General features: G+C 66.9%; 51 protein-coding genes (2 of these 51 cut by a window edge). 19 read left to right on the top strand and 32 right to left on the bottom strand.

Annotated elements, in window-relative coordinates:
• Both ACFSCW_RS10175 and ACFSCW_RS10180 read left to right on the top strand, forming a co-directional pair.
• Positions 1 to 350 carry the 3' end of an ABC transporter substrate-binding protein gene (locus ACFSCW_RS10175; protein ID WP_380888885.1) on the top strand. 1093 nt of this gene lie to the left of the window's left edge, so 350 of the gene's 1443 nt are visible here — the last part of the coding sequence; the start codon falls outside the window, past its left edge; it ends in the stop codon at positions 348 to 350.
• Positions 351 to 398: 48 nt separating this feature from the next.
• Positions 399 to 839, top strand: a complete 441-nt coding sequence (locus ACFSCW_RS10180; protein ID WP_380888887.1) for a DUF4112 domain-containing protein — start codon at positions 399 to 401, stop codon at positions 837 to 839.
• Here the strand turns inward: ACFSCW_RS10180 and ACFSCW_RS10185 are convergent.
• The 14 genes from ACFSCW_RS10185 to ACFSCW_RS10250 all read right to left on the bottom strand — a co-directional run bounded on the left by ACFSCW_RS10185 (position 820) and on the right by ACFSCW_RS10250 (position 11633).
• The gene (locus ACFSCW_RS10185; RefSeq protein WP_380888889.1) at positions 820 to 1122 is read right to left on the bottom strand and encodes an I78 family peptidase inhibitor; all 303 of its coding nucleotides are present in this window, start codon (positions 1120 to 1122) and stop codon (positions 820 to 822) included. The genes ACFSCW_RS10180 and ACFSCW_RS10185 overlap by 20 nt on opposite strands.
• Complete coding sequence (nadC, locus tag ACFSCW_RS10190; protein ID WP_380888891.1) at positions 1119 to 1967, bottom strand: carboxylating nicotinate-nucleotide diphosphorylase; 849 nt, start codon at positions 1965 to 1967, stop codon at positions 1119 to 1121. The genes ACFSCW_RS10185 and nadC overlap by 4 nt, the downstream gene beginning before the upstream one ends.
• Complete coding sequence (gene nadA, locus ACFSCW_RS10195) at positions 1960 to 2970, bottom strand: quinolinate synthase NadA (RefSeq protein ID WP_380888892.1); 1011 nt, start codon at positions 2968 to 2970, stop codon at positions 1960 to 1962. The genes nadC and nadA overlap by 8 nt, the downstream gene beginning before the upstream one ends.
• A gap of 137 nt (positions 2971 to 3107) precedes the next feature.
• Positions 3108 to 3785: a DUF4230 domain-containing protein gene (locus tag ACFSCW_RS10200; protein WP_380888894.1), complete on the bottom strand. Its 678-nt coding sequence runs from the start codon at positions 3783 to 3785 to the stop codon at positions 3108 to 3110.
• Complete coding sequence (locus ACFSCW_RS10205) at positions 3782 to 4639, bottom strand: MBL fold metallo-hydrolase (RefSeq protein WP_380888896.1); 858 nt, start codon at positions 4637 to 4639, stop codon at positions 3782 to 3784. Before ACFSCW_RS10205 ends, ACFSCW_RS10200 begins: the two co-directional genes overlap by 4 nt.
• Before the next feature lie 41 nt (positions 4640 to 4680).
• Positions 4681 to 6297, bottom strand: a complete 1617-nt coding sequence (locus ACFSCW_RS10210; protein ID WP_380888898.1) for a M56 family metallopeptidase — start codon at positions 6295 to 6297, stop codon at positions 4681 to 4683.
• On the bottom strand, positions 6294 to 6662 hold the full coding sequence (locus tag ACFSCW_RS10215; RefSeq protein WP_380888899.1) for a BlaI/MecI/CopY family transcriptional regulator: 369 nt from the start codon (positions 6660 to 6662) through the stop codon (positions 6294 to 6296). Before ACFSCW_RS10215 ends, ACFSCW_RS10210 begins: the two co-directional genes overlap by 4 nt.
• 71 nt (positions 6663 to 6733) lie before the next feature.
• Complete coding sequence (locus ACFSCW_RS10220; protein ID WP_380888901.1) at positions 6734 to 7543, bottom strand: MFS transporter; 810 nt, start codon at positions 7541 to 7543, stop codon at positions 6734 to 6736.
• 165 nt (positions 7544 to 7708) lie between these two features.
• Positions 7709 to 9373, bottom strand: coding sequence for an MFS transporter (locus tag ACFSCW_RS10225; RefSeq protein ID WP_380888902.1), 1665 nt, complete (start codon positions 9371 to 9373; stop codon positions 7709 to 7711).
• 50 nt (positions 9374 to 9423) lie between these two features.
• Positions 9424 to 9636, bottom strand: a complete 213-nt coding sequence (locus ACFSCW_RS10230) for a hypothetical protein (RefSeq protein WP_380888904.1) — start codon at positions 9634 to 9636, stop codon at positions 9424 to 9426.
• A 28-nt stretch (positions 9637 to 9664) separates the two neighbouring features.
• Positions 9665 to 9997: a Grx4 family monothiol glutaredoxin gene (gene grxD, locus ACFSCW_RS10235; protein WP_380888906.1), complete on the bottom strand. Its 333-nt coding sequence runs from the start codon at positions 9995 to 9997 to the stop codon at positions 9665 to 9667.
• 6 nt (positions 9998 to 10003) lie between these two features.
• Positions 10004 to 10243 carry a BolA/IbaG family iron-sulfur metabolism protein gene (locus ACFSCW_RS10240; RefSeq protein WP_380888908.1) on the bottom strand — a complete coding sequence of 80 codons (240 nt, stop codon included), beginning with the start codon at positions 10241 to 10243 and terminating at the stop codon, positions 10004 to 10006.
• Between the two features lies 1 nt (position 10244).
• Positions 10245 to 10571 (bottom strand): DUF1476 domain-containing protein, encoded by a 327-nt coding sequence (locus ACFSCW_RS10245; RefSeq protein ID WP_380888910.1) that lies wholly within the window; start codon positions 10569 to 10571, stop codon positions 10245 to 10247.
• A gap of 60 nt (positions 10572 to 10631) precedes the next feature.
• Positions 10632 to 11633 carry an NADPH:quinone oxidoreductase family protein gene (locus ACFSCW_RS10250; RefSeq protein WP_380888911.1) on the bottom strand — a complete coding sequence of 334 codons (1002 nt, stop codon included), beginning with the start codon at positions 11631 to 11633 and terminating at the stop codon, positions 10632 to 10634.
• 91 nt (positions 11634 to 11724) lie between these two features.
• On the opposite strand from ACFSCW_RS10250, the gene ACFSCW_RS10255 reads away from it, so the two are divergent.
• Positions 11725 to 12105: a hypothetical protein gene (locus tag ACFSCW_RS10255; RefSeq protein ID WP_380888913.1), complete on the top strand. Its 381-nt coding sequence runs from the start codon at positions 11725 to 11727 to the stop codon at positions 12103 to 12105.
• Here the strand turns inward: ACFSCW_RS10255 and leuD are convergent.
• From leuD to ACFSCW_RS10305, 10 genes are all read right to left on the bottom strand, one after another.
• Positions 12089 to 12679 carry a 3-isopropylmalate dehydratase small subunit gene (gene leuD / locus ACFSCW_RS10260; protein WP_380888914.1) on the bottom strand — a complete coding sequence of 197 codons (591 nt, stop codon included), beginning with the start codon at positions 12677 to 12679 and terminating at the stop codon, positions 12089 to 12091. The genes ACFSCW_RS10255 and leuD overlap by 17 nt on opposite strands.
• A 127-nt stretch (positions 12680 to 12806) precedes the next feature.
• Positions 12807 to 14240, bottom strand: coding sequence for a 3-isopropylmalate dehydratase large subunit (gene leuC / locus ACFSCW_RS10265; protein WP_380888916.1), 1434 nt, complete (start codon positions 14238 to 14240; stop codon positions 12807 to 12809).
• A 50-nt stretch (positions 14241 to 14290) separates the two neighbouring features.
• Complete coding sequence (locus ACFSCW_RS10270) at positions 14291 to 15592, bottom strand: serine hydrolase domain-containing protein (RefSeq protein ID WP_380888917.1); 1302 nt, start codon at positions 15590 to 15592, stop codon at positions 14291 to 14293.
• Positions 15593 to 15723: 131 nt separating this feature from the next.
• Positions 15724 to 16359 (bottom strand): CoA transferase subunit B, encoded by a 636-nt coding sequence (locus ACFSCW_RS10275; protein WP_380888919.1) that lies wholly within the window; start codon positions 16357 to 16359, stop codon positions 15724 to 15726.
• A complete protein-coding gene (locus ACFSCW_RS10280; RefSeq protein ID WP_380888921.1) occupies positions 16359 to 17066 on the bottom strand; it encodes a CoA transferase subunit A in 708 nt (235 codons plus the stop codon). The genes ACFSCW_RS10275 and ACFSCW_RS10280 overlap by 1 nt, the downstream gene beginning before the upstream one ends.
• A gap of 50 nt (positions 17067 to 17116) precedes the next feature.
• On the bottom strand, positions 17117 to 17749 hold the full coding sequence (locus ACFSCW_RS10285; protein WP_380888923.1) for a protein-L-isoaspartate(D-aspartate) O-methyltransferase: 633 nt from the start codon (positions 17747 to 17749) through the stop codon (positions 17117 to 17119).
• Between the two features lie 40 nt (positions 17750 to 17789).
• The gene (locus ACFSCW_RS10290; protein ID WP_380888925.1) at positions 17790 to 18062 is read right to left on the bottom strand and encodes a hypothetical protein; all 273 of its coding nucleotides are present in this window, start codon (positions 18060 to 18062) and stop codon (positions 17790 to 17792) included.
• A gap of 59 nt (positions 18063 to 18121) precedes the next feature.
• Positions 18122 to 18421, bottom strand: a complete 300-nt coding sequence (locus ACFSCW_RS10295; protein WP_380888927.1) for a cytochrome c — start codon at positions 18419 to 18421, stop codon at positions 18122 to 18124.
• Positions 18418 to 19623, bottom strand: a complete 1206-nt coding sequence (locus tag ACFSCW_RS10300; protein ID WP_380888928.1) for a molybdopterin-dependent oxidoreductase — start codon at positions 19621 to 19623, stop codon at positions 18418 to 18420. The genes ACFSCW_RS10295 and ACFSCW_RS10300 overlap by 4 nt, the downstream gene beginning before the upstream one ends.
• A gap of 30 nt (positions 19624 to 19653) precedes the next feature.
• Positions 19654 to 20502, bottom strand: a complete 849-nt coding sequence (locus ACFSCW_RS10305) for an aldose 1-epimerase (RefSeq protein ID WP_380888929.1) — start codon at positions 20500 to 20502, stop codon at positions 19654 to 19656.
• A 137-nt stretch (positions 20503 to 20639) separates the two neighbouring features.
• Between ACFSCW_RS10305 and ACFSCW_RS10310 the strand changes: the two genes are divergently transcribed.
• Entirely contained in the window at positions 20640 to 20885 is a 246-nt protein-coding gene (locus tag ACFSCW_RS10310) for a hypothetical protein (RefSeq protein ID WP_380888931.1), read from the top strand.
• A 5-nt stretch (positions 20886 to 20890) separates the two neighbouring features.
• Here ACFSCW_RS10310 and dgoD read toward each other — a convergent pair whose 3' ends face one another.
• From dgoD to ACFSCW_RS10325, 3 genes are read right to left on the bottom strand one after another with little or no spacing between them, the layout of a single operon-like run.
• Complete coding sequence (dgoD, locus tag ACFSCW_RS10315; RefSeq protein WP_380888933.1) at positions 20891 to 22033, bottom strand: galactonate dehydratase; 1143 nt, start codon at positions 22031 to 22033, stop codon at positions 20891 to 20893.
• Between the two features lie 4 nt (positions 22034 to 22037).
• Positions 22038 to 23267: a family 1 glycosylhydrolase gene (locus ACFSCW_RS10320; RefSeq protein WP_380890093.1), complete on the bottom strand. Its 1230-nt coding sequence runs from the start codon at positions 23265 to 23267 to the stop codon at positions 22038 to 22040.
• The gene (locus ACFSCW_RS10325) at positions 23159 to 24241 is read right to left on the bottom strand and encodes an SMP-30/gluconolactonase/LRE family protein (RefSeq protein ID WP_380888934.1); all 1083 of its coding nucleotides are present in this window, start codon (positions 24239 to 24241) and stop codon (positions 23159 to 23161) included. Before ACFSCW_RS10325 ends, ACFSCW_RS10320 begins: the two co-directional genes overlap by 109 nt.
• A 56-nt stretch (positions 24242 to 24297) precedes the next feature.
• On the opposite strand from ACFSCW_RS10325, the gene ACFSCW_RS10330 reads away from it, so the two are divergent.
• The 6 genes from ACFSCW_RS10330 to ACFSCW_RS10355 are packed head-to-tail and all read left to right on the top strand — an operon-like array spanning position 24298 to position 29325.
• Positions 24298 to 25179, top strand: coding sequence for a 2-dehydro-3-deoxygalactonokinase (locus ACFSCW_RS10330; RefSeq protein WP_380888936.1), 882 nt, complete (start codon positions 24298 to 24300; stop codon positions 25177 to 25179).
• Positions 25176 to 25802, top strand: a complete 627-nt coding sequence (locus tag ACFSCW_RS10335; RefSeq protein WP_380888937.1) for a 2-dehydro-3-deoxy-6-phosphogalactonate aldolase — start codon at positions 25176 to 25178, stop codon at positions 25800 to 25802. Before ACFSCW_RS10330 ends, ACFSCW_RS10335 begins: the two co-directional genes overlap by 4 nt.
• Entirely contained in the window at positions 25799 to 26737 is a 939-nt protein-coding gene (locus tag ACFSCW_RS10340; RefSeq protein WP_380888939.1) for a Gfo/Idh/MocA family protein, read from the top strand. The genes ACFSCW_RS10335 and ACFSCW_RS10340 overlap by 4 nt, the downstream gene beginning before the upstream one ends.
• 40 nt (positions 26738 to 26777) lie before the next feature.
• Positions 26778 to 27437, top strand: a complete 660-nt coding sequence (locus ACFSCW_RS10345) for a DUF969 domain-containing protein (RefSeq protein WP_380888940.1) — start codon at positions 26778 to 26780, stop codon at positions 27435 to 27437.
• The gene (locus ACFSCW_RS10350; RefSeq protein WP_380888942.1) at positions 27434 to 28345 is read left to right on the top strand and encodes a DUF979 domain-containing protein; all 912 of its coding nucleotides are present in this window, start codon (positions 27434 to 27436) and stop codon (positions 28343 to 28345) included. The genes ACFSCW_RS10345 and ACFSCW_RS10350 overlap by 4 nt, the downstream gene beginning before the upstream one ends.
• Positions 28342 to 29325: a DUF2891 domain-containing protein gene (locus ACFSCW_RS10355; RefSeq protein WP_380888944.1), complete on the top strand. Its 984-nt coding sequence runs from the start codon at positions 28342 to 28344 to the stop codon at positions 29323 to 29325. Before ACFSCW_RS10350 ends, ACFSCW_RS10355 begins: the two co-directional genes overlap by 4 nt.
• On the opposite strand, the gene ACFSCW_RS10360 is transcribed toward ACFSCW_RS10355, so the two are convergent.
• A complete protein-coding gene (locus ACFSCW_RS10360; protein WP_380888946.1) occupies positions 29322 to 31118 on the bottom strand; it encodes a sensor domain-containing diguanylate cyclase in 1797 nt (598 codons plus the stop codon). The two genes, ACFSCW_RS10355 and ACFSCW_RS10360, sit on opposite strands and share 4 nt — an antisense overlap.
• A gap of 199 nt (positions 31119 to 31317) precedes the next feature.
• Between ACFSCW_RS10360 and ACFSCW_RS10365 the strand changes: the two genes are divergently transcribed.
• From ACFSCW_RS10365 to ACFSCW_RS10395, 7 genes are all read left to right on the top strand, one after another.
• Positions 31318 to 34344 (top strand): CHAT domain-containing protein, encoded by a 3027-nt coding sequence (locus tag ACFSCW_RS10365; protein WP_380888947.1) that lies wholly within the window; start codon positions 31318 to 31320, stop codon positions 34342 to 34344.
• A gap of 7 nt (positions 34345 to 34351) precedes the next feature.
• Positions 34352 to 36367 (top strand): CHASE2 domain-containing protein, encoded by a 2016-nt coding sequence (locus tag ACFSCW_RS10370; RefSeq protein WP_380888948.1) that lies wholly within the window; start codon positions 34352 to 34354, stop codon positions 36365 to 36367.
• Positions 36354 to 37091 carry a hypothetical protein gene (locus ACFSCW_RS10375; RefSeq protein ID WP_380888950.1) on the top strand — a complete coding sequence of 246 codons (738 nt, stop codon included), beginning with the start codon at positions 36354 to 36356 and terminating at the stop codon, positions 37089 to 37091. Before ACFSCW_RS10370 ends, ACFSCW_RS10375 begins: the two co-directional genes overlap by 14 nt.
• A gap of 190 nt (positions 37092 to 37281) precedes the next feature.
• Positions 37282 to 39033, top strand: coding sequence for a ShlB/FhaC/HecB family hemolysin secretion/activation protein (locus ACFSCW_RS10380; protein WP_380888951.1), 1752 nt, complete (start codon positions 37282 to 37284; stop codon positions 39031 to 39033).
• 3 nt (positions 39034 to 39036) lie between these two features.
• The gene (locus tag ACFSCW_RS10385) at positions 39037 to 46575 is read left to right on the top strand and encodes a beta strand repeat-containing protein (protein WP_380888953.1); all 7539 of its coding nucleotides are present in this window, start codon (positions 39037 to 39039) and stop codon (positions 46573 to 46575) included.
• A 50-nt stretch (positions 46576 to 46625) separates the two neighbouring features.
• A complete protein-coding gene (gene cysS / locus ACFSCW_RS10390) occupies positions 46626 to 48053 on the top strand; it encodes a cysteine--tRNA ligase (protein ID WP_380888954.1) in 1428 nt (475 codons plus the stop codon).
• Positions 48054 to 48211: 158 nt separating this feature from the next.
• Positions 48212 to 49153, top strand: a complete 942-nt coding sequence (locus tag ACFSCW_RS10395; RefSeq protein ID WP_380888956.1) for a D-2-hydroxyacid dehydrogenase — start codon at positions 48212 to 48214, stop codon at positions 49151 to 49153.
• A gap of 183 nt (positions 49154 to 49336) precedes the next feature.
• Here ACFSCW_RS10395 and ACFSCW_RS10400 read toward each other — a convergent pair whose 3' ends face one another.
• Together ACFSCW_RS10400 and ACFSCW_RS10405 are read right to left on the bottom strand one after the other, a co-directional pair.
• Positions 49337 to 49816 (bottom strand): hypothetical protein, encoded by a 480-nt coding sequence (locus ACFSCW_RS10400; RefSeq protein WP_380888958.1) that lies wholly within the window; start codon positions 49814 to 49816, stop codon positions 49337 to 49339.
• Between the two features lie 550 nt (positions 49817 to 50366).
• Complete coding sequence (locus ACFSCW_RS10405; RefSeq protein WP_380888959.1) at positions 50367 to 52172, bottom strand: DUF885 domain-containing protein; 1806 nt, start codon at positions 52170 to 52172, stop codon at positions 50367 to 50369.
• Positions 52173 to 52306: 134 nt separating this feature from the next.
• On the opposite strand from ACFSCW_RS10405, the gene ACFSCW_RS10410 reads away from it, so the two are divergent.
• Positions 52307 to 53371, top strand: coding sequence for a class I SAM-dependent methyltransferase (locus ACFSCW_RS10410; protein ID WP_380888961.1), 1065 nt, complete (start codon positions 52307 to 52309; stop codon positions 53369 to 53371).
• Between the two features lie 4 nt (positions 53372 to 53375).
• Here ACFSCW_RS10410 and ACFSCW_RS10415 read toward each other — a convergent pair whose 3' ends face one another.
• Both ACFSCW_RS10415 and ACFSCW_RS10420 read right to left on the bottom strand, forming a co-directional pair.
• On the bottom strand, positions 53376 to 54554 hold the full coding sequence (locus ACFSCW_RS10415; RefSeq protein WP_380888963.1) for an acetyl-CoA C-acyltransferase: 1179 nt from the start codon (positions 54552 to 54554) through the stop codon (positions 53376 to 53378).
• Positions 54555 to 54677: 123 nt separating this feature from the next.
• Complete coding sequence (locus ACFSCW_RS10420; RefSeq protein ID WP_380888965.1) at positions 54678 to 55136, bottom strand: MaoC family dehydratase; 459 nt, start codon at positions 55134 to 55136, stop codon at positions 54678 to 54680.
• Positions 55137 to 55489: 353 nt separating this feature from the next.
• On the opposite strand from ACFSCW_RS10420, the gene putA reads away from it, so the two are divergent.
• Positions 55490 to 57314: the 5' portion of a bifunctional proline dehydrogenase/L-glutamate gamma-semialdehyde dehydrogenase PutA gene (gene putA / locus ACFSCW_RS10425; protein WP_380888966.1), read on the top strand. It continues 1313 nt past the right edge of the window; 1825 of the gene's 3138 nt are visible here — the first part of the coding sequence; it begins with the start codon at positions 55490 to 55492; the stop codon falls past the right edge of the window.

The raw sequence follows: 57314 nt of genomic DNA on the forward strand, positions 1-57314 counted from the left end.
TCGGGATCGAGACGACCCGTTCCTCCGCCGAAGCGGCCGACCTGCGGCTGGTCGACGCGGTCGCACCCGCCGGCAGCGCGCTCTGGTATCTCGAAACGCTCGCTTGCCCGTCCGCTGACGCCTGCTCGGACGAAGCGATGGACGCGCTGCAGCGCGCCCGCAACGCGCAGTCCCTGCTGGAGCGCGGCGTCCAGCTCGCTACGGCCGACCGGTTGCTCGCCAATTCCGGTCTCTACGTGCCGCTCGCCCGCCCCCTGCGCTGGTCGCTGGTCTCTCCGCGCCTAAACCAATTCCGCGAGAATCCGCGGGCCTGGCACCCGCTGACGCACCTCGTTCGCAGCCGCCGCTAGCGAAACCGCTTTGCACTCCCCACGTTAAGTGTCGTGAAGGAGATGCCGATGGCCACGAATTTCCGCCGCGCTCAGGATCTTGCGCGCAGCCTGCCCGCGCTCAAGGACCCGCAAGGCGTCCGCCGCCGCGTGGAAGCGATGGAAGGTCTGCTCGAGCGGCTGGTGACCATTCCGGGCACCAAGCGTCAGCTCGGTCTCGACGTGATTCTCGACATCATTCCGGGTGTCGGCAGCGTCGCCGCCGGCGCGCTTGGCGCGTGGATGATCTGGGAAGCGCGCAACCTCGGCATGTCGAAATGGCAGATGACGCGGATGCTCGGCAATGTCGGCTTCGACACGCTGCTGGGCGCGATCCCCTGGGTCGGCGCGATTCCCGACTTCTTCTTCAAGTCGAACACTCGCAACCTGCGCATCATCAAGCGCCATCTCGACCGGCACCATCCGGCGACGGTCACGCTCGACGGAGGCGTCAGCCGCAGCGGACGCTGACGATCTTTCCGGCCTGGTCGAGCGCGATTGTCAGCCGGTCGGCCCGGATGTCCATCGTCACCATCTGGCCCGGCCGGACCACGCGCACGACCGCCGCGCCGCTTGCCTCACGCGCTTGATCGGCCGTGGCGTCGGTGAATGCCTGGCCGACCAGCTTCTGCAAATCCTCGGCGTCGCAGCCTTCCATGGCCGGCGGCGTAGCAAGTTTGGGCCGCGCCGTGCCAGTCTTCTCGGCGAAGCTCGGCCCAAGCATCAGCGCGGCTGCAAGTATCAACCTGATCATAAGCTCACGAAATCCAGTCCGATGTCGGCCGCCGGCGCGCTTTGCGTGATCCGGCCGACCGAAATGAAGTCGACGCCCGTCTCGGCGGTTGCCCGGATCGTCTCCAGCCGCACGCCGCCCGATGCTTCGGTCGGCACCCTGCCGCCAATCAGAGTGACCGCGCCGCGCAATACCGGCGGGTCCATATTGTCGAGGAGCAGCCGCGTAGCGCCCGCGGTCAAAGCCGGCTCGATCTGATCGACACGATCGACCTCGACGATGATCTCGGCGATGCCCGCGTCCTTCGCGCGTCGTACCGCCTCGCCGACGCCGCCGGCGACCGCGACATGATTGTCCTTGATCATCGCCGCATCCCACAGCCCCATGCGGTGATTGCGCGCGCCGCCCATCCGCGTCGCGTATTTCTCGAGCAGGCGCAGGCCGGGAATGGTCTTGCGCGTGTCGAGCAAAGTCGCGCCGGTGCCGGCGATCGCATCCACATAGCGCCGGGTTAGCGTCGCGATCCCCGACAGATGCTGAACGGTGTTGAGCGCCGACCGCTCCGCGGTGAGCATCGCCCGCGCCTTGCCCCGCAGACGCATCAGGTCGGTTCCGGCCGCGACCTGCTGGCCATCCTCTGCCAGCATCTCGATTTGGACGTCCGGATCGAGCTCGCGAAAGAATGCGGCGGCGATCGGCAGGCCCGCGACCGTGATCGCGTCCCGACTGTCCATCACGCCTTCGAAGCGCAAATCGGCGGGTATGACGGCATCCGACGTGATGTCGCCCGCCTCGCCCAGGTCTTCACCCAGGGTGGACTCGATGAATGCCTGAAGGTCGAAGCCTTCGATTGCGCCCCTAGTCACCGGTCACGCGCACCGGGCCAAGATCGCCCAGCCCAACCGTGCCGCTCGCCATCGCCAGCATGCGGTCGAGGCTAGTCTTCGCCTTCAGGCGAAGGTCTTCATCCAGTTCGATGCGCGGCTCCAGGTCGCGGAGCGCGACGTAGAGCTTCTCCATCGTGTTAAGCGCCATGTAGGGGCAGATGTTGCAGTTGCAGTTTCCGTCCGCGCCGGGCGCGCCGATGAAATTCTTGTCCGGCACCGCCTTCTGCATCTGGTGGATGATGTGCGGCTCGGTCGCGACGATCACCGTGTCGGCATCGGTCTTCTTGGCGAATTCGAGAATCGCACTGGTCGAGCCGACATAGTCGGCGTGGTCGAGCAGATGCGGCGGGCATTCGGGGTGCGCCGCGATCGGCGCATCCGGATGCTGGGCCTTCAGCTTCAGCAGCTCGGTTTCCGAAAACGCTTCGTGGACGATGCACACGCCCGGCCACAGCAGCAGCTCGCGCCCGGTCTTGCGCGCCAGATATCCGCCGAGATTCCGGTCCGGCCCGAAGATGATCTTCTGCTCTTTCGGTATCTGCATCAGGATTTTTTCGGCGGACGACGACGTGACGATCACGTCGCTCAGGGCTTTCACTGCCGCCGAGCAGTTGATGTAGGTCAGCGCGATGTGATCGGGGTGCTCGGCGCGGAAAGCGGCGAACCGCTCGGGCGGGCAGCTATCCTCGAGGCTGCAGCCCGCGTCCATGTCGGGCAGCACGACGATCTTCTCGGGCGACAGGATTTTCGCCGTCTCGGCCATGAAACGCACGCCACAAAAGGCGATCACGTCGGCGTTCGTCTCCTGCGCCTTGCGGCTCAGTTCCAGGCTGTCGCCAACGAAATCGGCCAAGTCCTGCAGTTCCGGCTTCTGGTAATAATGCGCAAGGATGACCGCGTTGCGCTCCTTGCGTAGCCGGTCGATTTCGGCCCTGAGATCGAGGCCGGCGAGCGTCCCGCCAATGCCGCTGCGTGCGTCCATTCTCGCTTTAAACTCCGTTCGGGCTGAGCTTGTCGAAGCCCTGCCCTTTCTTCAACGCATGAGAAAGAGAAAAGCAGGCCTTCGACAAGCTCAGGCTGAACGGAGATGGGAAGAGCTTTACTGCAAATCCACCCACCTTAGCGGTTGCCGACCACCTCGTTCATCGGCGTCGATCGATCCATTTGCTCCGGCGACCGCCCTTCCTCCGGAAAGCGCACGACGACGCGGGCATCGAGGCCGGCGGCGCGGAGCGGCAAGGCGAAATTGCGCTCGACGGCGCGGCGCGTCGCCTCCCGCGCGATCTGCATTGGGGTCGGCGCCTGCGCCTGGCGGAGCAGCTCGGCCTGCGCCGCCTTTCTGTTGGCCGCATCCAGCTGATCGCCGGCATTGGTCAGGCGCATCAGCAGGCCGCCGCCGTCATATTCGCGCACGGCGTTCAGATCGACTTGCGGACCCGCGATCTCGATCGACGGCAATGTGACGGTGAGTTCCCTGGCCGCGGCATCCCAGCTCAGATTCTGCGGGCCCAGCTTCCCGAGATCGACCTCATAGCGGACCGTGCCCGGCATGATCAGCGTCTTGCGCGCGGTCAGCCCCAGCCGGCTCTGCTCGGACGTCACCACCGCGACATAGCTGGCGACGAAGGTCGTCAAGCGGTTCTGCTCGCGCATGCCTTCGAGTGTCGACGAGACGATCGTCTCGGGATCGGGCGCGAATTTCGAGACGAGGTAGCTGCGCAGCACGAAGAATCCGCCGATCAGCAGGGCAAGCGCAACGGCGCCGCCGATCAGCGCGCTGCGGAGTTCGCGCGTCAAGCCGCGAGGCTCCAGTTCTCGCCTTGCTGCCGCGCGATGCCCCGGTCGCGCAGATCGATCAGATGCGCGAGCACCGAGCGCCCCGCCGCGCCGTGCAGGCGCGGGTCGATCCCCACATACATGCGCTCGACCATGGCCGGGATCGCGCCGACATCTTCCTTCAGCAGCCGCAGGATCTGCCCCTCGCGCTGCTTGCGATGGCCGGCCAGCCCGCGGACGAAGCGCTGCGGGTTCTCGATCGGATCGCCATGCGCGGGATAATAGATGCGATCGCTGCGCTGCATCAGCCGATCGAGGCTCGCCATATAGGCGGCCATGTCGCCGTCGGGAGGCGACACCACGGTCGTCGACCAGCCCATAACATGATCGCCGGTGAACAACGCGCCGCTTTCGTTCAGCGCGAAGCAGAGATGGTTGGAGGTGTGGCCGGGGGTCGCGACCGCCTCCAGCGTCCAGCCGGGGGCGGAGACCTGTTCGCCGTCGCTCAACACGCGATCCGGCGCGTAGGTGTCGTCGAACGAGGCATCGGCCCGGGGCCCCAGATCCTCCAGCACCAGAGGCGCGCAGCCGATCACCGGCGCGCCCGTTGCCGCCTTCAATGCCGGCGCGGCGGGGCTATGGTCGCGGTGGGTGTGGGTGCACAGGATTGCGACGACCGTCTCGTCGCGGACGGCCGCGATCAGCGCTTCGATATGGGCGGGCTCGTCCGGCCCGGGATCGATCACCGCAACTTCGCCGCGGCCGACGATATAGGTCTGCGTGCCGGTGTAGGTGAACGGCCCCGGGTTGGCCGCCAGCACGCGGCGGACCAGCGGCTCCAGTTCGACGACTTGTCCCGTAGGCAGCGTGCTCATGGGCGGGAGCGATGAAGCCGCCCCCGCCCCAAGGCAAGAAACTATTTCTCGGTCTTGAGTCGCGCGATCTCGCGGTCGATGCTTGCGAGCGCCTGCTCGCGGGCACGGCGCGCCCAATCGTCGTTCAGCGAAGCGGCGACCGAGCTCCGCGCCTGCTCCAGCGAGGCGATCAACTGCTTGCGCATCTTCGCGCGCTCCGCAGGCGACATGGCCCCACAGCGAACGACGGCGTTTCCGCCGTCGTCTGAGTGAATAGCGATGGTCTTCGTATTGGGACAGCTTCGGTTGATGACGGCGGGGTGCACCCGCACCGCCTCCCGCGCCGAAGCCCGCGCTTCGGCCGCAGCTTCCATCGCATCCCGCTGGGCGTCGCGGGCCGCTTCCATCGCGTCGCGCTGGGCATCGCGCGCTGCTTCCATCGCCTCGCGCTGTGCTTCGCGCACGGATTGCTGAACTTCGCGATTGATCGCGGCGGTGTCGACGAATGCGTCGTCCTGATCCTGCGACCAGCTCACCGTGAACAGCCCCGCGACCGGGGCGACGGGAGCCACCGGCGCAACCGGTGCGGCAACCGACGGTGGCGGCAACGGCGCTCCCGGAGCCGGCGCGGCATGCGGAGACGCCGGCGCCTTGGGCGCGACCGGCGCCACGGCAACCGGTGCTGGCGCTGTCGGAGCCACGGCCGGCACCACCGGCGCCAGCGCGGTGCGGACCTGCAGTTCCACTTTCTTGCTGGTCTCGGCGGCGATCCCGTTCGAGGCCGTCAGCATCAGGCCGCCGCCGACCAGGCCGGCCGCGATCATGCTGCCGACACGCGCCCGGCGTTCGTTCCAGCGATACACACGCATCATCTTCAGTCTCCTCTTGAGGTCATCCCCGGCCCCAAGAGCGCAAGCGGCCACCGGCAAGCGGTCGCAGGCGGATTTCAACAGCGCCGAACCATAGGCATGGCGCTCGTCAGGCGTGGCGCGCGCCAGCACGACCGCGTCGCAAGCCAGTTCCTGGTCGACGCGGAAAGCGCGGTGCGCGAAGTGCGCAATCGGGTTCCACCAGTGCAGCGCCAGCACGACGAGGGCGGCGAAGTTGGCGGACATGTCGCAGCGGCGGTGGTGCTGGACTTCGTGCTCGATCGCGAGGCGAAGCTCATCCCGCTCGTAGCGGCGGCGATAATCCTCGGGCAGCACGACCGTCTTCAGAAAGATACCGGCGGCGAATGGGCCACGAGCCATAGGGCTTGCGCAAACCTCGACGCCGTCGCGATCGAAGCGTGGCAACTGCGTCGCTTCAACCAGCGCGCGGCGGACGAACCTGCGATAGGACCAGATATGCCAGCCAAGGAACGTCAGCGCACCGGCGCCCCACAGGCAGGCGATCAGCAGCGGCCAGTCGATCGGCGACGCGGCGACCGGATCGACTGCTTCGGTGCGGAACGCCGCCGCGGCGGCGAGCAGCGCCTCGACATTGGCGGGAAGCTTGTGAATCGGCGCCGGCACCACGGTCTGGGGCAAGGGCGGCAGCAGCATGCGAAGCGCCGGCAGCAGCCACAGCCCATAGGCGATGTGCGGCCCGAAATGGCGGGACACCGGGCCGCGGATGGCCAGGACCGCCAGCATCAGCAAAGTGCTGGCGATCAGCGTCTCGATGGCCCAGCCGATCATGGCTTCAGCTCCTTGAGCAGCGCCTCCAGTTCGGCGATGTCGTCGGCGGAGAGCGAGCGGCGTTCGGCGAGATGCGCGATCAGCGGCGTCACGCGCCCACCAAATAGCCGGTCGACCAGCTTCTCCGATTCGCGCCCGACATAGGCTTCGCGCTCGATCGCCGGCCGATAAAGGAAACGTCGTCCCTCCGCCTCATGCGCGATCGCACCCTTGGCCAGCAGCCGCGACAGCAAGGTCTTTACGGTGTGGACGCTCCAGCCGCGCTTCGGGCCGGCGCGCTCGGCGACCTCGGCGGCTGTGAGGGGCTGTTGTTCCCAGAGCACTTCCATCACGGCGTGCTCGGCTTCGCTGATCCGTTCAGCCATATCCCCGGTCCCTGATCGTTATTACGATTACAGGTGTCATCGTTTTGCTGAACAGTCAATGAATGACTGCATCACGGACGGTTGGAAATCATCCCCATTCGCCCGTAATCGGAGATATGCGACGGATGTTTGCGATGCAGCCGGCCGAAGATTTCGCTCGCAGACCGGTTCAGCTCGTCCCGCGTCACGCCATGAGGGCAGACCAGCTCAAGCGGCAGATTTCGCTCCAAGCGGTCGAGAAAGTTCTTGTCGACTTCCCCGCCCCGCTCCTCCAGCTCCTCGGCAAAGGCATCGAGAAGACGAGACAAAACGGCTTCCCGCGCCGTCACTACCGGAGCAGGTATGGCCGCCTCTCGCATCTGCGATGCCTGGCGGTGCTTCACCAGGTAGAGCAGGTAAAGCGACAGGAAAGACACGCAATAGCCCGCCCAGAACATGGCCCAGCGCGTATTGTCGGCAACGGAGGAGATCGGCTCCGGCGCCACGGCCGCATAGAGATTGCGCGCCGTCCAGACGATCACCGACGCGCAGATGGCGGCGAACACGATCCTTGTAACCGTGACTTTGCGCGCGAAAGTATCTTCGTCGATTTGCGCCAGGATCAGCCCCACGAGCAGCGCGCCGATGCCCGTCGCTGTGAACCGAATGCCCGACCACAATGGCGCGTCGGTCATGATTGTGAACGCGCGCAGCGTGAAGATGACGTAGGTCAGCGCCCAGAACAGCGCCGCAAATGCCGTCGGCATCAGCAGGTTGCCCCGCCGGGGGTGAACGGCCTCGAACGCGATCGCGTCTATCGAGCGCGCCCAAACGGAAGATGAGCGCCGTTCAGCCATCGCGGCGAGAAAGGCGATCTGGCCCAGCGCGTCGTCGTCCAACATGTCCCCCACCCTGTTCGATGGCGCAACCACCCCCGGTACGCCGCATTCTCCAATCGCCCGAGATACTTAAGGCACAAACGTTTTCGCGCAAATGATTTAATATATCGTATGAGGTGTGGCGGGCGTTGAAGGTCGCTGCAGCAGCTTACCAACCCATCTGATTTCTCAGCTTGACCGATTCGGATCGGTCAATGGATCGGTAAGCTGCGTTGTCGCGCGCACGCCCGACTCGGGATTGGCGCGCGTCTGGCGTTCGATGCGGCGATGCACGACGGGCGAGCCGCCTCCCAACAGCGCGCCGAGCTGCCGCGAATTCTCGTCGTCCGCGTGCGTGCGGCGCTGATTGTGGCGCACATAATCCAGCCAGGTGGCGACGTGATAACGCTCGATCCACAGCTCCGCATCCATCAGGTCGCGCAGCAGCGTCCAGTGGCGTGCGCCGTCGCGGCGGCGGATGCGCTTGCGCTCGTCCATGACCGCGAGGAAATGCGGTACATCCGCTTCGGCGATGCGATATTCGATCGTCACCACGATCGGGCCGCTGCGGGGCTCGACGGGAACGCTGATCTCGGGCGTCGCCCAGTCGCGCAGGCCAAGGTCCACATCGGCAATGGCCGGCAAAGGCAACCGGAAGCCGAGGACCAGGCTCACGAGTTGAAGGATGGCGGCAGAGGCCAGCGCGGTGCTGGCGCCCCGCGTTTCCGCGATCAGGCCGAACAGCCAGCTTCCGCCCGCCATCCCCCCGAACGCCGCCATCTGGTAAAGGGCGAGCGCGCGCGCCACGACCCAGCGCGGAGTCGAAAGCTGCACCGACACGTTGAAGGTGGAAAGTGCGAGCACCCAACCGCCGCCTGCCAGCAGCAACCCGGCGATAGTGATCGGCAGCGCCCGGCTGAGCGCGACGATCATCGCGCCTGCCGACAGCGCGGCGATCGCCGCACGCACGACGGCTTCGGGCCGCATGCGATTGCGCAGGCGTGCACTTCCGAGGGCGCCAGCGATCGCGCCCACGCCGAAACCGCCGAGCAGCACACCGTAGGTCAGCGGTCCCCCGGCAACCAGGTCGCGCGCGACCAGCGGCATCAGCGCCGGGACTGCACTCGCCGCGACGCCGAACACCAGCGCGCGAGCCAGCACGATGCGCAAGACAGGCGACATCGCGACATAGCGCACGCCGGCCGACATGGCGGTTCCGACCGGCTCGGGCGGCAACGTTTGGGAAGGCAGCTCGGGCCGCCAGCGGGCGAGGACAACGATCAGCCCCAGATAGCTGACGGCATTGGCGAAGAACGCCGCCGCCGCGCCCGCCGCCGCGACGATCGCACCACCGACCGCCGGGCCGACGCTTCGCGCGATGTTGAAAGCCATGCTGTTGAGCGTGACCGCTCCCGGCAGTGCCGATCGCGGCACCATGTCGCCCACCGAGGCTTGCCAGGCCGGGCCGTTCAGCGCGGTTCCGCACCCGATCAGGAACGTGAAGGCAAGCAGCCCCCAGGGCGTCAGCGCGCCCGTCCAGGCGCAGACAGACAGCGCCGCCGACACGACCAGCATGAAGATCTGTGCGGTCAGCATGACTCGCCTGCGATCCAGATTGTCGGCGATCGCGCCCGCGGGCAGCGACAGCAGCATGATCGGCAGCGTGGTCGAGGCCGAAACCAGCGCGATGATCTGCGGCGACGCGCCCAGCGCGATCATCAGCCACGCCGCGCCGACCGACTGGATCAGGCCGCCGAAATTGGAAACCAGGCTCGAGACCCATACGGCGCGGAAAATGGGAATCGAGAGCGGCGATGCCGCCGTTCCCGCTCCAGCGCTTTCCTGATCCGCCATTTGATCCGCATGGACATCCGCGCCGGATTTGCCAACCCGCATGCGCCCGCTCAGCTAGTCGTAAGCTCGCCGAGCTTTTCCTGTCCCTTATCCTTCAGCTCGGCCGTTTTGCGGCGCACGGTCGGGCTGTTGCGGAGCGCGGCGGCAAGAAAGACGATCGCGGCGGCCGCCAGTTCGGCGAGCGCCTGTTGAACCATTTCGTTGTCCAGCAGCGCCGCGACCCGCGGCCAGCTCTTCGCTTTGGCTTTCTTGCCCATCGCCATGCGGAACCCGGCGATAGGCGCGCGGTTCCTAACCGACCTTCGCGACGCCCTTGTCGGCCATCAGCTCGGCCAGCTCGCCGCTCTCGTACATCTCCATCATGATGTCCGATCCGCCGACGAATTCGCCCTTCACGTAAAGCTGGGGAATCGTCGGCCAGTCGCTGAACGTCTTGATGCCCTGGCGGATGCCCTGGTCCTGCAGCACGTCGACGCTTTCATAATCGACGCCGATCCGGTCGAGGATGGCGATCGCGCGGCTCGAAAAGCCGCATTGCGGAAACAGCGGCGTGCCCTTCATGAACAGCAGCACGTCGTTGGAGGAAACGAGCTCCTGAATGCGGGCCTGGGATTCGTCGGTCATGTCGGTTCAAGCTCCTGCGGGGACGTCGGTGGTCAGCTGCAAGGCGTGCAGCTCGCCCCCCATGCGGCCGCCCAATGCGGCATAGACGCGGCGGGTGCGCTCGACACGCGAGATGCCGCGGAAACTCTCGGCCACCACGCGAGCGGCATAATGGTCGCCGTCGCCGGCCAGATCGGTGATCTGCACCTGGGCGTCCGGAATCGACTGCCGGATCAGGCCTTCAATATCTTCGGCCGCCATCGGCATCTCAGGACTGCGCCTCGATCAGCTGCCGGCGCGCCTCGACGGTCTGGTCCTCCAACGCCTTGCGCACCGTCGCTTCGTCGACATCGACGCCGGCGGCAGTCAGGTCGCCCAGGAGCTTGCGGATCACATCCTCGTCGCCGGCTTCCTCGAACTCGGCCTGCACGACCGCCTTCGAATAGGCGTCGGTTTCGGCAGCTGTCAGGCCCATCTTTTCCGCGGCCCATTGACCGAGCAGCTTGTTGCGCCGCGCGGTGATGCGGAACAGCATCTCCTCGTCGCGGGCGAATTTGGTCTCGAAGGCGCGCTCGCGATCGTCGAACGTGGTCATGCAATCCCCTCTGGTTTCATGATGGAGATAAGGAGCGCAGCGCCTGGGCGCAACGCTTGCTCAGCCGATCTCCACCACCAGCTTGCCGACCGCACCGCGGTTGGCGAGTTTCGCGATCGCCTCGCCGCCGCGTTCGAGCGGATAGACCTCGGACACGCGGGGCGTGATCTTGCCGTCCTGCCACAACCGGAACAGCGTCGCGACATGCTCCTGGTGGCGCTTCGGATCGCGCATCGTGAATGCGCCCCAGAACACGCCGCATACGTCGCAGCTTTTCAGCAGCGTCAGATTGAGCGGCAGGCGCGGAATGCCGGCAGGGAAACCCACCACCAGATACCGCCCTTCCCATGCAATTGAACGCAGCGCGGGCTCCGCATAGTCGCCCCCCACCGGATCGTAGATCACATGCGCGCCGTCCGGTCCGCACTTCGCCTTGAATGCATCTGCGAGCGCCTTCGACTGCTCCTTGTCGAACGGCGCACGATCGTAAATCATCACCTCGTCCGCGCCGCAGGCCTTGGCGACATGCGCCTTTTCGGCGGACGAGACGGCGGCCACCACCCGCGCGCCGAATGCCTTGCCAAGCTCCACGGCGGAAAGGCCGACACCGCCCGCCGCGCCCAGCACCAGCAAAGTCTGTCCGGCCTTCAGGTGCCCGCGATCCAGCAGGCCGTGGATCGTCGTCGCATAGGTCATCAGCAGCGCCGACGCTTCCTTGAGCGGCAGGCCCTCCGGCACCTTGAACGCGCGATTGGCCGCGACGGCGACTTTCTCGGCCAGGCCGCCCGACGAAGCGGTCAGCGCCAGCAACCGGTCGCCGACCTGCCAGCCTTCGACGCCCTCGCCGACAGCCTCGACCGTGCCGGACACTTCGCTACCCGGCGCGAATGGGCGCGGCGGCTTGAACTGGTATTTGTCCTCGATGACCAGCACGTCGGGATAGTTGATCGCGCAATATTGAATGCGCACCAGCAGCTCGCCCTTGCCGGCGACCGGATCGGCAACCTCGGCCAGCTCCAGCGTTTCGGGTCCGCCGGGCGTGCGCGACAACAGGGCTTTCATGGCCGGTCTTCCTCCGTTCGTTTCGCTACGCGCTTTCGCCGGGGTGACGCGCGATGTCCAGACCGCTAGCTTGCTGGTGGGAGGGCATAACATGACCGGATTGGCGAGGATTGCGGCGGCGCTGGTGGGGCTGTTCGGCCTGGTGATGGGCCTTTGGTTTTTCTTGAAGACGCCGGACGCAGCCGAAGCATTCTTCGTCCAGCCGCTCGGTGCAGCGGGCGAAGCCACGCTCCGCGCCGATATGTCGGCGTTCTTCCTGATCAGCGCGGCCTGGGCGTTCTATGCGGCCGTCACGCAGCGCGGTTCGGCCTTGCTGGTGCCCGGCGCGCTCTACGCGGTCGCCATCACCGGACGAGCGGTGAACCTGATCGTCAACGGGTTCTTCGCAGAGGCGCCGCTGCCGATGATCGTCGAAGCGATGCTGATCCTGCTCTGCGTATTCGGCTACAAGGCGCTCAAAGCGCCGGCGTAAGCCAGGGCTGCTCCGCAGCCACGCGGGACTCGTAAGCGCCGATCTGCCGATCCATTGCCAGCGTCAGCCCGACTTCGTCGAGACCGTTCAGCAGGCAGTGCTTGCGGAACGGGTCGATCTCGAACGTGAAGCGGTCCTGGAACCGCGTCGTCACGGTCTGATGCTCCAGATCGATCGCGATCGGATCGGTCTTCGCGACTTCCATCAATCGGTCGATCGCGGCGCGCGGCAGTTCGACCGCCAGGATGCCGTTCTTGAAGGCATTGCCCGAGAAAATGTCGGAATAGCTCGGCGCGATCACGGCCTTGATGCCCAGGTCCGCCAGCGCCCAGGCCGCATGCTCGCGGCTGGAGCCGCAGCCGAAATTCTCGCCTGCGATCAGGATCGACGCGCCGGCATAGGCAGGATCGTCGAACACATTGCCGGCTTCCGCACGCACCGTCTCAAACGCGCCCCGGCCAAGGCCCTGCCGGCTGATCGTCTTCAGCCATTTGGCCGGGATGATGACGTCAGTGTCGACGTTCGCCCGGCCGAACGGAATGGCCTTGCCTTCGATATGATTGACGGGCGTCACGGCGCCCGCATCACCACCGGCTCCGGCTTGGCGCTCACTGCAAAGGCCGCCACGCCGCTAACCAACGTACCCGCAATCAACAAGACAATCGCTCGTTTCATGTCCCCGCTCCCCGGTAAAGCCCTACTCAACCCATCAACTCGCGCACATCCGTCAAACGTCCCGTCACTGCCGCTGCCGCCGCCATTGCCGGCGACACCAGGTGCGTCCGCGCACCCGGCCCCTGACGTCCGACGAAATTGCGGTTGGACGTCGAGGCGCAGCGCTCGCCTGGCGGCACCTTGTCCGGGTTCATCCCCAGACAGGCGGAACAGCCGGGCTCGCGCCATTCAAACCCGGCTTCGGTAAAGATCCGGTCAAGACCCTCCGCCTCGGCCTGCCGCTTGACGAGGCCGGAGCCCGGCACGACCAGCGCCAACTTCACATTGTCGGCCCGGTGGCGCCCCTTCAGCACGGCGGCGGCGGCGCGCAGATCCTCGATCCGGCTGTTGGTGCAACTGCCGATGAAGATGTTCTCAACCGCCACGTCCTGCATCCGCTGGCCGGGGGCCAACCCCATATAGGCGAGCGACTTCTTCGCGGCCTCGCGCTTGGCGGGCTCTTCGAAACTGTCGGGATCGGGCACCGCGCCGATCACCGGAACCACGTCCTCCGGGCTGGTTCCCCAGGTGACGCTCGGCGCGATCTCGGCGGCATTGATCTCGACGACGCGGTCGAAGACCGCATCGGGGTCGCTCGGCAGCGTGCGCCAATAGGCGACGGCGCGGTCCCACGCCTCGCCCGTCGGCGCCATCGGCCGACCCTTGAGATAATCGAATGTCTTCTCGTCCGGCGCGATCAGGCCGGCGCGCGCACCCGCTTCGATCGACATGTTGGAAACCGTGAGCCGCCCCTCGACCGACATGTCGCGGATGGTCGAACCGGAATATTCGATCACATAGCCGGTGCCGCCCGCCGCGCCGATACGGCCGATGATGTGCAGGATCAGGTCCTTGGCGCTGACCCCGAAGCCGAGCGCGCCTTCGATCCGGATGTTCATCGATTTCGACTGCTTCAGCAGCAAAGTCTGCGTCGCGAGCACATGCTCGACCTCGCTGGTGCCTATGCCGAAAGCGAGCGCGCCAAGCGCACCATGCGCTGCCGTGTGGCTGTCGCCGCACACCAACGTCGTGCCCGGCAGCGTGAAGCCTTGCTCGGGGCCCACGACATGGACGATGCCCTGTTCGGCGTCCGTGTCCGCAATGTACCGGATGCCGAACTCAGGCGCATTCTTCTCCAGGGCGGCCAACTGCGCGGCGCTCTCAGGGTCGGCGATCGGAATGCGAGTCCCATGCCCATCGATCCGGGGCGTCGTCGGCAGATTATGATCCGGTACGGCAAGCGTCAGGTCCGGCCGCCGCACCTTGCGCCCGCCGATACGCAGACTCTCGAATGCCTGCGGACTGGTCACTTCGTGGACAAGGTGGCGGTCGATATAGATCAGGCACGTGCCGTCAGGCCGGCGCTCGACGACATGGGCGTTCCAGATCTTCTCGTACAGGGTTTGGGGCCGCGAATTCATGCGGGCGGGCCTAGCAGAAAGTTACGTGAAAGCGAGTGTGTAAGCGCAATTTATTGCGCAATCACATCCTCGGCGTTTCGACCCCCGCCGCCACCGCCCGGCCCGTCGATCTTCAGCCAGTCCTGACGCGGCAGACTGTAAAGCATGTCGATCACTTCGAGCTGAACGCCGGCGGGACGCCCGGTCTGCGAGTTCCACAGCACCGCCACGCCGGACTTGGTCGCCGGATCGAACAGGATGGTCGAGCGATAGCCCTTCACGGCGCCCTGGTGGCCGACCAGCCAATGGCCCTGATAGGTGTAGTCGCGCCAGCCGAGCGCATATTGCGACCGTCCCATTTCGCGCGCGAACATCGTGTTGCGCCGCTCGGTATTCACGCGCGCCTGGTGGATCGTCTCCAGCACCTGCTCCGGCACGACCTGCGGGGCGAGGCCCATCTGCGCGCGCATCCATAGCGCCATGTCCATGATCGACGAGTTCACCCCGCCGGCAGCCGGCACGCGATAGTAATTGTCGTTCACTTCGACGGTGGTGCGTCCGACATGCGGCCGCGCCCAGCTCCGCGCCGACATCAGCCCGGCGCGCGTGAGGCTCGCGTTCTGCATGCCGAGCGGCGCGAACAGGCGGCGGCGCACCTCTTCCTGATAGGGAACGCCGGTCACGCGCTCGACAATCTCGCTCGCCGTGTCGAACGCCACGTTCTGATAGCTGTGGCAGGTGCCGGGCGCGCAGGCGACACCCACGGTCGCCAGCGAAGCGCGCAGCGCCTTGGGATCGGCGCCCGCTTCCAGCTTGTTGTCGTTGGAGTTGTGCGGCAGCCCGACGCGGTGCGACAGAATGTCGGCGACGGTCGCCAGCTGCTCGCCGCCGGCGGGAAGCCGCAGCGTCGTGTTGAACTTCGCGACCGGCTCGTTCAGCGACAATTTGCCTTCGTTCGCGAGCAGGCCGACCATCGTCGCCGCCACGCCCTTCGAGAGCGACGCCCAGCGGAACACGGTGTTGGGCGTAACCGGATCGGCCGATCCGGCCGTCGTCGTGCCATAGCCCTGCACGAACGTGATTTCGCCGTTTTCGATCACCGCCACGGCCATGCCGACCATGTCCGGCTTCGACGCGGCGATGCGCAGCCGTTGATCGAGGCGCTCGTAATCGATCTTGTTGGGGGCGCGGAAATCGGACGTAATTAGGCCGGCGCGCGTGCTGGAATAGACACCGGGCTGCGAAGCATTGGCGGGCGAACGCGCCGCGATCAGGCTCGGACCGACGGCAAGCAGCGAGAGCATACCGGCGATGCCGCCGCCGATCGCCGCCGCCCGCGGGCGCTGCCTGATGCCGGACTTGATCTTCTTCACCACAGTTTCGCGACCCTCTGACCCTTGCCCCTATATGGCACAGAATCAGAGAATTACCTTAACGACAACCTTTTATGGCCCGTTTTCACGACGAAACGACGCATTTCAGCGGCTGAGTCGGGAACTCGTCCTCAAGTCGTGTAATGCGCAGTCGTCTTCGCCTTCACCTCATCGGCGGTGACGCCGGGCGCGAGTTCGGTCAGCTTGAACGGGCTTTGGTGGTCCGGGCGCTGGAACACCGCCAGGTCGGTCACGATCATGTCGACGACGTTCTTGCCGGTCAGCGGCAGCGTGCAGGACGGGATAAATTTCGGGCTGCCGTCCTTGGCGTTGTGCTCCATCACCACGATGATCTTCTTCACGCCGGCGACCAGGTCCATCGCGCCGCCCATGCCCTTGATCATCTTGCCCGGGATCATCCAATTGGCGATGTCGCCGTCCTGGCTCACTTCCATCGCGCCGAGCACGGTCAGGTCGATATGGCCGCCCCGGATCATCGCGAAGCTCTGCTCCGAACCGAAATAGCTGGAAGAAGGAAGCTGCGAGATCGTCTGCTTGCCGGCATTGATCAGGTCCGGATCGACCTGGTCCTCATACGGAAACGGCCCGATGCCCAGCATTCCGTTCTCGCTTTGCAGCGTGACGGTCATGCCATCGGGGATGTTGTTCGCGACAAGCGTCGGGATGCCGATCCCCAGGTTCACATAGAAACCGTCCTGCAGCTCCCGCGCCGCCCGCGCGGCCATCTGGTTGCGATCCCAGGCCATTACGCGGCCTCCCTCTGACGTGTGGTTCGGAACTCGATCTTCTTGTCGTAGGGCGCGCCCAGGATCAGGCGCTTCACGAAGATCGACGGGACATGGATGCAGTCGGGATCGAGGCTGCCGACGGGGACGATTTCCTCGACTTCGGCGACGCAGATGTTGCCGGACGTCGCCATTGGCTGGTTGAAATTGCGCGCGGTCTTGCGGAAGACGAGGTTGCCGCTCTCGTCTGCTTTCCAGCCCTTGATGATCGACAGATCGGCGCGGATGCCGCGCTCGAGGATATAGGTCTCCCCGTCGAACTCCTTGTGCTCCTTGCCCTCGGCGACGAGCGTGCCGACGCCGGTTTTGGTGTAGAAGCCGGGAATGCCCGCCCCGCCCGCGCGGCAGCGCTCCGCGAGCGTCCCCTGGGGGCAGAACTCAACCTCCAACTCGCCCGCCAGATATTGCCGCTCGAACTCCTTGTTCTCGCCGACATAGGAAGAGATCATCTTCCTAATCTGGCGCGAGCGCAGCAGCTTGCCGAGACCCTCATTGTCGATGCCGGCATTGTTGGAGACGCAGGTGAGGTCCTTCACGCCCGATGCCTGGATCGCATCGATCAGGCGTTCCGGGAGCCCGCACAGGCCGAACCCGCCCGAGCAGATCGTCATGCCGTCGAACAGCAGTCCCTCGAGCGCCGATGCGGCATCGGGATAGATTTTCGTCATGTAAGCGCCTCCGCCAGTGCCGGCGCTCTAGAGGGGCGGCGGCGCTCCGGTCAATCGCGGTCGGCGATCAGCGGCACGAAGGCGACGCTGCCATATTCGTCGCGAGCGAAGCCGGCCGGCGTGCGGGTCAGGCGTATCAACGTCTGATAGATGCCGCCACCGACCGGCATGACGAGGCGCCCACCGTCGGCGAGCTGATCGAGCAAGGCCTGGGGCGGCTTTCCGCCCGCGGCAGGAACGAGGATGGCATCGAACGGCGCTTCGTCGGGGAACCCGCGCGTGCCGTCGCCGGCAAGCACTCTCACATTCGCATAGCCAAGGCTTGTCAGTCTGCGGGAAGCGAGATCGGCAAGCTCTGCGTGGCGCTCGATCGCGACAACCTCTGCCGCCAGCCTGCTCAGCACAGCCGCCGCGTAACCGGAGCCCGCGCCCACTTCCAGAACCTTGTCCTCGGGGCCGATCGTCGCGGCTTCGGCCATAAGCGCGACGATATAGGGCTGCGAGATCGTCTGCGCCGCCTCGATCGGCAAGGCGCGATCGTCATAGGCATGAGACTTCAGAGATTCGGGCACGAACGCCTCGCGCGGGACGTCGCGCATCGCTTGCTTAACGCGCGCATCCGAAATCCCGCGCGCCTCGATCTGCTCGCGGACCATGCGCTCGCGCGCCTCGGCGAAGGTCATCGCGATGTCCGGCCGGGCGCTGCCCGGCCGGATCCTTGCGTCAGTAGCAGCGCCACTCGCGGACGTGCCGGCGCGTCCAGCGCCAGCCGCAGTTCTGATAGTAATTGCCGCGCCAATTGTACCAGCCATGATGCCGGCCGGGGCCACGATAATAGGCCGGACCGCGCCAGCGCGGACCATAATCGCGCCCTTCCCAGCGCGACCAGCCCGGACCCCAGTCCGGAGGCGGCGCCCAGGCCGGTTGAGCCATCGCCGCGGTGCCGGCGAACGCCGCCGCCGCGATCAGGATGTTGCGACCAGTTTTCCAGATCATCTGAGGCATCCTCCATGCCCCCGCGCCGGTAAACTACGCGAAACGAAAGCGCCGGTTCCCTAGGGTCCGTGGCGTGCGGCGACGCGTGCCAGCGCATCGGGGAGCTTCGCCGCATCGGCGTCGGCGATCGGCGCCTTATAGACGTCGCGCATTTTCTTGACCGACTCCGCCCAATGCGCCGCGTCCATGCGCGGCTGGTAGAGGATCATCGTCGCGCTGTGGCAGCCTGTGCAATTGCCGTTGAGCAGATCGGCGTCCGGTCCGGCAAACTGGCTCTCATCCTGCGGCAGCGCCACCGAGACGGACTTCAGCGCCACCGGCGGCGCGGCGGCCAGGAGCAGGCCGAGCAGCAGCTTCATGCGACCACCAGCCGCAGCGGCTCGATCTGGCTGCGAAGATAGCCGCTCGGGTTCCAGATCGGGTCCATGCTTTGGGTCACGCCGGCGGTGCTGGTGCAACGGGACAGCAACGTCAGATCGCCTCGCGCCGGTTGCGCCAGCACGGCGTCGAAGCGGCGGAAGCTGTATTTGCCCTCGTCGCGGCCCAGTCGCGCGGCCACCCAGCTTCGGCCGCCATCCACCGACAGATCGACGGCCTTCACGCCGGCGTCGCCGCCCATGGCGATGCCGCGCACGGCGAGCGGCTTGCCGGCCGCGACATGCGCACCCTCGGCATGGCTGGTGATCCACGAACGCGGAACCATCCGCGTGATCGGCACAGTCGCAAAGCCTTTGGCGCCCGGCTGCACGTTCGCTCCCGGCGTATCTGGAATACGGTAAGCCTTCGCCATCCAGAAATTGTCATCGGGCTGCGCAAGCACTTCGATGTCGCTCAGCATCTTGACCCAATAGGTCGAGAACCAGCCGGGCACGACCAGCCGCAAGGGGAAGCCGTTCAGCAGCGGCAGCGGCGCGCCGTTCTGCAGGAAAGCGATCATCACCTCGCCGTCGCGGGCATGATCGGGATCGAGCGACTTCAGGAAATCCGGACCGTCCGGCACCAAGGGCTGATCGAGGCCGCCGAAGCGGACCGCGACCGCGCCCGGCCTTATGCCCGCGCGGTCGAGCACGTCCTTCAGCCGAACGCCCGTCCAGCGCGCATTGCCCATCGCGCCGTGCCCCCATTCGGCGCCGGGCACCCGCGGTTCGAACAGCCCGCGCGAATTGCCCGAGCATTGGTTCACCGCCGCATATTCGATGCGCGGCAGCTTCATCAGCTCGTCGAGGCTCAGCGACAGCGGCGTCGCGACATGGCCGCGCACGGCAAGGCGAAAGGCTTTGGCGTCGATCGAGGTCGGGATGTCGCCCCAATGCCAGCGCACGAAGAAGCGGTCGTTGGGTGTGAACACGCCCTGATCGAACACTTCGAACGGCGTCTCCAGCAACGGCGGCCGCGCGCGCTGCACGATCATCTCACCCTTTTGCGGCCATGCGCGGCTGGTCGGCCGCTGCGACGGGCCGCCGGGCAGATGCAGGTCGACCATCCGTTGTGCCTGCGCGCCGCTGGCGATGGCAGCCGCGCCGATCAAAACGGAACGGCGAGGAAGCAGAAGGCCGGTCATGTCCGCAAAGCTAGCCAGATCGTTCCGCCTTCACAATCGGCTGAGATGCATGCGCAGCCGCATCGTTTCGCCGGGCGCGAGCACCCGCAGCCCGAGTTCGCCCCAGCGCTCTTCCGGCTCGTTCAGCGCAGCATTGGCGTGGCTGACCGGCTCGGCGGCCAGCAGCCCGCCCTGCGGCGGCGAATAGATCTGGAAGAAATGCGCGTCCGGCGAGGCCATGCGCGTCACCGCGCCATCGCCATAGGTCAGGCGCATCTCCCCGCCCCACCCGCCATAGCCATTGTCGAGCCCGCGCGCGCAGGCCGGCTCACCGTCGAGGGCATAGCGGCCAGTGGCCGGAACGACCGTGGTCGGCAAAACCTGCGCGTCCACTTCCCAGACCCGTTCGGCCCGTGTGTCGATCCGCGTCTGGCCGTCACAAGGGAAATAGGGATGAAAGCCAAGCCCGCACGGCATCGGCTCATCCGACAGATTCTTGCATGCGATCTCCGCCTCAAGCCCGTTCGCGCCGAGCCGGAAAGTCTGGCGCGCCTCGTATGCCCAGGGCCACTCGCCCGGCTGATGCGCGAAGAACAGGCAGGCGCGATCGGCGGCTTTGCTCTCGACCAGCCACGGCCCAAGCCAGCCATCGCCGTGGAGCGGGCTCACGTCGCCCGCCATGTTCGGGGCGATCCGCACCGTCTTGCCGCGGAAAGTGAAGCTGCCGCCGCGGATGCGATTGCAATAGGGCACCAGCGGGAAACAGCCGGCGTCCAGCGGGCTTGTCGGCGCGTCTTGGCCCCGCAGAATGCCGCGCCCGCCATACGTAAAGCGGGCGATCGAGCCGCCGATGCCGGGCGCCAGCAGCAGCTCGTAGTCGGAGGCTGTGATCGAAATCATTGCTGACTCCCATGAAAATTATCCACAGAAAGCCGCATGTCGTTTGTTACATTCTGCTTTCTGGAGGAGTCACGGTCCATTAAGGACCAGCCACGCATAGTGCGTGCTTGGTTAATGATGTGCCCGGGGGGGCGCGTATGACTCGTTTGGTTCGTGATTTCTTCGAGGTCGAAGACCGTGTGTCGCTCGACCATATGATCGAGCTCTTGTCCGCAGTCCGTGAGCGGCTGCCGGAAGGCGCCGAGGATGCCAAGGTCCAGATGCGGGGCGATGATGTGTTCGGCCGCCGGCTGACCGTCTCCTACCTCCGCCCGCAAACGGCCGAGGAAGCCGCGCGCGACGCCCGCTACGGCGAGCGCGACCGGCTGAGCATCGCGGCCTAATCGGCCTACCATTCCGCGAAGCTTCCGTCGCGGGTGCGCCAGACCGGGTTGCGCCAGCGATGCCGATCCTTGTCGGCCTCGCGCACCGCGGCTTCGTCGATCTCGACGCCCAGCCCCGGTCCGGTCGGAATCGGCAGATAGCCGTCGACCGGCGTCAGCACCTGCTTGTCGGTCAGGAAATTCAGCAGATCGTGCCCGCCGGTATTGTAGTGGATGCCGAGCGACATTTCCTGGATCGCTACATTCGGTGCCGTGGCCGCAAGCTGCAGGCAGGCGGCCAGCGCGAGCGGCCCCAGCGGGCAGTGCGGCGCGACCGCGACGTCATAGGCCTCGGCCATCGCGGCGATGCGCCGGCATTCGGATAGTCCGCCGGCATGGCTGAGGTCGGGCTGGATGATGTCCACCGCGCCTGACTCGAAGAACGGCTTGAAGTCCCAGCGCGAATAGAGCCGCTCGCCGAGCGCGATTGGCGTCGCGACGAGGTGCGCAATCTGCGCCAGGCCTTCGGGATTCTCCGACAGCAAAGGCTCTTCGATGAACAGCAGGCCCAATGGCTCCAGCATCTTCGCAAGCTGCTTGGCCATCGGCCGGTGGACGCGACCGTGAAAATCGAGGCCGACGTCCATGCCCTCCGCCTGCGCCGCGTGCACCCGCTCGGCGACATCTTCGATCGCTTTCGGCGTGCCGATCCGGTCGAGCTCGGCCGTCGCATTCATCTTGACCGCCGAAAAGCCCTGCGCGCGCCGGCCGCGCGCCGCTTCGCCGACCTCGTGCGGGCGGTCGGCGCCGATCCAGGCATAGGCGCGGATGCGGTCGCGCACGCGCCCGCCCATCAATTCCCAGGCCGGCTGGCCGAGCGCCCGGCCCTTCAAATCCCACAGCGCCTGGTCGAGCCCCGACAGCGCCGACATCAGCACCGGCCCGCCGCGGTAGAAGCCGCTGCGATAGCCGATCTGCCAGATATCCTCGATCCGGAAGGGGTCGTGCCCGACGAAGCGGTCGCGCAGATTTTCGAACGCGCCTTCGACCGCCTCGGCATGGCCTTCGAGGCTGCCCTCGCCCCAGCCGAAATGCCCGTCGTCCGCCTCGACTCGCACGAACAGCCAGCGCGGCGGGACGACGAAGGTCTCGATCCGGCGGATCTTCACCGGCTTACCCCGATTCCGGGTTTTGTTGCGTCGCGCTCGGCCGCAGATTGACGACGCGCTGCTCGCGCTCGGCCTCGCGCTGGTCCATCTGGTCATAGTGCGAGGGCGGCACGATCGGCACCACCAGGCACACGCTGGAAGCCGGCAGCACGTCCCGCCAGTCGCGGATCAACTGTCTATACGCCCTCCCAACCGCGCGGATATTGCGATCGAGGTCGTAGAGTCCGAGCGGGTTCACCGTGCCCCGCTTCTCCCGCAGCGCGCAGTCCCAATCGACCTGATCGGTCAGCGAATACCAAGTGAAGCCGACGGTCGGGATGCCTTCGTTGCGCAGGCGCAGGACGTTCGCCCATTCCTTCCACAGCCAATGCACGGCCTCGTCGCCGTTCGGCCCTTCGATCAGGTTGGTCTCGGTGTGCATCACCGGCAGGCGGTAGCGGTCGTAATATTGCCGGGTGATCTCGGAATAGCCGAACACCTCGCCTGAGGCGACCGAGTGGCCGTCGGCGCTCACCCGGTGCTCGTTGGTCCAGTAATAATCGTTGCCGAGGATGCAGTGCTGCTTGATCCGGTTGCCCAGGAAGAAGTGGTACTCCTCCTTGGTCATGCCGTTGTCGAACAGATACTCGTACATCTCGGAATCTACGCGGCGGCCATAGTTCAGGTCGAGCGAGAGGAAGCGCATCGAATTCAGTATCTCGGCCGGACCGATCGCGGCCGGGTTCTCGGCATGGAAATATTCCGAGGATTCCGACTGGATGAAGATCGCGTCCGCCCGGCGCTTCAGAATGCATTGCATCGCCAGCACGTTTGCCTTGACGATGTTCTTCAGCGCCGTGACGAACGGCCGGTCGCCGCTCAGCTGCTCGTTCCACCAGCCGTAGCGCGCCGAGAAGGTCGCGCAGATAAACATCTCGTTGACCGGCGTGTAGAGCTGCACCCAGGGAAAGCGCTCGGCAAAGGCGGCGGCATAGTCGGCGAAGAGCTCCGGAAAATCCGTGTTCTGGAAATTGCCGATCCAGTCCGGCACGCCGAAATGGCAGAGATCGACGATCGGCGTGATGTCGCGGCGCCTAAGCTCCGCGAACGTCATGTCCGCGAATTCCCAATCGTATTTCCCTGGCCCTAGGAAAGTCGTGTGGATGGGCGGCCCGTAGCGGAGATATTGCAGCCCGATATCGTCGAGCAGCTCGAAGTCCGTGCGCCAATGCTTGTAATGGCCGCACACCTCCATCTCGTCGACACGGGTCTTGCCGTTGTCGATCGTCGGGACGCTGTTTTCGATCCCGGTGCAGAACATGAAGTTGGCGATGGCTCGGCCCTCCCTGCCGTTATCCGCCGAACATCCGCTCGGGGGATGCCCGCGACATTGACGTGGATCATAAAGAGCGCGCCCGCCAAAGGTTGCACGGTCATCGCATTTTGATTGAGGCCGATGCGGGCGGACGTGACGAACAAGCGATCGAGCGCCGGGCCGCCGAACGCGCAGCTCGTCGGCCGTTCGACCGGCAGCTCGACGACTTGCAGCACTTCGCCTTCGGGCGAGACGCGGCGCACGCACCAGCCGTCCCAGAATGCGATCCACAGGCAGCCTTCTGCGTCCACGGTCATGCCGTCCGGATAGCCATGCTCGTCCTTGAACCGTGCGAAAGGCCGGCGGTTCGAGGCGTTTCCGTCCCCATCGAGATCGAAGGCGTAGATCAGTCGTTTCGCGGAATCGGTGTGATACATGGTCCGCCCGTCAGGACTGAACGCCGGGCCGTTGGTGACCATGTAGCCGTCGTCGACGGCCGACCAGTCGAGGCCGGGATCGATCCGGTACAGGACGCCCCGCGCATCCTGCTCCCGGTCGTCCATCGTCCCCGCCCAGAACCGCCCGGCGCGATCGACCTTGCCGTCATTGAAGCGATTGTCCGGCAAATGCGCTTCGGGGTCGGCGATCGGCTCGTAACGGCCAGCCTGCGGATCAGCCCAGTAAAAGCCGCGCTCGGTGCCGGCGATGAACCCGCCGCGCGCAGCCGGCGCGAGTGAGCCGATGCGCAGCGGCGGCGTCCAGCGCTCCACGCCCCCGGCTTCGCTCCAGCGGAACACGGCCGGCCCTTTGATGTCGACCCACCACAGCGCCTGGTCGCGTTCCACCCATACCGGGCCTTCGCCCAGCACGGCTTCGACGGGAGCGATCGGTTCGGGAGTGGAACAGTCAACCACAGGCGCAGACGAAACGAAGTCGCCGCCCGACCGTTCCGTCGCGCATGGCGGGTGCAGTGAACTGGCAAAACGGCTTCATCGCGGTCGACTGGGGCACGACCAACCGCCGCGCCTGGGCAGTCGATCCGGGCGGCCAAACCCGCGATCTGCTCGAAGACGGTATGGGCGTGCTGAAAGTGGCGCCCGGCGGCTACACCGCCGAGATCGACAAGCTCCGCGCGCTCTGGCCCGGCCGGCCGATGATGCTCGCGGGCATGGTCGGATCGAACCGCGGCTGGATCGAGGCAAACTATGTGCCCGCCCCCGCCGGCCTTGACGCACTGATCGGCGCGCTCCGGCGCCCAGCCCCGGACGTGGTGATCGTCCCCGGCGTCAGCTGGCGGGAAGGAAGCAACGCCGACGTGATGCGCGGCGAGGAAGTGCAGTTGCTCGGCGCGGTCGCGGCGGGATCGGCGCCGCCGGACGGCCCTGTCTGCCACCCCGGCACCCACGCCAAATGGGTACGGATGCAAGGCGGTGCGATCGGGCCGTTCCGCACTGTGATGACGGGGGAGCTGTTCTCCATGCTCAGCCGCCACGGCATCCTGCAGGACCGGCTTTCCGGCGAAGTCGCCGCAAACGACAGCTTCCGCGCCGGCGCCCGGCACGGTCTCGAGCGCGACGACCTCACGGCCGAACTCTTCTCGATCCGCGCCCGCTATCTGCTGGGCGTGGGCGAGGCAGACGACGCGTCCTACGCCAGTGGCTTGCTGATCGGAACGGATGTCCGGATCGGCCTCGCATTCGGCGGCGACGGCCCCGTCACCCTGATCGGCCGCTCCGACCTGACCGCGCTGTACGCCGCAGCGCTAGAACTTGCCGGCCGAACCAGCACCGAGCTGGACGGAGAACGCGCCTTCCTCCTCGGCGCACGCGCCATTGCGGAGAGACTGTCATGACCGCCCTTGCCGACTTCACACGCTACCTCGCGGCCTGTCCGCTGATTGGCATCATCCGCGGCGTCCGGCCCGAAGAGGCCGAGGCGATCGGCGAGGCGATCATCGGCGCCGGCATTCGCATCGTCGAGGTGCCGCTGAACTCCCCCGACCCGCTGCACAGCATCGAGCGGTTGGCCAAGCGCTTCGGCAGCGACGCGCTGATCGGCGCCGGCACCGTCCTCGATCCGGAGGATGTAAAGCGTGTCGAGCGCGCCGGCGGGCGGATCATCGTCTCGCCCTCCACCGACGCCGCCGTCATCAAGCAGAGCTGGGATTGCGGCCTCGTCGCCGCGCCGGGTTTCTTCACGCCCAGCGAAGCCTTCACCGCGCTCCACGCCGGCGCTCACGCCCTGAAGCTGTTCCCCGCCGAGGCCGCCTCCCCCGCCGTGCTCAAGGCGATCAAGGCCGTGCTGCCGTCCGAAATCCCGCTGATCGTCGTCGGCGGCGTAAAACCCGACACGATGAAGCCCTGGCTAGAAGCAGGCGCGAACGGATTCGGGCTCGGCGGCGGCCTCTATAAGCCCGGCCAGAGCGCCACAGAAACCGCCGCCAAGGCGCGCGCCTATGTGGAGGGCCTCGCATGATCCGCATCGCCATCATCGGCTACGGCAAGATCGCCCGCGACCAGCACGTGCCGGCAATGACGAAGCATGGCGGCTACGACCTGAAAGCGGTCGTCACGACCAGCGGCGGCGGCCCGGACGGCGTGCCCGTTTTCGCCAGCACCGAGGACATGCTGGCGGCGATGCGCGGCCAGATCGACGCTGTCGCAATCAGCACGCCGCCTGCGCCGCGCTACGCCATCGCCCGCCAGTGCCTCGCTGCAGGCCTCGACATGCTGCTCGAAAAGCCGCCGGCGACCACGCTCGGCCAGATCGAGGAATTGCGCGACGAATGCGCCGCCGCCGGCCGCGTGCTTTTCACCACCTGGCATTCCCAATACGCCGCGGCCGTCGATCAGGCGCGCGACCTGCTGAAAGACAAGCGCATCGCATCCATGCGCATCTGCTGGCACGAGGACGTCAACAAGTATCACCCGGGCCAGGATTGGGTGTGGGGTGCCGGCGGCTTCGGCGTGTTCGATCCCGGCATCAACGCGCTGTCGATCGCGGTGAAGATCGTGCCGAGTCGGCTGATCCTCGACGACGCGCTGCTCCGCATCCCCGCCAACCGCGAGCAGCCGATCGTCGCGCGGCTGAAGCTGTCGAGCCCGGTCGCGGACGGCCCGATCGAGGCCACCTTCGACTGGTGCCCGGCGACCGAGGACGAATGGACGATCACGGTCCAGCCCGTCGACGGGCCCGAACTCGTGCTGCGCCACGGCGGCTCCGAGATAGCCGTCGGCGGCGAAGTGCGCGAGCCGACCGGCCCCGGCGAATATCCCGGCATCTACGCGGAGTTTGCCAAGCTGGTCGCGGAGCGCCGCAGCCATGTCGACTTCCAGCCGCTCAGGATCGTCGCCGATGCCTTCATGACGGCAAAACGCGAGGCGGCGCCCGCGTTCAACTGGCGCACCTAGGCTCTGGACGCGCGCGGCCCCGTCGCCCAAGATCGGCGCGGTGAACTACCTCCCCCTGATCGGCATCGCGATCGTCGTTGTCGGCTTTCTTCTCCGCCTGAACCCGCTCGGGGTCGTGACCGCCGCTGCGCTCGCGACCGGCCTCGCGGCGGGCAAGCCGCTGGTCCAGGTCATCGCCATTCTCGGCAAGGCGTTCAACGACAGCCGCTACGTCTCGATCATCTGGATCGCGCTGCCGGTGATCGGCCTGCTGGAGCGCTACGGTCTCCAGCAACAGGCGCGGCGCGTCATCGCCGGCTTTCGCCGTGCAACGACGGGGCGGCTGCTGATCGGCTATATGCTGTTCCGCCAGCTCAGCTCGGCGCTCGGCCTGACCTCGATCGCCGGCCACGCGCAGACCGTCCGTCCGCTGGTCGCCCCAATGGCCGAAGCCGCCGCGGACCGCGACGGCGATCTGGACGATGCCACGCGGGAACGCGTCAAGGCAATGGCGGCCGCGACCGACAATGTCGGCCTGTTCTTCGGTGAGGATATCTTCATCGCGATCGGCTCGATCCTGCTGATCGTCGGCTTCCTCGACCAGAACGGCATCCATGTCGCGCCGCTGCACCTGAGCATCTGGGCGATCCCCAGCGCGATCCTCGCCTTCCTGATCCACAGCACGCGGCTTCTGCTCCTGGACCGGAAGCTTCGGAAATGATCGGCCTGCCCGCCCTCTACACCTTCACTGGCCTGATCTTCGCCGCTTACGGCCTGCTTAGTCTCACCCGCCGACGGTTCGGCAACGCCGCCTTCTGGGGACTGGTCGCGGCCAGCTTCCTGGCCGGGGACCGGTTCGGCGATTTCGGCAACGGCCTGCTCGTGCTGGCACTGGTGGCCCTGGCCGCGACGGGCGCGCTGAAGCGTCCCGAACCCGCCGACATGGCGGAAGACGGATCGCGGCGCGGCAATACGCTGTTCCTGCCCGCCCTCATCATTCCCGTGACCGCGCTCGCAGGAACCTTCCTGCTCAAGGATTCCGGCCTGATCGATCCCAAGCAAGTGACGCTGGTCTCGCTCGGCCTCGGCGTGGTGATCGCGCTGGTCGCGCTCTATGCCTGGCTGCGACCGGCGCCGCTTGCCGCGGTGGAGGAAGGCCGGCGCCTGATCGACGCGGTCGGCTGGGCGGCGGTGCTGCCGCAGATGCTGGCAAGCCTCGGCGCCGTGTTCGCGGTCGCCGGCGTCGGCGAGCTGGTGGGCGGCGCTGCGACCCAAATCATCCCGCATGACAGCCTGTTCGCGGCCGTCGCCGCCTATGGAATCGGCATGGCCCTGTTCACGATGATCATGGGCAATGCCTTCGCCGCTTTCCCGGTGATGACGGCGGCCATCGGCCTCCCGATCCTCGTCCACCGCTTCGGCGGCGATCCGGCGATCGTCTGCGCGATCGGCATGCTGACCGGCTTTTGCGGGACGCTGATGACTCCGATGGCGGCGAACTTCAACATCGTGCCCGCCGCGCTGCTGGAGCTGAAGGACCGCAACGCCGTCGTGAAGGCGCAGGTCGGCACCGCCCTTCCCCTCCTCGCCTGCAACCTCGCGCTCATCTACTGGCTCGCTTTCAAATGACCCACAGCCTCACCCCCGAAATCGCCGCGCGCTTCGCCGAAATCGCGCTTGGCCATGTCACCCGCGAATATCCGCACAAGCTCGATCACGTGATGGACGGACCGGAAGACGTGCAGTCGCCGCAGCGCCTCCACCCTATCTTTTACGGCAGCTTCGACTGGCACTCCTGCGTGCACGGCTATTGGCTCCTGCTCCGCGTGCGCCGGCTGTTTCCGGAGATCCCGGTCGCGCGCCGCATCGAGGCGCTTGCCGACGAGATGCTGACCCCGGCCAAGGTCGCCGGCGAGCTTTCCTATCTCGACCGCGCCTATTCGGGCGGGTTCGAGCGGCCCTATGGCTGGGCCTGGGCGATCGCGCTCTGGGCCGAAGCCGCGCGTCATGAGGATCGCGATTGGGGCGATGCGCTGCAGCCGCTTGCCGAAGCCTTTGCCGAACGGTTCAAGGGCTTCCTGCCGCGCCTCACCTACCCGCTCCGCGTCGGCACGCATTTCAACTCCGCCTTCGCGCTGACCTTGGCGCTCGAATGGCCCGACGAGGATCTGCGCCGCCTGATCGCCGAAAAGGCGCGCGGCTGGTTCGGCCAGGACCGCGACTGCCAGGCATGGGAACCGGGCGGCGACGAGTTCCTGTCCCCCGCCCTTTCCGAAGCCCTGCTTATGCGCCGCGTGCTGGGCAATGACTTCGCCGGCTGGCTGGCCGAATTCCTCCCACGCCTCGCGCAGGGCGAGCCCCGCACGTTGCTGGAACCGGTGTTCGTGTCGGACCGCAGCGACGGCAAGATCGCGCATCTTGATGGCTGCAATCTCAGCCGCGCCTGGTGCTGGCGCGAGATCGCATCGGCGCTGCCTGGAGAGATGGAAACGCTCGCTTGCGACGCCGCGGACCGTCACCTCGCCGCCAGCCTCCCGCACGTTGCGGGCGACTATATGGGCGAGCACTGGCTCGCTACGTTCGCCATGTTGGCGCTGGAAAGGGCCTAGGCCGCCATCCTCAGGCAGTTCCGCCCTTCACCCTTGGCGCGATAAAGCGCTTCGTCCGCCTGCTTGAGCAGGGAAACCGTCGTGCTGTTCGCGACCGCCGACGATACGCCGATGCTGATCGTCACCGGGATGTCTGTCTTGGCGTCCGCGCAGGCGATGCGCAGGCGTTCGGCGATCGTCGCTGCCTGATGGAGCGACACGCCCGGCATCAGGATGCCGAATTCCTCACCCCCTAGCCGCCCGATCACGTCGCGGTCGCGGACACACCCGCGCGCAATGGCGGCGACGCGCTTCAGCACCTCGTCACCGGTAGCGTGCCCATAGCGATCGTTGACGCGCTTGAAATGGTCGATGTCGAACAGGGCGACGGAAAGCGGCGTGTCGCTGGCCTTCGCTGCGCTCAGTTGCTCGGCGAACGCGGCGAGAAACGCCCGGCGAGACGCGACATCGGTCAGCTCGTCGGTCGAAGCGAGACGCAGCGCAGCCTCGGCTTCCTGCTCGGCTTGACGGCGCGCCTCGTCGACCATCGCCGCCAGCGCAAGCCGGTCGGAAATGTCGACGATGATGCCTGCCGAACCGATCGTCCGGCCTTCGGCGTCGACGATGCGATTCGCTTGCGCTTCGCCCCACCGGTGCTCGCCCGAAGCGGTGCGGAAGCGGAACTGGTGGCGCACTTGCGGGAACAGGCCCGATTCCAGCCATTTCAGCCGTTCGAGGAAATCGGCACGATCCTCTTCGATCACATGTTTCAGGAACGAAGTGCCGATCGTCTCCGCAACCGGGTAGCCGGTCTGCCCCTCCCAGGCGGGGTTCAGATAGGTCCAACGGCCTTTTTCATCCGTGCGGAAAATGACGTCGCTGACCGAGTCGACAAGCGAGCGGTATTGCGTCTCGCGCTCGGAAAGCTGCCGGGAAAAGCGGTCGCGCTCGGCCAGCATGGCGGCAATCGACAGCGCGGTCAGAATGGTCAGCCCTAGAAATGCCTGGAACAGCGCGATGCGAACGGCGAACGGCATCACGACGAAGGCCGCTGGCCCCGCGCCGTGCATGATGAAGAAGGTGCCGACGCAGGCCACGATAAGCGCCGATGATGCGGCGCCGAGCGCGCGCATCCGGAACGTAGCGAACAGGACCGGCGGCTGCAGAATGAAGGACAGCGGCAAGCTGTTCTGGCCGAACGCAACGACGCTCACGGCGAAAACGAGCGCGAGCGCCGCCGCGCCCTCGGCGATGAAGCGCCGATCGACGCTGCGCAGGCGCCAGTGACGGTATCCGATAAGCAGGATCGGCGTGGCGATCAAAAGGCCCAGTCCGGCGGACACGAACCAGCTCATCCAGGCATAGCTGAATTGCGCGCCAAGCGCGTAGCTCATCGCGCCCGCCGCGAGGGTGGCGGAGAGGGCGCAGGCAAGAACGGTCCCAAGCACGAACCGCATCAAATCGCTTAGCCGCTCGATATCCGCGGGCATTTGGCCGGCGCGGAGCATGGCCAGAACGATCAGCGGCTCGCCAGCGTTCGTCGCACCGAACAGCAAGGCAAGCTCAAAGGGAGCGCCACCCGCCCAGTTTGCAACTGTCCCCGAAACGAAGACTGCCGCGCATGCCGCCGGCCACCGTCGCCTATGAGTAAGGAGCAGGTAGGCCAGCAGGATCGCGTTCGGCAGCCATACCGAGGCCAGGCCGTTCGACCAGCGCGTCAGCGCCAGCGACGCCCAGGCCGCCGCGAAATGCGCCAGTCCCACGATGGCCGCGGCGGCCCAAGAACGGTAGGCAGGTAACCTTCTGGCACTCATCAGCGTCGGCCTAGCCTCAGCTTGGTTGCGAAGGCGTTAACCGTAGTCGCTCATGCATCCAGTGATCGACGGCACTTTCCATTGTGCGCACTTGGGCTTAGAGCAATCGGCAAGATCAAAAAATCGGGCGCGATTGTTGGTCGGCACTCCGCATCGGCGGGCCGTCGGCTTTTGGGGGAACATGATTGTGCGCGCGTTGATGTTTTTTGCCGCCGTCATCGGCATGGCAAGCTCCGGTCCGGCTTTGGCTCAGGCGAACAGGCCTAGTCTCAAGGACAGTTTTGCGCTCGGCGCGGATGGCGGCACGCTCTGCCAGGTCGAATCGAAGGGCCGAGACGAGGCGATCGGCGGTGTGTTCGACCGCGCCTGGGTGATTCTGTGCCGCGATGCCGCGCGACCGATCGGACACCTCTACAGCCTTCGCGGCTCGCCCGATGCGATCGCCCAGCGGCTCGCTCCCCTTCGTGCCCGCGAAGCCCGCTGCGAAGGCGCGGCGGAAACAGCGACAATCGACGACCTCGGCACCGTGCTGCGGAGCGAATGCCGCCTGGCCGACGCGGATGTCGGCTACCGCGTCTATCAGCTCAAGCGCGGCAACACCGTCTGGGTCGCCGAAGGCCTCGCCGGCTATGACGACGCGCTGAAGCTCGGTCTCCGCACGGTCGTCGCGGACCGGATCGTGCCGGGCAAGATCGAAGTCGCGACCACCGGCAGCACCGATCCGATCGCCTTTGCGCGTGTCCAGGCCGGCTCGCTCGACCCCGACCGCGCCCTTGCCGAAGGCTATCGCCGCAACAACGCTGGCGATTACGCCGAAGCCGCCGAGTTTTTCGGCACGCTCCAGCAGCGCGCCGACGCCGGCGAGGACCGGACCGGCGAATATCTGATCAACGAAGCGCTGCAGAAATCCAATCTCGGCCAGTTCGCCGAGGCTGACCGGCTGTTCGCCGAAGCCGCGAAGATCCCGACCAACGACATCGTCCAGACCCGCCTGCGCCGCAATTTCCGTGCGCTGCACCTGATCAACCAGCGCAAGCTGGCCGAGGCCACGGCCGAGCTCAACAGCCCTGTGGTACCGCTCGCCCAGCCGATGCGCGTGATCGGCGGCGCGGTCGAGATCGGCAACGACATCGCCGCCCAGATCAATGCCGCGTCGAACGGCGAGCGCCTCGGCACGACCGAAGCCGGCCAGCTCACGCCCGAGGAACGCTCGATCATCCTCGACGCACAGGCGCTTCAGTTGCGCGGCACGATCGATCGTCTGCAGGGACGCACGGCCGAGGCGCAACGCGCGCTCGAGGAAGCGGGACGACAGGCGCTGTCGGTGCGTCAGGGTCGCGTCGTGTCGATCCTGCGCTTGCGCTCGCAGATCCTGGCGGAATCCGCTGCCGCCTTCGAGGCCGCCGGCGATGTCGCCGGCGCCGAACAGCGTTTCAAGGAGTCGATCGCGCTCCTCGAACAGCGCTATCCCGACACCAATGTCGTCGCCGCCGCGCGCAGCCGCCTTGCCGCCTTCCTGGTCCGCCAGAACCGGCTCGACGAGGCGCTGGCGCTCTACAAGACGGTCGTCGCCGACGTCGTCAAACGCGGCAACTCGACTACGGGGATGAGCAACATGCTCGCTCCCTATTTCGCGACTCTGGTGCAGCGCGCCGACAGCAATCCGGCGCTGGTCGACGACTTCTTCCTCGCGACCCAGACTTTGGTCCGCCCCGGCGTCGCCGACACCCAGACCCAGCTTTCGCGCCAGCTCAGCCAGGGCGCCGGCCCCGCCGCAGCCCTGTTCCGGCAAGCGACCGCCCTGCAGCGCGAAGTCGAGCGCGGCCGTATCGCGCTTGCCGGGCTGCGCATGGCCGAAAAGCCGGACGAAGCCCAGGTCACCGCCGCTGCCGCCTCACTCGATCGGCTCGAGCGCGACCAGGCCGCGATGCAGGCCAAGCTCTCGGAGTTTCCGCAATACCGCGCGCTGTCGACGGAGACGCTGACGGTGCAGGACCTGCGCGCGGCGCTGAAGCCCGACGAAGCCTATCTGAAGCTCGCCGTCGTCGGCCAAGCCGTTTACGGCATCTTCGTCACGCCTGCGGACGCGGCGATCTACAAGCTGCCGATCACGTCGGATGCGCTCGACAAGCGGGTCGACGATCTCCGCGCGACCATCTCGACGGTCGAGGACAACCAGGTCTTCACCTACCCGTTCAATCTGGCCCTTGCCCGCAAGCTCTATGTCGAGCTGATGGGCCCGGTCGCCGACAAGGTCGCGCACGCCAAGGCGATCGTGTTCGAGCCCGACGGTGCGATGCTGCGCCTGCCGATCGCGCTGCTGCCGGTCGATCAGGCAAGCGTCGACCGCTATGCCGCGCGCATCGCGAAGTCCGGCGCCGACAAATTCGACTTCACCGGCGTGCAATGGCTCGGCCGCAACGCCGAGATCAGCACGGCCGTTTCCGCCCGCGGTTTCCGCGACGCCCGCCGCGCCGCGCCGTCGGTCGCGCAAAAACCCTATCTCGGCTTCGGCGACAATGCGCCCGCCTTCACGCGCGTGGCGCTGTCGAACGGCGCGAACGCATCCGACCCCTGCCAATGGCCGCTCAGCGAGTGGAACAAGCCGATCTCCGCCCGCGAGCTGAAGGCTGCGCAATCGGTGCTCGGCGGCGGCTCCGACGTCGTGACCGGCGCCGCCTTCACCGACGAAAGCGTGATGGCGCGACCCGACCTTGCTAACTACCGCATCCTGCACTTCGCGACCCACGGCTTCGTGACCGCGCCGCAGCCGCAATGCCCGGCGCGCCCTGCCCTGCTCACCAGCTTCGGCGACGCGCAGTCCGACGGGCTGCTGTCGTTCAAGGAAATCTACGACCTGCACATGGATGCGGACCTGGTGCTGCTCTCCGCCTGCGACACCGCCGGCCGCGCAACGGTCGCGGCGACGCGCGAGGCGGGCGTCACCACCGGCGGCGGCACTGCGCTCGACGGTCTCGTCCGCGCCTTCATCGGCGGCGGCGCGCGCTCGGTGCTCGCCAGCCACTGGCCGGCTCCGGACGAGTTCCGCGCCACCGAGCGCCTTGTCAGCGCGCTGTTCCAGGCGCCCCCGGGTACGTCGATCGGCCACGCGCTGCAGGCAGGCCAGGAAAAGCTGATGGACGATCCCAGCACCTCCCACCCCTTCTATTGGGCGGGGTTCGTGCTGGTCGGGGACGGTGCCCAGCCGCTCGTCCGGATGAAGTGACCGCGCCTTGAGCGAGGGCGATCCTGCCGGCGCGGAGCCGGCCCAGCCTTTACAGCAGCGCGCCGCGCGCATCGTGCGGCAGGTCGGTGCGCCCCGCCTGCTCGTCTCGGCGATCGTGCTGCTGATCGGCGTCTTCATCGCGCGATTCAGCTGGCAGGTCCCGCTGATCTCGGACGCCGAGCGCGCGCTCTACGACATCCGCCTGATGCTGACGACGAGCCGCGCGCAGCAGGACCCGCGCGTGGTGATGATCACCTATACCGACGACACGCTGATCAACACGCAGGTCCGCTCCCCGCTCGACCGCCGCATCCTCGCCGATGCGCTCAAGAACCTCGACAAATTGGGCGCCAAGGCGATCGCGATCGACATCATCGTCGATCAGCCGACGCCCAATGACGATTATCTTGTCGACGCCTTCCGCAGCATGAAGACGCCGACCTATCTCGCCTTCACCAGCGCGGCGACGAACGGGCGTTTCATCGAGCAGCGGCAGGAAGAATTCCTCCGCGATTTCCAGGCGAAGATCCGCTCCTCGACGGTCAAGCCGATGAGCATCGAGCTCGATACCGATCGCGACCGCGTCGTCCGTGCCTGGCCGGTCCAGCCCAAGACGCTGCCGCCCCTGCTCGCCCGCGCGATCACCGGCGCGCAGGACAATTTCGATGGCTATACCCGCAGCATCCGCTTCCGCCTGCCGCTCTACGACGACCGTCCGGTCTTCTCTAAGCTGCCGATCGACCTGCTCGCCAATCCCGACACGGCTGCCCTGATGGCGGACCAGATCAAGGGTCGGTACGTGCTGATCGGCGGCGACCTGCTCGATCTCGACCAGTTCGAAACGCCGATGAAAGTCATCACCGGCGACACGACGATCGGGCTCGAAGTCCACGCCCATATGCTCACCCAGTTGCTCGACGGGGTCCAATATGGCCGCATCCCGCGCTGGGGCCTGTGGCTGACCGCGCTGCTCGTGATCCTCGCCGGCACCTTGACCGCGCTCTCCGACGCGCGGGCGTGGAAAGTCGCGCTGATGCTGTTGGGCCAGGCGGTCTTCTTCTCGCTGCTGCCTTTCTACCTGCAATGGCAAGGTACGGACACGCGCTTTCTGCCTGCGTTCGGCTGGAGCATCGGCTGGCTGCTCGCCTATTCCGCGATCGGCGCCGCGGCACGCGCCGTCGGTTCGCAGCAGCGCCGCTTCGCCCAGTCCGCGCTCGGCAAATATCTGCCCCGCGACATCGCCAGCGAGATCATGCGCGATCCCGACCGGCTTGCGCTCCACGGCGAGAAGCGGGAGATTTTCGTCGTCTTCACCGATCTCGAGGGCTTCACCAAGCTCAGCCACGCGATCCCGCCGGAAACGGTCGCGTCGCTGCTCAATCGCTATCTCGACACGCTGTCCGACGTCGTCCTCAAATATGGCGGCACCATCGACAAATTCGTCGGCGACGCGGTGGTCGCCTTCTGGGGCGCGCCGATCTCGCGGCCGGACGACGGCGAGCGGGCGGCGCGCGCCGCCTGGGCGATGTACGAAGCGGGCGAAGCCTTCCGCAAGGACGTGCCTGAAGGCGTGCCGCCGATCGGCCGCACCCGCGTCGGCCTTCATTGGGGCGAGGCGATCGTCGGCAATTTCGGCGGCGAAGGCCGCATCCAGTACACTGCGCTTGGCGACAGCATGAACACCGCCGCGAGGCTAGAATCGGCCAACAAGCCGCTCAACACCAAGGTGCTCGCCAGCAAGGCGGCGGTGGAACGCTCGGGCCTCGACTGGTGGCGTCCGCTGGGCCGCATCACGCTGCGCGGCCGCGCGACGCCCGTGGAGATTTTCGAGCCTGTGCCCGAAGCCACTGCGGAAGAGCGCGCGTATCTGGCAATGTTGCTGAAACGCACCGACCAGAACGACAGTAAAGCTTTTGAAGAGCTCGAAAAATTCGCGTCAACCAATGTTCGCGATGCAGCGCTCGCAAACTTGGTGTATCGTCTGCAGCATATGGAACCGGGAGGCAGTTATGATCTGGGCTAGCAAAAAGGGAACGATGCGCGGTGTCGCCGCCGCCGTGCTCACCGCGGCTCTGGCGGGAACGGCGTTGGCAGGACCGGTGGTCCTCCGCGCGACCGGCCCGTCGGCGAAGACCTATCCGGTCGGGCGGCAAGTGCCCGACACGGCGCAATTGGTGCTGAAGCCGGGCGACACGCTGGTGCTGCTCGACTCGCGGGGCACGCGGACGCTGAGCGGCCCGGGTAGCTTCCCTGCCAACGGCATGAGCGCACGGACCAGCAGCAGCCAGGTGGCATCGCGCATCCTCGCCAACACTGGCACGTCGGAGCGGCGCGGGGGAGCGGTGCGGGGCGGCCTGCCGACGCAGGACACCCGCAGCCCCAACCTTTGGTTCGTCGATCTGACCAAGAGCGGCACGATCTGCGTCGCCGATCCCAGCACCATGCGCGTATGGCGCGCGTCGGGCGCCAAGGCCGCAGACGTGAAGGTCAGCGGCGCGGGCGCCTCCGGCGACATCGCGCTTGCCGCTGGTGCGACCGTGGGCGACTGGCCGAAATCGGTGCCCGTCACCAACGGCGCGGAATACACGCTCAGCGCCGAAGGGATGGCCCCGGCGAAGATCAAGGTCGTGACGGTGCCGGCGCCGACCAGCCTTGAAGACACGGCATCGCAATTGATCGCCAAAGGCTGCAACACGCAGCTCGATCTGCTGATCGCGACGACTTCGACGAACGGCAGCGCAGGTTAGTCGCAAAGGCCCCTTCGCGCCCGGCGCGAGGGGGTCAAATGCTTGAAGGAAAAGGACGCGGCTGATAGCCCGTCCTTAACAACGCCACGGCGAATCACGCCGGGCAGCGGCATTCAGGGGTCACGAGCGCCGCACCCGCTCAAGAGCGCGAACAAGCGCCTGGGCGGCCACTGCTAATTGGGGGAACATAATGCGTTCTGTGCGCGCTGCTTTTGTGGGCCTGAGTCTATCGGCTGCCTGGTTCCCCGCGCTTGCCCAGACCGTCCCGCCCACCGGCACCACGCGCGAGGAAATCGAGCGTGCGCGTCCGGCCCCGGCCCCCCTCGCCAACACGCCCGGCGTCACGGTCGAAAGCGATTTCGAGCGCGCGCCCTGCCCGCTCGCCGATCCCAAATACAAGGACATCACGTTCGAGCTGCGCGAAGTGCAGTTCGGCGGGTTGCGTTCGATCCCAGCCGATCTGGTCCGCCCTGCCTATGCCGATCTGGTCGGCAAGACCGTCTCGGTCGCCGAGATTTGCGAGATCCGTGACCGCGCCGCCACCATCCTGCGCCGCGAGGGTTATCTCGCCGCCGTCCAGGTGCCCCCGCAGCGGATCGAGAACGGCGTGATCCGCTTCGACGCGCTGGTCGCCAAGCTGGTCGGCGTGCAGGTCCGCGGTCAGACCGGCCGTTCCGAAGAGCTGATCGCCGCCTATCTCCGCCACATCCAGAACCAGGACGTGTTCAACATCCGCGAGGCCGAGCGCTATCTGCTGCTCGCCCGCGACATTCCCGGCCTCGACGTCCGCCTGATCCTCCGCCCCGCCAACGCCGCGCCGGGCGAAGTGATCGGCGAAGTGACGGTCACGCGGGTGGCCGTAGAGGCCGACGCCTATGTGCAGAATCTCGGCTCGCGGTCGGTCGGGCGCTGGGGCGGGCTCGCGCGCGTGCAGCTCAACGACCTGACCGGGCTCGGCGACCGCACCACGCTCAGCGTCTTTTCGACGCTCGATTTCGACGAGCAGCAAGTCATCGAAGGCGGCCACAGCTTCAAGATCGGCGGCGAAGGCCTGACCTTCAGCGGCGATGTCAGCTATGCCTGGACGCGGCCGAGCCTGACGCCCCAGCTCGACATCAAGGCGCGCACCCTCTCCGCCTTTGCCGAGCTCAGCTATCCGTTCCTGCGCTCGCAGACGCAGAACCTGTTCGGCAGCGCCGGCCTGAACGTGGTCAACCAAAACGTGGACTTCAACGACACGGCGCTGACTCGCGATCACATCCGCGTCGCCTATGCGCGGCTGGATTACGACAGCGTCGATCCCCGCTCCATCGCCAGCACAACGGGCTTCTCGCTCGCCGAACCGCACTGGCGCGTCGCGGGCGGGCTCGAGCTCCGCCAGGGTCTGGACCTGAATGCCAGCAACCGCTGCGTCGCGAACCAGATCTGCCTGCTCAGCCGCTCGGCCGCCGACCCGACCGCCTTCGTCGCCCGCGCTACTGCGCTCGTGGAATACCGGCCGATGCCGCATTTGGCCTTCAGCATCGCGCCCCGCGCGCAGTACGCGCCGAACAGCCTCGTTTCCTACGAGCAATTCTCGGTCGGCAACTTCACGACCGGCCGCGGCTATGATCCGGGCGCGCTGACCGGCGACTCCGGCCTCGGCTTCCAGAGCGAGGTGCGCGTCGGCTCGCTGCTGCCGCGCACGATCGACGGCTTCGCGTTCCAGCCCTATGCCTTCGCCGATCTCGGCATCGTCTGGAACCATGTCGCCTCGGCAGTCGGCCAGCCCGATCCGCAGCGGCTCTGGTCGGTCGGCGGCGGCGTCCGCGCCGCCTGGGGCCAGCGCGCCCGGCTGGACGTGACGCTCGCCGCCCCGCTCAACCGCACGCCGGTGCAGCCCAATCGCGACGTTCGCCTGCTTGTTACCCTGTCCACCAAGCTTCTGCCCTGGAGGCGCTGAGCCATGTTCGCGTATCTGAACTCCGCCGCCCTGCTCCGCAGCCGCCGCGCGCGCCTGCTCGCCGGTTGCGCCCTCGCCGCCGCGATGGCGACTCCGGCCATGGCCCAGCAAGCGTTCAAGGCGACGCCCGACATCGTTCAGGGCAGCGTGTCGATCACCCAAGGCCAGACGATCTCGACCGGCCTGCGCGACACCGTCTCCGTTTCGTCGCGCCAGTCCGTGATCAACTGGACGCCGAACGACACCGCAGTCGGCGGCGGCGCGATCAGCATCCTGCCGCAAGGCAATGAACTGGTCTTCACCGCGAATCCGTCGACGGTCGCCGGCGCCTACACTGTCCTCAACCGCATCATCCCCAACGACCCGAGCCGCCCGGTCCAGTTCGACGGCCATGTCCAGTCGCAATTCGATTCTGGCTATGGCGCGACGCAGGGCGGCAGCATCTGGTTCTATTCGCCCGGCGGCATCATCGCCGGGGCGACCAGCCGCTTCGACGTCGGCAGCCTCGTGCTCAGTGCGAACGACATCAATTTCTCGAACGGCCTGTTCAACGACGGCAGTGCTTCCAATCAGGTCGGCACGATCCAGTTCCGCGGCGCCGTCGACGGCCGCTCGTCGGTGACCATCCAGCCGGGCGCGGTGATCAACGCCAAGAACAGCCTCTCCGGCAGTACCTATGTCGCGCTCGTCGCGCCCCGGATCAATCAGGGCGGCACGATCAGCGTCGAGGGCTCGGCCGCGCTGGTCGCCGCCGAAAGCGCCGACATCACCATCCCGGTCTCTGGCGGCCTGTTCGATATCCAGGTCCAGTCCGGGTCCTTCGTCAATACTGCCGGCGAGACGACGCTGACGCACAGCGGCACCACGCAGGTGCTGGACGCCGCGGCGACCGGCCAGGCGCGCCGCGTGTACCTGATGGCGGTGCCGAAGAACGACGCAGTGACGATGCTCGTCTCCGGCGCCGTCGGCTACGCCCCCGCCGCCCAGGCCGTGGCGCAAAACGGCGCGATCGTCCTGACGACTGCCTCCACGGTATTTGGCGACGGCGTGCAGGAGCCGATCGACCGCGGCACGATCACCGTCACCGGCGGCCGCTTCGGCAACAGCGTCCAGGCCAGCGCGCAGAACGTCAATTTCGACACGTCCACCGCGGCGATCGACGTCATCGGCAATGTGTTCGCTTCCTCGCCTTCGGGTGCGGTGTCGATGACGGCGCTTGGCGGCCGCGACATCAATGTCGCCGGCGCGTTGAGCTTCACCCACATCAACGCCGATCGCGACGGCAACTCGTCTCTCAGCCTCACCGCCAATGCCGGCAGCACGATCCATGCGGGCTCCATCCACCTCAGCACTTCGTCTTTCGGCCTGAACGACACCGGCTATGGCGCCACTTCGGCGACCGGCGGCACCGTCACGCTGCAGGCGCTCGGCGGCATCATCACGTCGGACGCCGAGATCGACCTGACCAGCAACGCCACCGGCGGCAGGGGCTCGAACGACGGCGCCAGCGCCTTCGGCGGCGGCAACGGCACCGGCGGCACGATCAAGGCGATCGCCTCCAATGGCGGCACGATCAACGCCAACGACCGTCTGCTGATCGACGTGAACGGCTTCGGCGGCGAAGCGGGTTACGGCTCGGGGTCGGGCGGCCTCGGCACCGGCGGCACGGCGCTGATCGACCTGTCGAACAACAGCGCGCTCAACCTGGGCAGCAGCTCCGTGATCGTCGAGGCGAATGGCTATGGCGGCCGTGGCGGCGACAACGGCGTCACCGCGGCCGGCGACGGGCACGGCGGCGCCGCCACCGTCAACATCGCCGCCAGCCGGTTCAACGCGCTCGCCGTCAGCGTTTCCGCGGACGGCCTGTTCCCGGACGATTCCTTCCCCGCCTGGGGCGGCAGCGGGACCGGTGGCACGGTCTCCGTGTCGAACACGGCCGGCAGCGCCATCTCCGTCGCAAGCGGCAATCTCGTGCTGTCGGCGAACGGCCAAGCCGGCGACAGATTCGGTTTCTTCAACGACGTGCCAGTCAAGGGCGGCACCGGCGGCACCGTCACTTTCGTCACGGATGCTTCCTCGGTCTCGCTCGGCGAAGGCGCGTTGCTCGCCAGCGCCGACGGCATCGCCGGCTATAGCAGCACCGCGACGCCGTCCCCGATCTTCGGCCGCGGCGGCAGCGTGACCGTCACGATCAACGCGGCCAATCCGAACGACGTCGAGTCGCAGTTCCAGGCGAGCAGCATCGGCCTGTCGGCCGACGGCCGCAGCAATCTGCCCGAAGCGGACCGCAGCTCCGTCCCCCACGGCAGCAGCGCGACCGGTGTCGGCGGCACTGTGCTGCTGAACCTGACCGGCGGCCCGGTCCAGACTGGATCGGTCAACCTGTCCGCCTCGGGCACCGGCGCGAACAGCGACTACGACACCACCGCGGGCGCTGGCTATGCCGGCCACGCCGAGCTCGCACTGAACGGCGGCGCGCTCACGACCAGCTCGATCAATATCCTCGCCGAAGCCTTTGGCGGCGACGGCGCGTTCGCTGAATCGGGCTATGGCGGCGCAGGCGTCGGCGGGAATGCCGGCGTGGGCACCAACCCGTTCACCGGCAGCGCGGGCGCGTTCCTTACAGGCTCGGGCGGAAGCATCCAGGCGGACACGATCCTGGTCTCGGCCAATGCGACCGGCGGCTTTGGTGGTGACGGTCAGATCTTCGGGTCGTCCCCGGTGAACGCGGCGGCGGGCGGCCAGGCCTTCGGCGCCTCGGCGATCGTCGACACCAATGGCGTCAACCTCACCTTCGGCAGCCTCAGCGCAACCGCCGTCGGCCAAGGCGGAAACGGTGGCGAAGTCCGCTACTCCTCCTTCTTCGAAGGCTCGCAGACCGCAAACGGCGGCGCCGGCGGCACCGGCCAGGGCGGCGAAGCCCGCGTGACGATCGCCGGCGGCACGCTCGGCTTCGACGGGATCAATGCCGGTGCCGACGGCATCGGCGGCAATGGCGGCCAGGTCGCTTCCGACAATGAAGGCGGCCTGTTCAGCGACGCCACCGGCAAAGGCGGCAATGGCGGCGACGGCACCGGCGGCGTCGCCGCGATCACGTTCGTCGATGCGACCATCCCGAACAACCCGACACTTTTCGCGGCGGCAAGCGGCACCGGCGGCGACGGCGGCGCGGGCGCGTCCGGAGGTTCGGGCGGCGCAGGCGGCGGCGGCGACGCGCTCGTTCGCCTCGACGGCGGCACCGCCGATCTGCTGCGCATCGGCGTGTTCGCCTCGGGCGAAGGCGGGTTCAGCTACAGCGGCCAATGGCTCGACGGCGGCGCCGGCGGCAGCGCGAACGGCGGCACCGCGCGCTTCGAGGCCGCGAACGGCGCGGTCCTGAACATCCCCGATTTCGAGCAGGGCGATCCCTTCACCCTCGACGCCAGCGCGACGGCACACGACGGCGCATCCGGCGGCAGCTTCGCGGACAGCGGCGTCGGCGGCAAAGGCGGCCGCGGCGGCAACGCCAATGGCGGCACTGCGTCCGCAACGTTCGACAGCGGCGCAATCGTAACCGTGAACGGTTTCGGCAACATCGAGGCGCAGCCGCCCAGCCTGGTCGTGACCGCGACTGCCGGCTCCGGCGGCAGCGGCGGCATCGGCAACAACACCGGAAATAGCGGCGGTGCAGGCGGAGACGGCGGCACCGGCCGGGCCGGCACCGCGCTGTTCAACGTCACGGGCGCGAACGTCAGCTTCACCGAGCTGTTCGCAAACGCGACCGCCACCTACGGCTTCGGCGGCAGCGGCGGCCATGGCCAGCCCGATCCGGTCACCGGCATCACCACTTTCGCGCCCAGCGGCGCATTCGGCTCCGCTTTCGGCGGCATCTTCGAGCTCAACGTCGCCGACGGCGATGCCGGCTATGGCGGCGCGACGCCCGGCAAGGTCAATATCGGCTCGATGTCGGCAGACCTGGGCGCCAGCGGCGGGTTCGACGGTTCGCTGCTGATTTCGGACACCGGCACGGATTCAAACGGCGGCATCACATTCGATTCGCTGTTTGCGCGCGGATCGAACGGCAGCGACTCTGGCGAATCCGACTTTGAAGTCCGCTCCAACAAGCGCACGATCTTCACGACCGGCACCGTGCAGTTCGACGTGACCGGCACCGCCCGCTTCTCGTTCCAGGACACGGGCAGCTTCGCGGCCGGCTCCGACATCGACGTCTTCTCGCGCGGCGGCACCGTGGTCACGCACATCGGACGGCCGGACGGCACCTTCTCGCTCGATGCACCGACGATCAATATCAGCGGCTATGGCGACAGCGACGCGCAGGACGGCAGCCGTCTGCGCGGTCAGGACTATCTCTACTTCAACTCCTATTCCGGCAATGTCCACCTTGCCGACGGCGTCGCCGGCAACCAGCTCATCGTCAGCGCCTTCGGCAACGCGAGCGTCGGCAACCTCACCGCGGGCGATAGCGAGCGCATCGGCGACATTTCCATCGGCGCGGGACAGACGGAGGGCTATGTCCCCGGCAATGCGATCGTAACCGGCACCGTCGAGGCCACCGGCAATATCGACATCCGCGCCAGCACCGATGCCTTGATTCAGCCCGGCGCGCAGGTGATCGCCGATCGGGCCGTCTCGATCCTCACCGGCGACGACATCGTGATCGGCGCCGGCGCATTGGTCCGCGCCGCCAACAATCCGCCGCCCGAAACCGGCTATGGCGCAAGCGACCCGCTCCAGCAGCTCTCGCAGCTTCGATTGATGGCGGGCGCCTTCGACACCGGCCTCGAGCCCGAAGGCAATGTCGCGTCGATTATCCTGCACGGCACGCTCGAAGCGCCGAACCGCACTCTGTTCATGAGCGCCGGCGCGGTGCAGGCCGATCCGTCGACCCGCATTCTCGCCGATAATCTCTACGTTCGGCTGAACAACATTCCTGTCGGCGATCAGGTACCGTCGAACGATTTCGGGCAACTGACCGGCACGCTGTGCCTCGAAGGCAGCGTGTGCCTCGGCACCGCGAACGTGAACAACATCGTCCGCATCGGCGAGACCGGCTATGAGCCGATCAACCTGCGCCTGAACGGCGGCATCGACGCGGTCGACGTGCTGCTCCGCGCGCAGAGCATCGCGCTCGGCCAGAACGGCATTTCGAACAACATCGCCGCCTCGGACCGTCTCACCATCGAGGCACTGGGTTCCAGCCTCACGCTCAACGGCCCGATCGCCATCGAGGGCGGCAGCGACGTCGCCCGCGTCGCCAGCTTCCGCAATATTACCGGCGCCGCGGCGACGATCAGCGCCCCCGGCACGCTCGACCTATACGCTGGCAACAACATCACCCTGGGCGCGGTCGCGGCGAACACGATCCGCACGGTCGATTTCGACGGCGGAGTGCTGAACGCTGGCGGGATTACCGTCCCCGGCACGATCGCGGTCGGCCAAATCACGTCCGGTACCGACCTCGCCCTTACCGCAGGCAAGGACATCACAGTCGACCGCTATGCCGTGACCGGCGCCGCGACGCTCACCGCCGCCAACGGCGCAATCACGGTCGCAACCGACGCCGCTGCCACAAACGGCACCACGGCGACTGCCAAGTCGGTCACGCTCAACGGCCTGAACGGCCTGAAGGTGACTGCGGCAACCGCCACCGCCGGCGATGTGACGCTCGCTACTAAAGCGGGCGATCTCGTCGCGGGCACCGTGTCTGCCAGCGGCGGCGCGACGCTGACGGCCGCGGGCGCAATCAAGGTCGCGAGCATTGATACGACGGCTGGCGTCACCGCCACCGGCGCCTCGGTCGACCTGACCAGCCAGAACGCGCTCCGGGTCATCGCCGCCACCGCCACGTCGGGCGATGTCTCGCTCGTGGCAGGCAACGGCATCAAAGCAGACACGGTGTCGGCCAAGGGCACCGCGACGCTCAAGTCCGGCACTGGCCCGCTGGTCGTGACTCGGGACCTGGTCGCGGGCAACGGCCTGATCCTCGCCGCGCCGTCGATCGACATCACCGCGCAAAACGGCCTCAACGTTCTCCAGGCCGACGCGACCGCAGGCGATCTGAAACTCACCACGGTCGCCGGCACGCTCGCCGCCGGCAAGTCGAGCGCCACCGGCGCGATCACGCTGACCAGCGGCGGCGACCTGACCGCGACCTCGCTCAAGAGCGGCACCGGCGGGATTACCCTCGCCGCCAGCAACGGCTCAGTGAAAGTCACCAACGACATCGTCGGCGGCCCGCTCCAAGTTACGGCCAAGTCCCTCGACCTGACAGCGCAGGGCGATCTCAACCTCGCCCAAGGCACGGCGACGGCGGGCGACATCACGCTCGCCAGCGCAAATGGCGGCATCACGCTTGGGCAGGTCTCCGCCAGCAATGCGCTGAAAGCCACGACGCCCGGCCTGATGACGATCAACGGCACCGTCTCCGCGGCAAACATCGCGCTGACCTCGAAGGACATCGCGATCGGCGCCAATGCCCAGCTCGGCAACCGCACGCAGACAGCCCTCACGCTCACCAGCACGGCCGACCGCACGTTCCTGGGCGATGCGACCGGCACCGGCTACCGGCTCGACGCCGACGAGTTCACTCGCATCGCCGGCCGCACGATCGACGTCGTCTCCGCGCCGCAGAACGCGCAGGGCACGGCGTTCACGCTGCTCGACCCGGCCGGCACCAACGTCGTCATCGGCTCGATGACGTTCGATGGTGCGCAGCTCGGCGGCGAAGGCACGCTGACCGTCCGCTCGCCGCGCTCGATCGGCTTTATCGGCAACGTCCAGTTCAAGAACTTCAACAACGATCAGACCGTCTCCTATCAGGCGACGAACGACATCTCGCTCGCCGCCGAAACCGGCCTGGTCACGATCAAGAATTCCAGTGGCGGCCTTGCCGGCACGCTGGTTCTCGACGCGCAGCAAATCCATGCGATGTCGGCCAAGGCACGCAGCGAAATCGCCGGCCTGCAACTCAACGACGTGCGGCAGCGGCTCGGCACCAACGATCAGTTGCAGAACGACGGCGGCTATTTCCAGGCCAACAAGATCATCGTGAAGATCGGCCGCCTGCTCTTCATCCAGAACAGCGGCATCAACAGCGACGACCGCAACGACAAGCGCGGCTTCACGACCAACAGCCTGACCCTCCAGGCCGGCGACGGCCCGGTGCAGGTGGTCATCAACGGCCGGGTCGGCACCGCGGTCGGCGAGGCGATCATTCCGGCGACCACGCGCACCGGCAGCTTCGATCCGCAGTCCGGCTTCAACACCTGCCTGGTCGGCGTCACCTGCTTCGTCGTGACGACGCCGGAGCCGGTCTTCGACCCGTCGTTCGTCCTCAGCCAGTCGCGCGATCAGGTCGAGGACAAGGATGACGACGACAAGGAAGAGGAAGCGCTGCAGGCCGCGCAGAAGCGGCCCGATCCGATCATCCAGTTCATCGACGCGCCCGTCTCGCGCTTCGATCCGGTGATCGACCAGCCGGTGACGGGCGCCGGCAACGAGGACTTCTGGGAAGTCCCCGCTTCGCAAACGCCGACGCCGTAAGGCCGGGGAGCGGTTGACGCTCCCCGCCCGCACAGGCCAAGGCGGCGTCCATGTCGGACAACCCCTTGCGCCTGTTCAACAGCCTCACGCGTCAGCTCGAGACGTTCGCGCCCGTCCATCCCGGCGAGGCGCGCGTCTATACCTGCGGGCCGACCGTCTATAACTTCCAGCATATCGGCAACATGCGCGCCTATGTGTTCGCCGACACGCTCGGCCGCGTGCTGAGCTTCAAGGGATACACGCTCCGCCACGTCATCAACATCACCGATGTCGGCCACCTCACTTCCGACGCCGACGAAGGCGCGGACAAAATGGAGACGGCGGCGGCCGAGACCGGCAAGACCGCCTGGGACATCGCGAAATTCTACACCGACGCCTATTGGCGCGACATCCGGCGGCTCAACATCCGCCAGCCCGCGACCTGGTCGATCGCGACCGAATACGTGCCCGCGATGATCGAGTTCGCCAAGTCGATCGAGGCCAATTGCTACCGGCTCGAAAGCGGCCTCTATTTCGATACCGCGTCCGTCCCCGATTACGGCCGCCTTGCGCGCTCGAAGACCGACGAGGGCGAAAGCCGCATCGAGGCGGTCGAAGGCAAGCGCCACCCGACCGACTTCGCGATCTGGCGCACGACCCCACCCGGCGAGACCCGCCAGATGGAGTGGGACTCGCCCTGGGGCCGCGGCGCGCCCGGCTGGCATCTCGAATGCTCGGTGATGTCGGAGGCCTTGCTCGGCTTCCCCTTCGACATCCACACCGGCGGCATCGACCATCGCGAAATCCACCACCCGAACGAAATCGCCCAGAACCAGGCCCGCTGCCACTCCGCCGACAGCGGCGCGCGTATCTGGATGCACAATAATTTCCTGATCGACCGCGGCGGCAAGATGTCCAAGTCCGCCGGAGAGTTCCTGACCCTGCAGGCCCTGGTCGACTGCGGCTTCCACCCCCTCGCCTACCGCCTGATGTGCCTCCAGGCCCATTACCGCAGCGAGTTGGAGTTCAGCTACGACAACCTCGCCGCCGCCTTCACCCGCCTGAAGCGGATGGTAATGGCGGCCGAGCGGCTGCCCGCCGCGGAACCTGCCGAAATCACCGACAAGCGCATCGCCGCCGAAGTGACCGGCTTTGACGAGGCCGTGTGCGACGACCTCAACACCGCCCGGGCGCTCACCCACTTCGAAACCGTGCTCACCACCAAAGGCCTCGACGCCGGCCAACGCCGCGCGGCGCTCGCGCAAATGGACGCCGTGCTCGGCCTGCAAGCGCTGGACCTGACCCGCGCCGACCTCCGCGTCCGCCCCGCCGACGCCTCGATCACCGCGGAAGACATCGAAGCGCAACTCGCCGCCCGCAAACAAGCCCGGGCCACGAAGGACTTCGCCGCCTCCGACCGCATCCGCGACGCCCTCATCGCCGCCGGCGTGGAGGTCATGGACGGCGATCCCCTCGGCTGGGATTGGCGGCTCCAATAACCCCTCTCCCATAGGGAGAGGGCGACTCGCGCCATGCCGCGAGCGGGGTGAGGGGNGCGGGGTGAGGGGGTACGGTGCCAGCCGCCTCACTCCCGATCCCCTCACCCGGACGGCTCCGCCGTCTCGACCTCTCCCTATGGGAGAGGTAGGCATCGCTCATGATCCTCGTCCTCCCCGCCCTCGCCCGCCCCCTCCTCGAGCCGCACCTTCCCGCGGACGCCGAAACCCGCTGGTTCGCGACCGCCGAGGACGCCTACGCCATGTCTCCCGGTGCCGAGATCGGCTGGCTCGACATGCAGACCCCCAGCCACACCGGCCGCGCCGTCGAGCTCGGCGAGGACCTGAAGCTCGTCACGACCATCTATGCCGGCATCAACGCCTTCCCGCTCGCCGCGATGAAGGCGCGCGGCACGAAGCTCACCAACGGCGTCGGCATCAACACCAACGCGGTCGCCGAATACGCCGTGCTCGGCATGCTCGCCCTCGCCAAGGGCTATGGCGACGTCGTCCGCGCGCAGGACCGGCACGAATGGCTGCGCGATTCACCGGGCAAGGTCGAGCTGCAGGACAGCCGCGCGCTGATCATCGGCTATGGCGCGATCGGGCGGCGGATCGGCGAAATCCTCGGCGGCTTCGGCGTGCACGTCACCGGCGTCCGCCGCTCCCCTTCGGGCGAGCCCGACATGCTCGGCCCGAACGACTGGCGCCCGCGCCTCGGCGATTTCGACTGGGTGATCGTCGCCGCCCCCGCCACCTCGGAGACCGCGCACCTGATCGGCGCCGCCGAGCTCGCCGCGATGAAGCCGAGCGCCTTCCTCATAAACATCGCCCGCGGCACCCTGATCGACCAGGACGCGCTAATCGACGCGCTCAAGAGCCGCCGCATCGCCGGCGCGCATCTCGACGTCACCGACCCCGAGCCGCTCCCCGCCGACCACCCCCTCTGGGACGCGCCGAACGCCGTCATCACCATGCACCTGTCCGGCCGCGCCCAGACCCGCATGTTCCAACGCGCCGCCAAGCTCTTCCTCGACAACCTCGCCCGCTACCGCGCCGGCGAACCACTGATCAACGAAGTGGACCTGGATCTGGGGTATTAGAGCCGCAAACCCCTCTCCCCTTGGGAGAGGGAGGGGCCCGCTCGCGAAGCGAGTGGGAGGGTGAGGCCGACGGCGCATTCACGATTGCTTCGCTCTCTCGCCCTCACCCCGCTCGCGCTACGCGCGAGTCGCCCTCTCCCGACGGGAGAGGGAAATAGTCCGCAATGGGTGGAAAGCTGCCATTTAGATTTCTCCCAAGGCTTCCTGCCTCTCGTCCTCCGTCCATAGCGCGATAGCGCCGATGGTGCGCTGTCCCTTCGCGTGGGCCAGAACGGCAAGCAGGCTTCGAACGTCAACGTCATTTTCCGCGCCGTGTAGATGCGATAGCGCGGGTTCGACTACTTCGCGCATTGCGGTCGCATAGGAGCCTTCCAGCCAATCGGGGATGCTCGGATTTCCGTCTGCCTTCCGGCGCTCTTCAATGGTCGCGATGAGGGCATAGGCACGCCAATTTGGCCCCGCTCGGTCGCTCATCAATCTGACAAGGTCAGGAAGCACTGCGTAGGCGGCTGTGCCTAGGTCTCCTTGATGGTGGACGCGCTGCCAAAGTTCATCATAGCCATCGTCGGCGTCGCCGCTCGCGATGGCTTTCAATGCCCCGCGAGGGTCGTAAGGCTCGCCGTTCGCGTCCGTAAGCCGCGACCAATCGCCAGTGTCGTTCATGATGCCTCCCGGCTTACTTTCGCCGGATGCGCCAACGTCTGCAATGGGTCGTTTGCAGACATACGGCTAAGTGTCGCGAAGTGGCTCTATCCCAAGATCGACGCCGAGTTCCGCGATGCTGGAGAGCAAGGCTGTGTCGAAAACCTCGCCTCGGTCACCGATTGTCCACTGCACGAAGAGGTTGGCTCTTCCGCCCGTAGCGCGAAGTTCGTGTAACAGAGATGTCGCGCCTTTCAGATCGGCGACAGCACTGCGAAGGCAGTGAGCCAACTCCCCATCGCTTCCCTCTCCGAGATCGAAGACGCAGTAAGTCTCGCGATAGGTTCCCGGAAGCGGCGTCCCAGTCGGAGTGAGCCGTGCGTCCCCGGCAGCCCACGCTCTTATCGGGGTTCGCCCAAGCGTCTGGATGATCCCCTTTGGGTCGGCTGACGGGTGGAACACCTGTAGAGAAACGCGATAAACGAATGCCATCGGGGTAGCTTACGAGTTCGGACCAACAGCGCCAACCCGACGTCTGTTATGGGTCGAAATCGGCCGCCCCAAAACTCCCCTACCCCCTCCGCCCCGCCACATACCGGTCCACAACCCCCTCCAGCACCGTCATCGGCACATTGCCGCCCAGCACCAGCGCGTCGTCGAAGGTCTTGAGGTCGAACCGCGGGCCCAGTGCCGCTTTCGCCTTGTCGCGCAATCGGTTGATGTAGGTGTGGCCAACCTTGTAGCCGCAAGCCTGGCCCGGCCAGGAGCAATAGCGGTCGACCTCGCCCGACACTTCCTCGACCGACGATCCGTTGGTCGAGGCGAACCAGTCGATTGCCTGCGCCCGCGTCCAGCGCTTCGCGTGCAGGCCGCTATCGACCACCAGCCGGCAAGCGCGGAAAGCGAGGCTCTGCAGATAGCCGAGCCGCTCGATCGGGTTCTCCCTGTACACGCCCAGCTCGTCGGCAAGCTGCTCGGCATAGAGCGCCCAGCCTTCCGAATAGGCGTTGAACGCCAGCAGCGACCGGATCAGCGGCAGCTTGAACGTATATTCGCCCTGCCAGCCGTGCCCCGGGATCGCCTCGTGATAGGCAAGGTCGGGCAGGCCATAGCTCGTCCACAGCTTGGTCGTGCGCAGGTTGATCCACAGCCGGCTCGGGATCTTGCCGTCGATGCTGCCCGGCCCGCCATAGGCGCCCGGCGCGCCTGGCTCTTCGGCCAGCGGCAGGCGCTTCACTTCGACATTGCCTTTGACCAGCGTGTTGAACGCCTGCGGCATCAACTCACGGATATGCGCGATCCGGTCCTGCAGCAGTTTGATGATCTGTTCGCGGCCTTCGTCATTGTCGGGAAAGCCGAAACGCGGGTCCTTGCCCAGCGCGGTCATCCGCGCGCCGACCGTGCCTTGCGTATAGCCAAGGCCTCGCAGGATCGGGTCCATCTGCCCTTGCAGGTCGCGGACCTGATCCAGCCCCATCTGGTGGATTTCGTCAGGCGAAAGCCGCGTCGTCGTGCCCGCCCGCAGCGCCCAGGCATAGAATTCGTCGCCGCGCGGCAGCTTCCACACGCCCGCATCGCTGCTCGCGTTGGCGCGGTGGAGCTGCATCTCGGCGACCTGCCTCTCCAGCGCCGGCCCGACCTTGGTCCGCGCGATCGCCGCCGCCCGCGCGGCATAGTCGCCCTTCATCTTCGCCGTACGCCTCGCGAGCGAAGTCACGACATCCCATTGCTCGACCGGCCCTTGGCGGGTCGCGGCGAGCTGCTTCAGCGCCTTGTCGAGCAGGAAGTCAGGCGCGATCACGCCTTGCCCGCGCGCGGACTTCAGCCGCTCCGTCTCACCATCGAGCTGCCCGGCATAGGCATTCAGCCGCGCCAGATAGGCTTCGGCATCGGCCGGCCCTTCGATCAGATGGTCGCTGTCGAGCATCTTCGGCGTGTCGAGGAACGCGCCGACATTCTGGATCACCACATAGGGCGTGTTGCGATAGCCGCCGACCGCAACGTCGCCATACGGAAAGGCAAACCCTTCCAGCGCCGTGCCGAACGCCGTCTGCACGACTTCGACATTGGTGCGCATCGCCGGGCTCAGCGCATCCAGCTTCACCGGCTTGAGCTGCTCGAGTCCCGCGCGCAGATGCGCCGCCACCCGCTGCCGCCCGGCCGCTGAGTTATCCGACAGCCGCGACTTCAGGCCGGCGCGCGCGCCCTTGTCGATGCCCAGCCCGGTCGCCTGCTCCGGCGCGTCGCGCAGCAACTGCTCGGTGATGCCGTCCAGAATGCGCGACGCCTGGGCGTCGGCGCCTTCCGCCGCCAGCAATCGGGTTGGCAGCGCTATCAGCGCAGTAAAGGCAAGCAGGTCGCGACGGGCAAAGTCCATGAAACGCTCCGGGAACAGGATGGGCTTGGCTAACCGCTTTGCGCCGGGCTTGCAAAGCGCGTTCGATCCGCGTCAGATGTGGTCAAAGGTCGCCAAGAACATCATCGGCTCAACCCCTCGCGCGGGAGCGGATCATGGCGGACGTTGACGGCGACAAGCTTCACGAATTGGTGATGAAAATGCTGGGCGATCTGGGCGGCGCGTTCAGCGTGCCGACGGTCAGGATCGGCCACCGGCTCGGCCTGTTCGACTCGCTCCATGCCGACGGCCCATCCACCGCCGCCGAGCTCGCCGGGCGCAAGGGCCTGGCCGAGCGCAACGTGCGCGAATGGGCGCTGGCCCAGGCGGCGAACGGTTACGTCAATTACGATCCGGACAGTGACCGCTTCAGCCTCAGCCCCGAACAGGCGATGGTCTTCGCGGTCCCCGATAGCCCCGTCTATATGCCCGGCGCATTCGATTGCGCGGCCGAGATGATCGCCGGCGAGCCGAAGGTCGAGCAGGCGTTCCGCACCGGCAAAGGCGTCGCCTGGGGCGACAGCTCCGGCTGCCTGTTCTGCGCGGTCGGCGCTTTCTTCCGCCCCGGCTATGTGAACGGCATCGTGCAGTCCTGGCTGCCCGCATTGGACGGCATGGTGGACCGCCTCCAATCCGGCGCGAACGTCGCGGACGTCGGCTGCGGCGTCGGCTTCTCGACCTTGCTGATGGCTCAGGCCTATCCGAACAGCCGCTTCACCGGCTACGACTTCCACGTGCCTTCGATCGAGCAGGCCAACGCCCATGCCGCCGCGCACGGCCTCGCCGACCGCGTCAAGTTCGAGACCGCGCCCGCCAAGGAAATCGCCGGCGGCGACTATGATCTCATCACCATGTTCGATTGCCTGCATGACATGGGCGATCCCAAGGGCTGCGCCCAGCACATGAAGACGCTGCTGAAGCCCGACGGCGCCTGGATGCTGGTCGAGCCGATCGCCGGCAACGCCCCTGCCGAAAATATCGGCAGCCCGGTCAGCCGCCTCTTCTACAACGCCTCGACGATGATCTGCGTGCCGACCTCGCAGGCGCAGGAAGTCGGCGCGGCATTGGGCGCGCAGGCGGGCGAGAAGAAGCTCGCCGAGCTGATCACTGCGGCCGGCTTCGGCCACGTCCGCCGCGCGACCGAAGGCCCGTTCAACATGGTGCTGGAGGCACGGCTGTAGGGGGTCAGAAGACCTCGAACAGCCCGGCGGCGCCCTGGCCGCCGCCGATGCACATCGTCACGACGACGTACTTCGCGCCGCGGCGCTTGCCTTCGATCAGCGCGTGGCCGGTCATGCGCGCGCCCGACATGCCATAGGGATGGCCGATCGAGATCGCGCCGCCGTTCACGTTCAGCAGCTCGTTGGGAATGCCGAGCTTGTCCCGGCAATACAGCACCTGCACCGCGAACGCCTCGTTCAGCTCCCACAGCCCGATATCGTCCATTTTGAGGTTGAAGCGCTCGAGCAGCTTCGGGATCGCGAAGACCGGCCCGATGCCCATTTCGTCGGGTTCCGTGCCCGCAACCGCCATACCGACATAACGGCCGAGCGGGTTCAAACCCTTCTTCTCGGCCACCTTCGCTTCCATCAGCACGCTCGCCGACGATCCGTCCGAAAGCTGCGAGGCGTTCCCCGCAGTGATGTTCAGGTCCGGCCCCAGCACCGGCTGCAGGGCCTTCAGCCCTTCGATCGTCGTGTCGGCCCGGTTGCCTTCGTCCTTGCTGAGCGTCACGTCCTTGTAGGAGACTTCCTTCGTCTCCTTGTTGACCACAGCCATGGACGCCGTGACCGGCACGATCTCGTCGTCGAACTTGCCGGCAGCCTGCGCGGCGGCGGTGCGCTGCTGCGACTGCAGCGCATATTCGTCCTGCGCGTCGCGGCTGATGCCATAGCGCTTGGCGACCACTTCGGCGGTCTGCAGCATCGGCATGTAGATGTCCTTGTGCATCGCCAGCAGCTCGGGATCGGGCGCCACGCGCATCTGCGGCGTCTGGACCAGGCTGATGCTCTCGACACCACCGCCGACGGCCACGTCCATATTGTCGACGATGATCTCCTTCGCCGCCGTCGCGATCGCCATCAGGCCCGACGCGCACTGCCGGTCGACCGACATGCCCGCCACCGTCACCGGCAGCCCCGCGCGCAGCAGCGAGGTCCGCGCGATGTTGCCCGCCTGATGCCCCTGCTGCAGCGCCGCGCCGAACACGACGTCCTGCACCTCGGCCGGATCGATCTTCGCGCGCTCGACCGCGGCGCGGATCGAATGCGCCGCCAGCGTCGGGCTCGGCAGGTTGTTGAACGCCCCGCGATAGGCACGGCCGATCGGGGTGCGGGCGGTGGAAACGATGACGGCGTCGCGCATGAGAGGCTCCTTCTTGAGCCCCTCCCCTTCAGGGGAGGGGACGGGGGTGGGGCTGTCTGGTTGGTGCGGAGCCGATCACCGGCCCCACCCCAACCCCTCCCCTGAAGGGGAGGGGCTTAGCCCTCAAACAAAAAACTGGCCGATCCACTCGGCGATCAATGCGGGCTTGTCCTCGCCCTCGATCTCGACGGTGACTTCGGTGGTCTGCTGGCACTGCCCGGGGCGCTTTTCCTCGAACGCGAGCAGCTTGAAATGGCCGCGCACGCGCTTGCCCGCGCGCACCGGCGCGAGAAAGCGGAGTCGGTCGCTGCCATAGTTCACGCCCATCTTGATCCCGCCGACCCGCGGCATGTCGGTCAGCTGGTTCAGCATCGGCAGCAGCGAAAGCGTGAGGAACCCGTGCGCGATGGTGCCGCCGAACGGCGTCAGCTTCGCCTTTTCCTCGTCGACATGGATGAACTGATGGTCGCCGGTGGCGTCCGCGAATTTGTTGATCATGTCCTGGCTGACGGTCACCCATTCGGATGTGCCGAGGTCCTGGCCGACGAGCGCGGCATACTCCTCGATGGTAACCGTCCCCATGCCTTTCCTCACCCTCGTTTCTGTCGTCAGGGTCCAGACCTGCAACCGGCAACGGCCAGGATCGCCCGGAGAGGCGCGCTGGCAAGAAGCGCCGTGCAGACGCGTAGCCTGAGCTACGCGCAAACAAGCGACGTAGCCAGCGCGTCTCTCCGGGCGACCGCGAAGCGGCGGGCGGATTTTGGCGCGATGCGGTGTCGCTCGTCGGGCAGGTAGCTTCAGCTACCTGCCTGTCCTCGCTCCTAGCCTCGCGCCAAAATCCGCTCCGTCATGGCCATTGCCGGTTGTAGGTCTGGACCCTACAGCGCGCCCATTCCTACGAAATCAAGCGCCCGGCAAGGGCAAGGCCGAGACCCATGGATTCCGCAACGTCATCCTTCGCAAGCGAACTGAAGCGTCTCCACCGCGCGCCCGAACCGGACGTGCTGAAGCCCCTTCTCGCCCATGCGCGACTCGCCCCCGGGGAGCGCGAGCGCGTCGTCCAGACCGCGCTCGGCCTGCTCGCCGACCTCCGCGCCGCCCAGTCGTCGGGCTGGGTCAACCAGTTCCTCCAGCAATACCGTCTGAACTCGTCGGAAGGCGTCGCGCTGCTCTCGCTCGCCGAAGCGTTCCTGCGCGTGCCGGACCCGGAGACCGCCGACCAGCTCATCGCCGATAAATTCGGGGACGCCGACTGGGCTGCGCACAAGGGCCAGAGCTCGTCCAAGCTGGTCAACACCGCGACCTGGGGCCTCGTCATCGGCAAGGCGCTCGTCAGCGAAGGCGCCCAGGGCGGCGTGCTCCGCCGCCTGATCGCGCGCGCAGGCGAGCCGTTCGTCCGCCAGGCCGTCGGCGCCGCAATGAAGATGATGGGCGAGGTCTTCGTGATGGGCCGCACCATCGACGAAGCGATGGCCCGCATGAAAAAGCCCGAGAACCGGGGCTTCACCGCCAGCTTCGACATGCTCGGCGAAGCGGCGCGGACCTTCCCCGACGGTCAGCGCTATTTCGACGCCTATATGGGCGCGATCGACGCGGTCGGCCGCGATCCCGCCGCCGGCCATTCGATCTCGGTGAAGCTCTCAGCGCTCCATCCCCGCTACGAGGTTTCGCAATGGGACCGATGCGTGCCTGCACTCACCGAGATGCTGGAAACGCTCGCGATCCGCGCCGCCGACAAGGGCATCGCGCTCACCGTCGATGCCGAGGAGTCGGAACGGCTGGAAATGAGCCTGGACATCATTTCAGCCGTCGCCTGCCTGCCGCGGCTGAAGGGCTGGGACGGCTATGGCATGGCCGTCCAGGGCTATGGCAAGCGCGCCCAAGCCGTCATCGGCTGGGCCGACGCGCTCGGCCAGGAGACCGGCCGCCGCATGAACGTCCGCTTGGTCAAGGGCGCCTATTGGGACAGCGAGATCAAGCGCACCCAGGAAGCCGGGCTCAGCGACTATCCGCTGTTCACCCGCAAGGCCGCGACCGACGTCTCCTATCTCGCCTGCGCGAAGGACATGCTGGCGGCGAAAGGCATCGCCCCCGCCTTCGCCAGCCATAACGCGCTCACCGTCGCGACGATCGTCGAATGGGCGGGCCAGAGCCGCGATTTCGAATTCCAGCGCCTGCACGGCATGGGCGAAGGACTCTACGAGCGGCTGGTCCGCGAGGAAGGCTATCGCTGCCGCATCTACGCCCCGGTCGGCGGCCACCGCGACCTGCTCGCCTATCTCGTCCGCCGCCTGCTTGAGAACGGCGCCAATTCCAGCTTCGTCCACCAGCTCGCCGACGAACGCCTGACCGACGACGAACTCCTCGCCGACCCGGTCGAGAAGATCGCCAAAGTCGGCGGCGAACGCCACCCGAGCATCCCCCTCCCCCGCGACCTGTTCGCGCCGGAGCGGAAGAACAGCGAAGGCGTGGACCTGCAGGACAAGGACACGCTGGCCGGGGTTGCGAGTGCCATCGCCACTTCTCCCCTCCCGCTTGCGGGAGGGGCCGGGGGTGGGAAGACGCCTGATCCCGGCGCGGGTTCAAACGCTCTTCCCACCCCTAACCCCTCCCGCAAGCGGGAGGGGGATTTGATCGGCGCGGCCCAATCCGCCTATCCCGCCTGGACCGCCCGCCCGGTCCACGAACGCGCCGACTGCCTCGACCGCCTCTCCGACCTGCTCGAAACCCACCGCACCGAGCTGATGGCGATCTGCGTCC

The sequence above is a fragment of the Sphingomonas tabacisoli genome, from assembly GCF_042678385.1.
Lineage (GTDB): Bacteria > Pseudomonadota > Alphaproteobacteria > Sphingomonadales > Sphingomonadaceae > Sphingomonas_B > Sphingomonas_B tabacisoli.

Coding starts and splice junctions, on each gene's coding strand:
- ACFSCW_RS10290 (WP_380888925.1), bottom strand. CDS start 18,062: ATGATCTGGAAAACTGGTCGCAACATCCTGATCGCGGCGGCGGCGTTC.
- ACFSCW_RS10205 (WP_380888896.1), bottom strand. CDS start 4,639: ATGAGCACGCTGCCTACGGGACAAGTCGTCGAACTGGAGCCGCTGGTC.
- ACFSCW_RS10255 (WP_380888913.1), top strand. CDS start 11,725: ATGACCGGATTGGCGAGGATTGCGGCGGCGCTGGTGGGGCTGTTCGGC.
- ACFSCW_RS10295 (WP_380888927.1), bottom strand. CDS start 18,421: ATGAAGCTGCTGCTCGGCCTGCTCCTGGCCGCCGCGCCGCCGGTGGCG.
- ACFSCW_RS10365 (WP_380888947.1), top strand. CDS start 31,318: ATGTTTTTTGCCGCCGTCATCGGCATGGCAAGCTCCGGTCCGGCTTTG.
- ACFSCW_RS10335 (WP_380888937.1), top strand. CDS start 25,176: ATGACCGCCCTTGCCGACTTCACACGCTACCTCGCGGCCTGTCCGCTG.
- ACFSCW_RS10385 (WP_380888953.1), top strand. CDS start 39,037: ATGTTCGCGTATCTGAACTCCGCCGCCCTGCTCCGCAGCCGCCGCGCG.
- ACFSCW_RS10240 (WP_380888908.1), bottom strand. CDS start 10,243: ATGCCGATGGCGGCCGAAGATATTGAAGGCCTGATCCGGCAGTCGATT.
- ACFSCW_RS10415 (WP_380888963.1), bottom strand. CDS start 54,554: ATGCGCGACGCCGTCATCGTTTCCACCGCCCGCACCCCGATCGGCCGT.
- ACFSCW_RS10310 (WP_380888931.1), top strand. CDS start 20,640: ATGACTCGTTTGGTTCGTGATTTCTTCGAGGTCGAAGACCGTGTGTCG.
- ACFSCW_RS10225 (WP_380888902.1), bottom strand. CDS start 9,373: ATGGCGGATCAGGAAAGCGCTGGAGCGGGAACGGCGGCATCGCCGCTC.
- ACFSCW_RS10180 (WP_380888887.1), top strand. CDS start 399: ATGGCCACGAATTTCCGCCGCGCTCAGGATCTTGCGCGCAGCCTGCCC.
- ACFSCW_RS10280 (WP_380888921.1), bottom strand. CDS start 17,066: ATGACGAAAATCTATCCCGATGCCGCATCGGCGCTCGAGGGACTGCTG.
- ACFSCW_RS10375 (WP_380888950.1), top strand. CDS start 36,354: ATGATCTGGGCTAGCAAAAAGGGAACGATGCGCGGTGTCGCCGCCGCC.
- ACFSCW_RS10250 (WP_380888911.1), bottom strand. CDS start 11,633: ATGAAAGCCCTGTTGTCGCGCACGCCCGGCGGACCCGAAACGCTGGAG.
- ACFSCW_RS10220 (WP_380888901.1), bottom strand. CDS start 7,543: ATGTTGGACGACGACGCGCTGGGCCAGATCGCCTTTCTCGCCGCGATG.
- ACFSCW_RS10210 (WP_380888898.1), bottom strand. CDS start 6,297: ATGATCGGCTGGGCCATCGAGACGCTGATCGCCAGCACTTTGCTGATG.
- ACFSCW_RS10350 (WP_380888942.1), top strand. CDS start 27,434: ATGATCGGCCTGCCCGCCCTCTACACCTTCACTGGCCTGATCTTCGCC.
- ACFSCW_RS10185 (WP_380888889.1), bottom strand. CDS start 1,122: ATGATCAGGTTGATACTTGCAGCCGCGCTGATGCTTGGGCCGAGCTTC.
- leuC (WP_380888916.1), bottom strand. CDS start 14,240: ATGAATTCGCGGCCCCAAACCCTGTACGAGAAGATCTGGAACGCCCAT.
- ACFSCW_RS10340 (WP_380888939.1), top strand. CDS start 25,799: ATGATCCGCATCGCCATCATCGGCTACGGCAAGATCGCCCGCGACCAG.
- ACFSCW_RS10300 (WP_380888928.1), bottom strand. CDS start 19,623: ATGACCGGCCTTCTGCTTCCTCGCCGTTCCGTTTTGATCGGCGCGGCT.
- ACFSCW_RS10275 (WP_380888919.1), bottom strand. CDS start 16,359: ATGGCCTGGGATCGCAACCAGATGGCCGCGCGGGCGGCGCGGGAGCTG.
- ACFSCW_RS10410 (WP_380888961.1), top strand. CDS start 52,307: ATGGCGGACGTTGACGGCGACAAGCTTCACGAATTGGTGATGAAAATG.
- cysS (WP_380888954.1), top strand. CDS start 46,626: ATGTCGGACAACCCCTTGCGCCTGTTCAACAGCCTCACGCGTCAGCTC.
- ACFSCW_RS10320 (WP_380890093.1), bottom strand. CDS start 23,267: ATGGAGGTGTGCGGCCATTACAAGCATTGGCGCACGGACTTCGAGCTG.
- nadA (WP_380888892.1), bottom strand. CDS start 2,970: ATGGACGCACGCAGCGGCATTGGCGGGACGCTCGCCGGCCTCGATCTC.
- ACFSCW_RS10400 (WP_380888958.1), bottom strand. CDS start 49,816: ATGAACGACACTGGCGATTGGTCGCGGCTTACGGACGCGAACGGCGAG.
- ACFSCW_RS10395 (WP_380888956.1), top strand. CDS start 48,212: ATGATCCTCGTCCTCCCCGCCCTCGCCCGCCCCCTCCTCGAGCCGCAC.
- ACFSCW_RS10355 (WP_380888944.1), top strand. CDS start 28,342: ATGACCCACAGCCTCACCCCCGAAATCGCCGCGCGCTTCGCCGAAATC.
- ACFSCW_RS10380 (WP_380888951.1), top strand. CDS start 37,282: ATGCGTTCTGTGCGCGCTGCTTTTGTGGGCCTGAGTCTATCGGCTGCC.
- ACFSCW_RS10360 (WP_380888946.1), bottom strand. CDS start 31,118: ATGAGTGCCAGAAGGTTACCTGCCTACCGTTCTTGGGCCGCCGCGGCC.
- ACFSCW_RS10305 (WP_380888929.1), bottom strand. CDS start 20,502: ATGATTTCGATCACAGCCTCCGACTACGAGCTGCTGCTGGCGCCCGGC.
- ACFSCW_RS10215 (WP_380888899.1), bottom strand. CDS start 6,662: ATGGCTGAACGGATCAGCGAAGCCGAGCACGCCGTGATGGAAGTGCTC.
- ACFSCW_RS10420 (WP_380888965.1), bottom strand. CDS start 55,136: ATGGGGACGGTTACCATCGAGGAGTATGCCGCGCTCGTCGGCCAGGAC.
- ACFSCW_RS10230 (WP_380888904.1), bottom strand. CDS start 9,636: ATGGCGATGGGCAAGAAAGCCAAAGCGAAGAGCTGGCCGCGGGTCGCG.
- ACFSCW_RS10405 (WP_380888959.1), bottom strand. CDS start 52,172: ATGGACTTTGCCCGTCGCGACCTGCTTGCCTTTACTGCGCTGATAGCG.
- grxD (WP_380888906.1), bottom strand. CDS start 9,997: ATGACCGACGAATCCCAGGCCCGCATTCAGGAGCTCGTTTCCTCCAAC.
- ACFSCW_RS10285 (WP_380888923.1), bottom strand. CDS start 17,749: ATGACCTTCGCCGAGGCGCGCGAGCGCATGGTCCGCGAGCAGATCGAG.
- ACFSCW_RS10245 (WP_380888910.1), bottom strand. CDS start 10,571: ATGACCACGTTCGACGATCGCGAGCGCGCCTTCGAGACCAAATTCGCC.